The sequence below is a fragment of the Streptomyces violaceorubidus genome (genome assembly GCF_000717995.1).
Lineage (GTDB): Bacteria > Actinomycetota > Actinomycetes > Streptomycetales > Streptomycetaceae > Streptomyces > Streptomyces violaceorubidus.
On sequence record NZ_JODM01000005.1, the window covers coordinates 283,060 to 325,769 of the forward strand.

Annotated in this window: 44 protein-coding genes, 1 other RNA gene and 1 pseudogene (1 of these 46 running past the window's edge); 20 read left to right on the forward strand and 26 right to left on the reverse strand. The window is 72.5% G+C overall.

Features of this window, described 5'->3' with window-relative positions:
- Positions 1-115, forward strand: partial view of a PIN domain-containing protein gene (locus tag IE94_RS0110485; protein WP_030181500.1) — the 3' portion only. 272 nt of this gene lie to the left of the window's left edge; 115 of the gene's 387 nt are visible here — the last part of the coding sequence; the start codon falls outside the window, past its left edge; it ends in the stop codon at positions 113-115.
- Positions 116-190: 75 nt separating this feature from the next.
- Here the strand turns inward: IE94_RS0110485 and IE94_RS0110490 are convergent, their stop codons facing one another.
- From IE94_RS0110490 to IE94_RS0110510, 5 genes are read right to left on the reverse strand one after another with little or no spacing between them, the layout of a single operon-like run.
- On the reverse strand, positions 191-1,042 hold the full coding sequence (locus IE94_RS0110490; protein ID WP_030181501.1) for an ECF transporter S component: 852 nt from the start codon (positions 1,040-1,042) through the stop codon (positions 191-193).
- Positions 1,039-2,730, reverse strand: coding sequence for an ABC transporter ATP-binding protein (locus IE94_RS0110495; protein ID WP_030181502.1), 1,692 nt, complete (start codon positions 2,728-2,730; stop codon positions 1,039-1,041). Before IE94_RS0110495 ends, IE94_RS0110490 begins: the two co-directional genes overlap by 4 nt.
- Positions 2,727-3,902 (reverse strand): energy-coupling factor transporter transmembrane component T, encoded by a 1,176-nt coding sequence (locus IE94_RS0110500; protein WP_030181504.1) that lies wholly within the window; start codon positions 3,900-3,902, stop codon positions 2,727-2,729. The genes IE94_RS0110495 and IE94_RS0110500 overlap by 4 nt, the downstream gene beginning before the upstream one ends.
- A complete protein-coding gene (locus IE94_RS0110505) occupies positions 3,889-4,542 on the reverse strand; it encodes an SCO2322 family protein (protein WP_030181507.1) in 654 nt (217 codons plus the stop codon). Before IE94_RS0110505 ends, IE94_RS0110500 begins: the two co-directional genes overlap by 14 nt.
- Positions 4,539-5,795, reverse strand: a complete 1,257-nt coding sequence (locus tag IE94_RS0110510; RefSeq protein WP_030181510.1) for an SCO2321 family membrane protein — start codon at positions 5,793-5,795, stop codon at positions 4,539-4,541. The genes IE94_RS0110505 and IE94_RS0110510 overlap by 4 nt, the downstream gene beginning before the upstream one ends.
- 317 nt (positions 5,796-6,112) lie before the next feature.
- Between IE94_RS0110510 and IE94_RS0110515 the strand changes: the two genes are divergently transcribed.
- A complete protein-coding gene (locus IE94_RS0110515; protein WP_030181513.1) occupies positions 6,113-6,784 on the forward strand; it encodes a phosphotransferase in 672 nt (223 codons plus the stop codon).
- 10 nt (positions 6,785-6,794) lie between these two features.
- Here IE94_RS0110515 and IE94_RS0110520 read toward each other — a convergent pair whose 3' ends face one another.
- Positions 6,795-7,466: a TetR family transcriptional regulator gene (locus IE94_RS0110520; protein WP_425337959.1), complete on the reverse strand. Its 672-nt coding sequence runs from the start codon at positions 7,464-7,466 to the stop codon at positions 6,795-6,797.
- Between the two features lie 163 nt (positions 7,467-7,629).
- Here IE94_RS0110520 and IE94_RS0110525 point away from each other — a divergent pair, with 163 nt between their 5' ends.
- From IE94_RS0110525 to IE94_RS0110535, 3 genes are read left to right on the forward strand one after another with little or no spacing between them, the layout of a single operon-like run.
- Complete coding sequence (locus IE94_RS0110525) at positions 7,630-9,021, forward strand: glycosyltransferase family 4 protein (protein WP_030181517.1); 1,392 nt, start codon at positions 7,630-7,632, stop codon at positions 9,019-9,021.
- Positions 9,015-9,749 carry a class I SAM-dependent methyltransferase gene (locus IE94_RS0110530; protein ID WP_030181520.1) on the forward strand — a complete coding sequence of 245 codons (735 nt, stop codon included), beginning with the start codon at positions 9,015-9,017 and terminating at the stop codon, positions 9,747-9,749. Before IE94_RS0110525 ends, IE94_RS0110530 begins: the two co-directional genes overlap by 7 nt.
- Positions 9,746-10,834 (forward strand): prenyltransferase/squalene oxidase repeat-containing protein, encoded by a 1,089-nt coding sequence (locus tag IE94_RS0110535; RefSeq protein ID WP_030181523.1) that lies wholly within the window; start codon positions 9,746-9,748, stop codon positions 10,832-10,834. The genes IE94_RS0110530 and IE94_RS0110535 overlap by 4 nt, the downstream gene beginning before the upstream one ends.
- Positions 10,835-10,859: 25 nt before the next feature.
- Here the strand turns inward: IE94_RS0110535 and IE94_RS0110540 are convergent, their stop codons facing one another.
- The 9 genes from IE94_RS0110540 to IE94_RS0110580 all read right to left on the reverse strand — a co-directional run bounded on the left by IE94_RS0110540 (position 10,860) and on the right by IE94_RS0110580 (position 19,801).
- Entirely contained in the window at positions 10,860-11,147 is a 288-nt protein-coding gene (locus tag IE94_RS0110540) for a hypothetical protein (RefSeq protein WP_030181525.1), read from the reverse strand.
- Positions 11,148-11,254: 107 nt separating this feature from the next.
- Positions 11,255-12,115: a DUF5336 domain-containing protein gene (locus IE94_RS0110545; protein ID WP_030181529.1), complete on the reverse strand. Its 861-nt coding sequence runs from the start codon at positions 12,113-12,115 to the stop codon at positions 11,255-11,257.
- Between the two features lie 158 nt (positions 12,116-12,273).
- Positions 12,274-13,185: an N-acetylmuramoyl-L-alanine amidase gene (locus IE94_RS0110550; protein WP_030181531.1), complete on the reverse strand. Its 912-nt coding sequence runs from the start codon at positions 13,183-13,185 to the stop codon at positions 12,274-12,276.
- Position 13,186: 1 nt separating this feature from the next.
- Positions 13,187-13,888: a class I SAM-dependent methyltransferase gene (locus IE94_RS0110555; protein WP_030181538.1), complete on the reverse strand. Its 702-nt coding sequence runs from the start codon at positions 13,886-13,888 to the stop codon at positions 13,187-13,189.
- 116 nt (positions 13,889-14,004) lie between these two features.
- Complete coding sequence (locus IE94_RS0110560; RefSeq protein ID WP_030181541.1) at positions 14,005-15,759, reverse strand: MFS transporter; 1,755 nt, start codon at positions 15,757-15,759, stop codon at positions 14,005-14,007.
- A gap of 422 nt (positions 15,760-16,181) precedes the next feature.
- Positions 16,182-16,814, reverse strand: a complete 633-nt coding sequence (locus IE94_RS0110565; protein ID WP_030181544.1) for a response regulator transcription factor — start codon at positions 16,812-16,814, stop codon at positions 16,182-16,184.
- An 86-nt stretch (positions 16,815-16,900) separates the two neighbouring features.
- Positions 16,901-18,115, reverse strand: a complete 1,215-nt coding sequence (locus IE94_RS0110570; protein ID WP_030181547.1) for a sensor histidine kinase — start codon at positions 18,113-18,115, stop codon at positions 16,901-16,903.
- A gap of 46 nt (positions 18,116-18,161) precedes the next feature.
- Positions 18,162-18,878 (reverse strand): ABC transporter permease, encoded by a 717-nt coding sequence (locus tag IE94_RS0110575; RefSeq protein ID WP_030181551.1) that lies wholly within the window; start codon positions 18,876-18,878, stop codon positions 18,162-18,164.
- On the reverse strand, positions 18,875-19,801 hold the full coding sequence (locus tag IE94_RS0110580) for an ABC transporter ATP-binding protein (protein ID WP_030181553.1): 927 nt from the start codon (positions 19,799-19,801) through the stop codon (positions 18,875-18,877). Before IE94_RS0110580 ends, IE94_RS0110575 begins: the two co-directional genes overlap by 4 nt.
- Positions 19,802-19,956: 155 nt before the next feature.
- On the opposite strand from IE94_RS0110580, the gene IE94_RS0110590 reads away from it, so the two are divergent.
- Positions 19,957-20,838 carry a MaoC/PaaZ C-terminal domain-containing protein gene (locus IE94_RS0110590; protein ID WP_030181554.1) on the forward strand — a complete coding sequence of 294 codons (882 nt, stop codon included), beginning with the start codon at positions 19,957-19,959 and terminating at the stop codon, positions 20,836-20,838.
- A gap of 84 nt (positions 20,839-20,922) precedes the next feature.
- Here the strand turns inward: IE94_RS0110590 and IE94_RS39065 are convergent, their stop codons facing one another.
- Together IE94_RS39065 and IE94_RS0110600 are read right to left on the reverse strand one after the other, a co-directional pair.
- The gene (locus tag IE94_RS39065; RefSeq protein WP_037922237.1) at positions 20,923-21,090 is read right to left on the reverse strand and encodes a hypothetical protein; all 168 of its coding nucleotides are present in this window, start codon (positions 21,088-21,090) and stop codon (positions 20,923-20,925) included.
- 97 nt (positions 21,091-21,187) lie between these two features.
- Complete coding sequence (locus IE94_RS0110600) at positions 21,188-22,438, reverse strand: hypothetical protein (RefSeq protein ID WP_030181555.1); 1,251 nt, start codon at positions 22,436-22,438, stop codon at positions 21,188-21,190.
- Between the two features lie 246 nt (positions 22,439-22,684).
- Here IE94_RS0110600 and IE94_RS0110605 point away from each other — a divergent pair, with 246 nt between their 5' ends.
- The 3 genes from IE94_RS0110605 to IE94_RS0110615 are packed head-to-tail and all read left to right on the forward strand — an operon-like array spanning position 22,685 to position 25,828.
- The gene (locus tag IE94_RS0110605) at positions 22,685-23,551 is read left to right on the forward strand and encodes a Nif3-like dinuclear metal center hexameric protein (RefSeq protein ID WP_030181558.1); all 867 of its coding nucleotides are present in this window, start codon (positions 22,685-22,687) and stop codon (positions 23,549-23,551) included.
- The gene (locus IE94_RS0110610; RefSeq protein ID WP_063829709.1) at positions 23,548-24,291 is read left to right on the forward strand and encodes a CT398-like coiled coil hairpin domain-containing protein; all 744 of its coding nucleotides are present in this window, start codon (positions 23,548-23,550) and stop codon (positions 24,289-24,291) included. Before IE94_RS0110605 ends, IE94_RS0110610 begins: the two co-directional genes overlap by 4 nt.
- A 34-nt stretch (positions 24,292-24,325) precedes the next feature.
- On the forward strand, positions 24,326-25,828 hold the full coding sequence (locus tag IE94_RS0110615) for a bifunctional RNase H/acid phosphatase (protein ID WP_030181561.1): 1,503 nt from the start codon (positions 24,326-24,328) through the stop codon (positions 25,826-25,828).
- On the opposite strand, the gene eda is transcribed toward IE94_RS0110615, so the two are convergent.
- From eda to IE94_RS0110635, 4 genes are all read right to left on the reverse strand, one after another.
- Positions 25,803-26,462, reverse strand: a complete 660-nt coding sequence (gene eda / locus IE94_RS0110620; protein WP_030181563.1) for a bifunctional 4-hydroxy-2-oxoglutarate aldolase/2-dehydro-3-deoxy-phosphogluconate aldolase — start codon at positions 26,460-26,462, stop codon at positions 25,803-25,805. The genes IE94_RS0110615 and eda overlap by 26 nt on opposite strands.
- A gap of 147 nt (positions 26,463-26,609) precedes the next feature.
- Complete coding sequence (yaaA, locus tag IE94_RS0110625) at positions 26,610-27,392, reverse strand: peroxide stress protein YaaA (RefSeq protein WP_030181564.1); 783 nt, start codon at positions 27,390-27,392, stop codon at positions 26,610-26,612.
- A 158-nt stretch (positions 27,393-27,550) separates the two neighbouring features.
- On the reverse strand, positions 27,551-27,811 hold the full coding sequence (locus IE94_RS0110630) for a metal-sensitive transcriptional regulator (RefSeq protein WP_030181565.1): 261 nt from the start codon (positions 27,809-27,811) through the stop codon (positions 27,551-27,553).
- Positions 27,795-28,223, reverse strand: a complete 429-nt coding sequence (locus IE94_RS0110635; protein ID WP_030181570.1) for a DUF302 domain-containing protein — start codon at positions 28,221-28,223, stop codon at positions 27,795-27,797. The genes IE94_RS0110630 and IE94_RS0110635 overlap by 17 nt, the downstream gene beginning before the upstream one ends.
- 117 nt (positions 28,224-28,340) lie before the next feature.
- On the opposite strand from IE94_RS0110635, the gene IE94_RS0110640 reads away from it, so the two are divergent.
- The 7 genes and pseudogenes from IE94_RS0110640 to IE94_RS0110665 all read left to right on the forward strand — a co-directional run bounded on the left by IE94_RS0110640 (position 28,341) and on the right by IE94_RS0110665 (position 35,984).
- The gene (locus IE94_RS0110640) at positions 28,341-30,524 is read left to right on the forward strand and encodes an MMPL family transporter (protein ID WP_030181571.1); all 2,184 of its coding nucleotides are present in this window, start codon (positions 28,341-28,343) and stop codon (positions 30,522-30,524) included.
- A gap of 14 nt (positions 30,525-30,538) precedes the next feature.
- Complete coding sequence (locus IE94_RS40325; protein WP_167343950.1) at positions 30,539-30,706, forward strand: hypothetical protein; 168 nt, start codon at positions 30,539-30,541, stop codon at positions 30,704-30,706.
- Between the two features lie 443 nt (positions 30,707-31,149).
- Positions 31,150-31,335 (forward strand): annotated as a pseudogene (locus tag IE94_RS40580) (helix-turn-helix domain-containing protein); the annotation flags it as partial.
- Between the two features lie 57 nt (positions 31,336-31,392).
- On the forward strand, positions 31,393-31,536 hold the full coding sequence (locus tag IE94_RS41715) for a hypothetical protein (RefSeq protein WP_342450752.1): 144 nt from the start codon (positions 31,393-31,395) through the stop codon (positions 31,534-31,536).
- Between the two features lie 81 nt (positions 31,537-31,617).
- Positions 31,618-32,019, forward strand: an RNA gene (gene rnpB, locus IE94_RS37140) — RNase P RNA component class A.
- Between the two features lie 942 nt (positions 32,020-32,961).
- Positions 32,962-33,834 (forward strand): hypothetical protein, encoded by an 873-nt coding sequence (locus IE94_RS0110660; protein ID WP_157849335.1) that lies wholly within the window; start codon positions 32,962-32,964, stop codon positions 33,832-33,834.
- An 80-nt stretch (positions 33,835-33,914) separates the two neighbouring features.
- Positions 33,915-35,984, forward strand: coding sequence for an AIPR family protein (locus tag IE94_RS0110665; protein WP_157849336.1), 2,070 nt, complete (start codon positions 33,915-33,917; stop codon positions 35,982-35,984).
- Positions 35,985-36,011: 27 nt separating this feature from the next.
- On the opposite strand, the gene IE94_RS0110670 is transcribed toward IE94_RS0110665, so the two are convergent.
- Complete coding sequence (locus tag IE94_RS0110670) at positions 36,012-36,914, reverse strand: serine/threonine-protein kinase (protein WP_078606449.1); 903 nt, start codon at positions 36,912-36,914, stop codon at positions 36,012-36,014.
- A gap of 6 nt (positions 36,915-36,920) precedes the next feature.
- On the opposite strand from IE94_RS0110670, the gene IE94_RS0110675 reads away from it, so the two are divergent.
- Positions 36,921-37,622 (forward strand): DUF6119 family protein, encoded by a 702-nt coding sequence (locus IE94_RS0110675; RefSeq protein WP_245235215.1) that lies wholly within the window; start codon positions 36,921-36,923, stop codon positions 37,620-37,622.
- Between the two features lie 159 nt (positions 37,623-37,781).
- A complete protein-coding gene (locus IE94_RS39875) occupies positions 37,782-37,922 on the forward strand; it encodes a hypothetical protein (RefSeq protein WP_157849337.1) in 141 nt (46 codons plus the stop codon).
- 49 nt (positions 37,923-37,971) lie between these two features.
- On the opposite strand, the gene IE94_RS0110680 is transcribed toward IE94_RS39875, so the two are convergent.
- Both IE94_RS0110680 and IE94_RS0110685 read right to left on the reverse strand, forming a co-directional pair.
- Positions 37,972-38,526, reverse strand: a complete 555-nt coding sequence (locus IE94_RS0110680) for a Fic/DOC family protein (protein WP_063829710.1) — start codon at positions 38,524-38,526, stop codon at positions 37,972-37,974.
- Positions 38,527-38,540: 14 nt separating this feature from the next.
- The gene (locus IE94_RS0110685; RefSeq protein ID WP_030181584.1) at positions 38,541-38,891 is read right to left on the reverse strand and encodes an antitoxin VbhA family protein; all 351 of its coding nucleotides are present in this window, start codon (positions 38,889-38,891) and stop codon (positions 38,541-38,543) included.
- Between the two features lie 219 nt (positions 38,892-39,110).
- Between IE94_RS0110685 and IE94_RS40965 the strand changes: the two genes are divergently transcribed.
- Positions 39,111-39,290, forward strand: a complete 180-nt coding sequence (locus IE94_RS40965) for a hypothetical protein (protein ID WP_245235216.1) — start codon at positions 39,111-39,113, stop codon at positions 39,288-39,290.
- Between the two features lie 422 nt (positions 39,291-39,712).
- Here IE94_RS40965 and IE94_RS0110695 read toward each other — a convergent pair whose 3' ends face one another.
- Both IE94_RS0110695 and IE94_RS0110700 read right to left on the reverse strand, forming a co-directional pair.
- Complete coding sequence (locus tag IE94_RS0110695; protein ID WP_030181585.1) at positions 39,713-40,363, reverse strand: LysE family translocator; 651 nt, start codon at positions 40,361-40,363, stop codon at positions 39,713-39,715.
- Positions 40,364-40,470: 107 nt separating this feature from the next.
- On the reverse strand, positions 40,471-41,520 hold the full coding sequence (locus tag IE94_RS0110700; RefSeq protein WP_030181586.1) for an LLM class flavin-dependent oxidoreductase: 1,050 nt from the start codon (positions 41,518-41,520) through the stop codon (positions 40,471-40,473).
- A 314-nt stretch (positions 41,521-41,834) separates the two neighbouring features.
- On the opposite strand from IE94_RS0110700, the gene IE94_RS35380 reads away from it, so the two are divergent.
- The coding region (locus IE94_RS35380) for a glycoside hydrolase family 11 protein (protein ID WP_030181588.1) at positions 41,835-42,710 on the forward strand (876 nt) is incomplete at its 3' end.

Sequence of the window (42,710 nt, forward strand, 5' to 3'; positions counted from 1 at the left end):
GGCGATCCACGCGGCGCGGCACCTGCCCGAGTGGGGCGCGGACGCGTTGATCGCCACGGTGGCTCCGAAGGCGTATGAGGGGCGCGGGCTGCCCGTACTGGACCTCAACCGCTGACGCCGGATCGCTTTTGCTGTGGGCGGTCGCAGGCGGGCGAGGATGTCCCCGACGCCGCCTCGCAGGTGAAGCGGCTCACGTGGGGCGGCTCACCTGGTCGTCCTCGGCGAACGTGACCGGCGCCTCGAAGGCCGCCCTGCGGGTCGCGCGCCGCAGGGCCCTGAGGACCGGGGTGCCGAGCGCCAGGGTCAGGACGACCGTCATGGCGGCGCGGCCCCCGTCCCAGCCCAGCGACGTGGCCAGGCAGTAGGCCAGGAAGCGGGCCAGGTTGTCGGGGACCGAGGCGTCCGGGTCGAAGGCGATGTTCGAGGCGAGGGTGTTCATGAACGTCCAGCCCGCGAGGTTCATGACCGTGCCGTAGGCGAAGGCCGCCAGGAAGCCGTACGCCGCCAGCATCAGCAGCTCCGCGCGGCCGCGCAGCCGGTCGGGGCCCGGCAGCAGGCCCGCGCCCATCGTGAACCAGCCCATCGCCAGCATCTGGAACGGCATCCACGGCCCCACCCCGCCCGTGAGCAGCGCGGACGCGAACATCGTGATCGAGCCCAGCGCGAAGCCGAAGCCGGGGCCGAGGACCCGGCCGCTGAGCACCATGAGGAAGAACATCGGCTCCAGGCCCGCCGTCCCCGCCCCGATGGGACGCAGGGCCGCGCCCGCCGCCGCCAGGACGCCGAGCATCGCCACGGCCTTGGGGCCGAGGCCCGACTCAGAGATCGTCGCCGCCACCACCGCCACCAGCAGCACCAGCACGCCCGCGAACAGCCACGGCGCGTCCTCGGCGTGCGCGTTCAGCGAGGCGTCCGGCGGGGCCAGGAAGGGCCAGCCGAAGCCCGCCACACCCACCGCGCCGACCAGGACCAGCGCGGCGACCGAGCGCGGGCCCAGGCGGACCGCGCGGGCCTGGCGCTGGGGAGGGGAGCCGCCGGTCATGCCAGCGCCTCCCGTACCTGGGCCACCGTGAGCCACTTGCGCGGCGCCAGCACCTTGGCGACCTGCGGGGCGTACGACGGCGAGGCCACCACCACGTCCGCCGCCGGACCGTCGGCGATCACCTCGCCCTCGGCGAGCAGCACCACCCGGTGGGCCAGCTCGGCGGCCAGTTCCACGTCGTGCGTGGCCAGCACGATCGCGTGGCCCTCGGCGGCCAGGGCGCGCAGTATGCCGGCCAGCCTGGCCTTCGCCGCGTAGTCCAGGCCGCGCGTCGGCTCGTCCAGGAGGAGGAGCGGAGGACGGGCGGTGAGGACGACGGACAGGGCGAGGGTGAGGCGCTGGCCCTCCGAGAGGTCCCGGGGGTGGGTGTCGTCCGGGACGCCGGGGAGCAGTTCGGTGAGCAGCGCGCGGCAGGTGCCGGGGGTCGCCTCCGCGTCCTGGTCGGCGGCCGCGCACTCGGCGGCGACCATGTCCGCGTACAGCAGGTCGCGCGGCTCCTGCGGGACCAGGCCGACCCGGCGTACGAGGTCGCGGGGGGCCGTACGGTGCGGTACCGCGTCCCCGGCCCGGACCGAACCGGCCGACGGTTCGACCAGGCCGACCAGCGCCGAGAGCAGCGTCGACTTTCCGGCGCCGTTGCGGCCCATCAGGGCCACCGTCTCGCCGGGGGAGACCGTCAGGTCCACGTGGCGCAGGGCCTGGACGCGATCGCGGCGCACGGCGAGGGAGCAGACCTCGGCGGCGTACGGGGTGGGGGAGGTGATCCTCTCCGAGGGCTTCCTGCGGCGACGCCAACGGGGGGTGACGGGGCGCGGGGCGGGTGGCGCCGGGAGCGGGGCGGACGGCGGCGGGGTGCGGTCCGGAACCTCCCGGCCGGACAGGCGCTCGCGCAGGGGGGCGGCCCGGCGGCGGGCGTCCCGGATCGTCAGCGGCAGCGGGGTCCAGCCCGCCAGCCTGCCCAGATCCACCACCGGCGGGTACACCGGGGACACCGCCATCACCTCCGCCGGAGCGCCGATGAGCGGGGCCGCGCCGGGGGCCGGGAGCAGGACGACCTGGTCGGCGTACTGGATGACCCGCTCCAGGCGGTGCTCGGCCATCAGGACGGTCGTACCGAGGTCGTGGACCAGGCGCTGGAGGACCGCCAGGACCTCCTCCGCGGCGGCGGGGTCCAGGGCGGAGGTCGGTTCGTCCAGGACCAGGACCTCCGGGTGCGGGGTGAGCACCGAGCCGATGGCGACCCGCTGCCGCTGGCCTCCGGAGAGGGTGGCGATGGGGCGGGAGCGCAGGTCGGAGAGGCCCAGGAGATCGAGGGTCTCCTCGACGCGGCGGCGCATCACGTCCGGGGCGAGCCCCAGGGACTCCATGCCGTAGGCCAGTTCGTCCTCGACGGTGTCCGTCACGAAGTGGGAGAGCGGGTCCTGGCCCACCGTGCCGACCACGTCGGCGAGTTCGCGGGGCTTGTGGGTGCGGGTGTCGCGGCCGGCCACGGTGACCCGGCCGCGCAGGGTGCCACCGGTGAAGTGCGGGACGAGGCCGCCTACCGCGCCCAGGACGGTGGACTTGCCGACGCCGGAGGGCCCGGCGAGCAGGACCAGTTCGCCCTCCGGGACCGCGAAGTCCACGGCCCGGACGGTGGGTTCGGCAGCACCGTCGTACGTGACGGACACGTCCTCGAAGCGGATCACGACGGCTCCTTCACGGCGGGCTCGGGTGCGGGGGTGACGAACGACGGGAGCAGGCCGAGCAGTACGGCCGCCGCCGGCCCGAGGGGGAGGGCCGGGGCTCGCAGGGGGACCACGCCCGGGTGCAGCGCCGCCGGGTCGCGCGCGGCGGCCAGGAACAGCAGCGCCGCGACCGCCGCGCCGGAGCCGGTGACCAGCCAGGCTCGGGCGTCCCAGCGGTCGGGGCGGTAGCGGGTGCGCACCGTGCGCCGGCCGCCGAGCCACAGACCCGCGACGGCGGCGGCCACGCCGGCCAGGAGTACGGGGATGCCGTACGTGCCGCCCGCGGCGGTCAGCAGCCCGTACGTCCCCGCGCAGACGCCGAGCAGACCGCCGAGGGTGAGGGCGGCGGTGGTACGGCGGACGGCGGCCGGGAGCTGGGCGGTGCGGCCGTAGCCGCGGGCGTCCATCGCGGCGGCGAGGGCGACCGAGCGCTCCAGAGCGCCCTCCAGGACGGGGAGCCCCACCTGGAGCAGGCCCCGCAGGCCGCGGTCCGGCCGGCCGCGCAGCCGGCGGGCGGCGCGCAGGCGCTGGACGTCGGCGATGAGGTTCGGCGCGAAGGTGAGGGCGACGACGACGGCGACGCCCATCTCGTACAGGGCGCCGGGCAGGGACTTGAGGAGACGGGCCGGGTTGGCCAGGGCGTTGGCGGCGCCGACGCAGATGAGGAGGGTGGCCAGCTTCATCGCGTCGTACAGCGCGAAGGCGAGGCCCTCCGCGGTGACTCGGCCGCCGAGGCGGATGCCCTGCGCCCAGTCGGGGAGGGGGACTTCGGGGAGCGTGAGGAGGGTGTGGGTGCCGGGGATCGGGGAGCCGAGGAGGGTGGTGAACAGCAGGCGGACGAGGAGGACGGCGAGGGCGAGTTTGACGAAGGCGCCGTAGGAACGGGCCCAAGGGGCTTGCGGGCGGCGGGTGATGACGACGTAGGCGGAGACGGTGACGAGGAGGGCGAGGAGGAGGGGGTTGGTGGTGCGGGTGGCGGCGGTGCCCAGGGCCAGCGCCCACAGCCACCAGGCGCCGGGATGAACGGGTGCGGTGCGCTGGTGGCGGGCGGGGGCGCCTGCGCGCGCCGGGGGGACCCCCGTCGTCCCGGCGGCACGACCGCCCGCACGGGGTGCTGCTTCAGCGGGTCGCATTCCTGCGCCGCCCTGCCTGCCAGGCGCCTGCGGCGGCCAGGGCGGCGATCACCGCGATGCCCGCGACGAGGCCGACCGACGGACCGCCCTCGTCCGCGCTCTCGTCCTTCTCGGGGGCCGCTGCCGTCCTCGGGTCCTGCTTCTGGGACACCTGCTCCCCGCAGCCCGACTTCGGGTAGCCCGCGATCGCGCACAGCAGGGCGTTGGTGTCGTAGCGGAGGGGACCGGCGACGGCGGCCAGGGCGTCGGCCGTCGTCGCGTCGGGGGAGACCTGCGCGCAGGCCGTGCGCGGGGCGGGCGGGGTCTCGCCGGACGGGGCGTCGGAGGCCGTGCCGAAGTCGAGGACCAGCGCCACCCTCTTGCTGCCGTCCTCGGCCGGGGTCTTCGCGCAGATCGACGCAAAGTCCGCCGTGCCGCGCGGCCGGGCCGCGTCGCCCGAGTCCTCGCTCACCGCGAAGCGGAAGCCCTGCACATCGCCGTCGGAGGGGCGGACCAGGGACGGGCCCTGGGTGGCGTAGACCCAGGCCCCGCCGTCACGGTCCCAGTAGGACCAGTAGCGGTACCCGGCGGCCCGCGCCTGGCCGGCGGTCCCGATCAGCAGGAACGCGGCCAGCAGGAAGAGGACGACGCGGCGGGTCACGGCTGCTGCTTCTTGTTGCGGTTGCTGAGCAGGAAGCCGATGCCGATGCCGAAGACCAGGCAGACGCCGACGAACCACCAGACGCCGAAGGGCGAGTCGTCGTCCTTCTTCTCGTCCGACGTCTCGTCCGCGTGCGCGGACGCGGTGTCCTTCGCCGCCACCCCCTGCGGAGCCGGCCCCGTCGCGTTCAGCTTCGCCACCAGGTCCGTGCCGCCGAAGTCGCGCGGGTCGGTGCCCGTGGCGTGGGCGGCGAAGATCAGCTGGGCGTAGGCGGCCGGGCCGCTCTGCGCGGCCCAGGTCGCGGCGTTCTTCTTCAGCCAGGCCAGCGGCTCGGCCGCCTTGTCCGTGCCGCCCTGCGCCGCGAGGGCGACGACGGCGTCGGCGGTGTTGCCGTAGTCGGGCTGGTCGGCGGAGCCGCCGAGGGCGGAGACGAGGTGGCCGTCCTTGGCGAGCGTGTCGGTGAGATACGCGGCGGCGTTGGCGGCGGCGCGCTCGCGGGTGGGCGAGTCCGCGTCGGCGCACGAGGCGGCGCCGGTCTTCTCACCGGCCTCGGCGACCAGGCCCTTGCCGAGCGAGCCGAGGACACCGGCGGCGGTCGCGTCCGCGTTGGCGAGCAGCTTGCCGTCCTTGTCGGGCTGGAAGGCGAAGGCGCCCGCGCCCTTGTCCTTCGCACAGGGCAGGGCGAAGGCCAGCAGGGCGTCGTACGGGGACTTGCCGCCCTTCGCGACGTCCTCGGGGTTCGTCTCGGTGGCGGTCAGGGCGCCGATGACGACGGAGGTGGAGTTGGCGTCGCTGGGGGTGCCGGGGCTGTAGCCCCAGCCGCCGTCCTTGTTCTGCACGGACTTCAGCCAGCCGAGGGCCTCCTCGACGACGTCGCCGTGGCCGCCGACGGCCCAGAGCGCCTGGACGGCGGCGGCCGTGTTGTTGGTGTCGATCGGTGTCCTGGCGTCGCAGGGCTTGGACGGGTCGGCGCGGAAGGGGGCGAAGGCGCCGTTCGCGCACTGCTGGTCCGTGAGCCACTTCACGGCCGTCGAGGACGGGACCACGCCCACCGTGTCCTGCGCGAGCAGCGCGAGGGACTGGCGCCAGACCCCGTCGTACCGGGGGTCGGTGGTCCCGTACAGCCCGGACGGCGCGGTCGTGGACGGGGAGGCGGAGGGCGACGGATCGGCGGCGACCGCGGGCGCGGCGGCGGCGCCGATCACGGCTATGGCGGCCAGAGCCGCGGCGCTGCTGCGTCGGCGGACGTTCATGATCGGCGGGTGCCTTTCCCTGTGCGGGGTCCGGCAGCACGGGGCACCCCCGGCGGCTCGGCCCCGTATGCCTCGACGGTGCCCGTGCACCGGCGGGCGCCGGGCACGTGAGCCGGTCACGTCCGTGCGGGGCAGTCCGGCTCACCGTCGCCGAGCCCCAAGGGGCCCGGCGGGCGGCTCACGGTTGCGGGTCAGCGCCGGAATTGCACCGGCTTCCCCCCGTACGGGTGATGACGACGCCGCCACTTTACCCGCCCCCGGGATCCGGGCCGAGGGGCGGCCGGAGGGCGGGAGCGGTCGGGGGATACGTTCCGGGCATGCGTACGGGGAGACTGATCGGGGCGGGGCGCACGGCCGACGTGTACGAGGCCGGTGCGGGGTGGGTGCTGCGGCGCGACCGGGAGGGCGCCGGGGACGCGGTGGCCGAGGGCGCGGTGATGGAACACGTGCGGGCGCACGGCTACCCGGTGCCACGGGTGCGGCCCGGGACGACACCGTCACCGCGTACGGACCTGGTCATGGAGCGGCTGTCCGGGCCGACGATGCTGCGGGCCTGCCTGGACGGGGCGTTGACGCCCCGGGACGCGGGCGGCACGCTCGCGCGGTTGCTGCGGCTGCTGCACGAGGTGCCCGCGTACCGCTCCACCGACCCGGGCGTGCGCGTCCTCCACCTGGACCTGCATCCGGACAACGTGATCCTCACGGCCGACGGGCCCCGGGTGATCGACTGGTCCAACGCCGAGGAGGGAGACCCCGCGCTGGACTGGGCCACCTCGGCGGTGATCCTCGCCCAGGTGGCGGCCGTCGGCGGCCCGATGGCCGAGCCCGCCGCGGTCATGCTGGCCGCGCTGCTCGCTTCTCCGTCCGCCCTCACGCCGGACGGCCTCGCCGAGGCGCTGCGCCGACGGGCGGCCAACCCGACCATGAGCCCCCGGGAGGTGGCGGTGCTGCCCGCGGCCGGGGAGCTGGTCCGCTCCCACCTGGGGTGAACGGCGGCCCTCAGCGGTGGGCGGCCTGTGCCGCCCGTCCGGCCCCCGACGCCCTTTCGGCCTCCGTCAGGTCGATCAGCCGGCACACCGTCTCGAGGTCCACCCGCACCTGGGCGAGCGAGGTGCGGCCGGCGAGCCAGGTGATCAGGGTGGAGAGCCAGGTGTGCTCGACGACCCGGACCGCCGACAGCTGTTCGGGGGTCGGGTTCTCCAGGCCGCCCATCGCGTCCAGGATGATCGCCGTGGTCTGCCGCGAGACCTGGTCGACCTCCGGGGAGACACTGCGGTCGGCGAAGGTCAGGGCACGGGCCATCGCCTCGGCCAGCCGGGGCTCGCGCTGCAACGCGCCGAAGGCCCGCATCAGGGTCTGGGCCACCCGGTCCGCGGCCGTCTCACCGGTGGGCGGACTCTTGCGCAGGGTGCCGTGCAGCCCCTCCAACTGGTCGTGCATGGTCGCGACCAGCAGATGCACCTTGGACGGGAAGTACCGGTACAGCGTGCCGAGGGCGACCTGCGAGGACTCCGCGACCTCCCTCATCTGCACCGCCTCGAAGCCGCCCCGGCAGGCCAGTTGGGCGGTCGCGTGCAGGATGCGGCGACGGCGCTCCCGCTGCCGCTCGGTCTGGGGCGGGGCGGAGGAACGGTGCGCCGAACCGGACGCCTCCGCTGCCGGATGGTCCACCTCGGTCACCTTCTCCCCCGTGGCGTGAATCACCTGATCCACTCGTCACAGCGCCCCTACCTGCCGGTAGATTCGGAGCCTCCGACGATCAAGTCTGAAACTTGTTCTAGATTAACCTCCCGACGTAGTGTCGCGGGACAGCGCAGTGAGAAGGGGGCCCAGAGTGACCGCCGAGGCCAGTCAGACGGGTCCCCGTCCGGAGCCCGCCGCCGACGGCTTGCCACCGCTGCGCATCGCACTCCTCACCTACAAGGGGAACCCGTTCTGCGGCGGCCAGGGCGTCTACGTCCGTCACCTCTCCCGCGAACTGGCCCGGCTCGGCCACCGCGTCGAGGTCATCGGCGCCCAGCCCTATCCCGTCCTGGACGTCCTCGACGGCCGCGAGGACCGGCTGACGCTCACCGAGTTGCCCAGCCTCGACCTCTACCGCCAGCCCGACCCCTTCCGCACCCCCCAGCGCGGCGAGTACCGCGACTGGGTCGACGCGCTGGAGGTCGCCACCATGTGGACCGGCGGCTTCCCGGAGCCGCTGACGTTCTCCCTGCGCGCCCGCCGCCATCTGCGGTCCCGCCGCGGCGACTTCGACGTCGTCCACGACAACCAGACCCTCGGCTACGGGCTGCTGGGCGACGTGGGCGCGCCCCTCGTCACCACCATCCACCACCCCATCACCGTCGACCGGCAGTTGGAGCTGGACGCCGCCGAGAGCCGGGGGCGCCGCTACTCGGTGCGCCGCTGGTACGCCTTCACCCGGATGCAGAAGCGCGTCGCGCGCCGCCTGCCCTCAGTGCTCACCGTCTCCGGCACCTCCCGCCAGGAGATCGTCGACCACCTCGGCGTACGGGACGACCGCATCCACGTCGTCCACATCGGCGCCGACACCGACCTGTTCTCGCCCGACCCGTCGGTGCCGCGGATGCCGGGCCGGATCGTGACGACGTCCAGCGCGGACGTGCCGCTCAAGGGCCTGGTCTTCCTCGTCGAGGCGCTCGCCAAGGCGCGCACCGAGCACCCCGGCGCCCACCTCGTCGTCGTCGGCAAGCGGCCCGCCGAGGGGCCGGTCGCCCAGGCGATCGGGCGCTACGGCCTCGACGGCGCCGTCGAGTTCGTCAAGGGCATCTCCGACGCCGAACTGGTCGACCTCGTGCGCTCCGCCGAGGTCGCGTGCGTGCCCTCGCTGTACGAGGGGTTCTCGCTGCCCGCCGCCGAGGCCATGGCGACCGGCACGGCGCTGCTCGCCACCACCGGCGGGGCGGTCCCCGAGGTCGCCGGACCCGACGGCGAGACCTGCCTCGCGGTGCCGCCGGGCGACGCCGACGCGCTGGCCGCCGGGCTGAACCGGCTGCTGGGCGACCGCGAACTGCGGGTCAGGCTCGGCGCCGCCGGACGCGAGCGCGTGCTGCGGCACTTCACCTGGGCGCGCGCCGCCGAGGGCACCGTCGCCCGCTACCGCGAGGCCATCGGCCCCCTCCCCACGGCCACCCCGAGGACCGTGCCCGCGACCCCGACCCCCAGTGACACCGGCGTCTACCCCGAAAGCAGGGCCACGTGCTGACCGTCGACTTCTCCCGGTTCCCGCTCGCCCCCGGCGACCGCGTCCTGGACCTCGGCTGCGGCGCCGGCCGGCACGCGTTCGAGTGCTACCGGCGCGGGGCGCGGGTCGTCGCGCTGGACCGGAACGCCGAGGAGATCCGCGAGGTCGCCAAGTGGTTCGCCGCGATGGAGGAGGCCGGCGAGGCCCCGGCCGGCGCCACCGCCACCGCCATGGAGGGCGACGCGCTGGCCCTGCCCTTCCCGGACGAGTCCTTCGACGTCGTCATCATCTCCGAGGTGATGGAGCACATCCCCGACGACAAGGGCGTCCTCGCCGAGATGGTCCGCGTCCTCAAGCCCGGCGGACGCATCGCGATCACCGTGCCGCGCTACGGCCCCGAGAAGGTCTGCTGGACCCTCTCCGACGCCTACCACGAGGTCGAGGGCGGCCACATCCGCATCTACCGGGCCGACCAGCTCCTCGCCCGCATCCGCGAGGCCGGGCTCAAGCCGTACGGCACCCACCACGCGCACGCCCTGCACTCGCCGTACTGGTGGCTGAAGTGCGCGTTCGGCGTCGACAACGACAAGGCGCTGCCGGTGCGGGCGTACCACAAACTGCTGGTGTGGGACATCATGAAGAAGCCGCTGGCGACCCGGGTCGCCGAGCAGGCGCTGAACCCGCTGATCGGCAAGAGCTTCGTGGCCTACGCGACCAAGCCGCACCTGCCGCCGGTGGACGCCGCGTGACGACCTCGCGCTCGCCCCGCACCCCCCGTACCGAACACCTCGTCCTGCCCGGCGTCCTCACCGAGGCCGAGGCCGCCGCGACCGTCCGCGGGATCCTCGCCGTACAGCGCGAGGACGGCGCCATCCCGTGGTTCCGCGGACACCACCTCGACCCGTGGGACCACGTCGAGGCGGCCATGGCCCTGGACACGGCCGACGAACACGAGGCCGCCGAGCGGGCGTACGCGTGGCTGGCCCGGCACCAGAACCCGGACGGCTCCTGGTACGCCGCCTACGCCGACGGAGACTTCGCCGAGGTCGCCGACCGCGGCCGGGAGACCAACTTCGTCGCCTACGTCGCCGTCGGCGTCTGGCACCACCACCTCGCCACCGGCGACGACGCCTTCCTGGAAAGGATGTGGCCCGTCGTCCACGCGGCGGTCGAGTTCGTGCTGCGCCTCCAGCAGCCCGGCGGGCAGATCGGCTGGCGCCAGGACGACGACGGCACCGCCACCACGGACGCGCTGCTGACCGGCAGTTCCTCCGTTCACCACGCGCTGCGCTGCGCGCTCGCCATCGCCGAACAGCGCGAAGAGCCGCAGCCCGACTGGGAGTTGGCGGCGGGCGCGCTGCGGCACGCCATCCGCCGCCACCCGGAGCGGTTCCTGGACAAGGGCCGCTACTCCATGGACTGGTACTACCCCGTGCTCGGCGGCGCGCTGACCGGCACGGAGGCCAGGTCCCGCCTCAAGGAGAGCTGGGACCGCTTCGTGGTCCCGGGTCTCGGCGTGCGCTGCGTCGTCCCCAACCCGTGGGTGACCGGCGGCGAGTCGGCCGAACTCGCCCTCGCCCTGTGGGCCGTGGGCGAGTCCGACCACGCCCTGGAGATCCTCCAGTCGATCCAGCACCTGCGGGACGCGGACAGCGGCCTGTACTGGACGGGGTACGTCTTCGAGGACGACGCCGTTTGGCCGCGTGAGCTGACCACCTGGACGGCCGGTTCGCTGCTGCTCGCCGTCGCCGCGCTCGGCGGCCACGAGGCCACCTGCCAGGTCTTCGCGGGCGACCGGCTGCCCCGGGGACTCGACCCGGACTGCTGCGTCTGAGCGGCCCGGGCCCCGGGCCGGGCGGTCAGTGACGGCCGAGGCGATGGGCGACGGCGTGGCCGACGAAGAGGTAGACGACCGCGGCCAGCCCGTAGCCGGCGACCACCTGGGCCCAGTCCTCGTCGAACGTGAAGAGGTCGTGCGACCAGCCGGCCAGCCAGTCGGCCGCGTCATGGACGAAGCGCACCAGGTCGTTGGCCCGGTTGGCGTCCAACAGGTACATCAGGATCCACAGGCCGAGGATGAAGGCCATGATGTCCGCGACGATCGCGATGGCCCGGCCGGCGGAGCTGGAACCGTGGTATCTAGACATGCCTTCCGTATGGCCCCGCAGGCCCGGAGGAAACCTGTGCCGACGGCCCCCCACCCGGAACTCGTTCCGGACGGAGGGCCGTTGTGGTGTCGGCGGGGTCCGCGCGATCAGCCGCGCTGGATGCCCGAGGTGTCCTGGAGGACGCCGCGGCGGCCGTCCTGGGTCTGCGCGACCAGGTTGGCGCCGCGCTGCTCGACGGCCAGGTACCAGGTGCCCGGCGCCAGTTCGGCGATCGGCGTCGGCGAGCCGTCCTCCGCGAACAGCGGACGCGGCACCGGCACGGCGAACCAGAACGGGGAGAAGTCCCCGGCCGGCTGCGCCTGGGCCTGCTGCGGGGGCTGCGGCTGACCGGGCTGGGGCTGACCCGGCTGCGGCTGGCCGCCGTAGGACGGACCGGGCTGACCCGGCTGGGGCTGGCCCGGCTGACCGCCGTACGGCTGCTGCTGGGCGCCCGGGTAGCCGTAACCACCCTGGGGCTGGCCGCCGTAGGGCTGCGGCGCGGCCGGGCGGGGGGCCGGGATCAGGGTGCCCTTGAGGGCGGGGAGCAGCGGAGTGGCCACGGCCGCGGCGGCCATGACCAGCGTGGCGACGAGGGCGAGGATCAGGCCGATCCCGGCGCCGATGTTGTCCAGGCCCCCGTCGTTGTCGAAGGCGCCCGCCGGGTCGAAGATGTTGCCGAGCGCGCACCACGCGGCGAAGACCGTGAACGCGGTGCCGAACTGCCCGAGGTCGAGACCGGCCACCTTCCTGGGCTGCGCCAGGGCGCGGTTCACGACGACGAGCGCGGCACCGATGACGCCCGCCAGGACGACACCGAGCACGACCGAGCCACTGCCCCACAGGCTGGGGATGTCGGCGCTGTCCGGCGCACCTTCGATCGAGTAGATGTCGAGGAACGACGCGATCAACAGCAACACCGCTGCTCCGATCACCACGCCGTCGCCTCGAGTGAGCGAGCGGATATTCACTTCAGGTCCTTCGTAGGTCGTCTCGTCGTCGGTAGAGGCGTCGCTGTCACGACGGCGCCGAAAGGTTCCGGTGTGAAGCGCGGGGGTGGCCCCTCATCGTACGGACGACACTATCGTCCGGACCTCGGGGCTGTCCGCAGGGATCGGGACGCCGATCGCTACCCGCGCAGGAAACTCACGATTCCCTCAGACATCCCTTGCGCCGCCTTCTGGCGCCAACTGCCGCTGGTCAGCAGGGCCGCGTCCGCGCCGTCGCGCATGTTGCCGCACTCGATGAACACCTTGGGAACCGTTGACAGATTGAGACCGCCCAGGTCCGTGCGCGTGACCAGACCGGTGCCGTCGCCGAGGTAGTTGGCGGGGGCGGTGCCCGTGACCCGCACGAAGCCGTTCACGACGCGCTCCCCCAGTTCGGCGGAGGGCGCCACGATCGCCCGGGTGTCGGCGGCCCCGTCGTGCACCCGCCCCGGAAGGATCACGTGGAAGCCGCGGTTGCCGGACCCCGACCCGTCGGCGTGGATCGAGATCGCCGCGTCCGCCTTCGCCTCGTTGCCGATCCGGGCCCGCTCGTCCACGCAGGGTCCGTACGGGCGGTCGCCGTCCTGCGTCAGCTTCACGGTCGCGCCCCGCTTCTCCAGCAGGTCGCGCAGCCGGTGGGCCACGTCGAGGGTGAACTTCGCCTCGGGCCAGCCCGCGTTGGTGGCCGTGCCGGTCGTGTCGCACTCCTTCCAGTGCGTACCGACGTTCACTTTGCGGTTGATCTCGGAAGGGTGCTGGAAGTTGGCGGGGTTGTGGCCCGGGTCGATGACGACGACCTTGCCCTTGAGGGACCCGGGGGCGGGCAGTGGGGAGGCGGACGCCGACGGCTTCCCGGACACCGGGGCCGGGGAGGAGCCCGCGGGCTTCTCGGCGTCGCCGCCGCCCGCGTCGTTCGGGCCGCCGACCGTCGCGTACACCCCCCACCCGAGCAGCGCCCCGGGCACGAGCGCGGCGACCGCCACAGTCAGCGGGCGGCGCAGGGGGGAGCGGCGGGGCTGTGCAGGTTCGGAGTCCCGGCCTGTGTACGACACGTCAGCGACTCCCACCGCGCCCCCGGAGCCCCGTACCGCTTCGCCGCAGGACGCGCAGCGAGTCGGTCGCGGAGACCTCGGTGAAGGCGCCGGACGCGAGGGCCCTGAGGTAGACGCGGTACGGGGCCTGGCCGGTGAACTCGTCGGCCGGGTCGGGGAAGACGTCGTGGATGACCAGCAGCCCGCCGTCGGCCACGTGCGGGGCCCAGCCCTCGTAGTCGGCGTTCGCGTGCTCGTCGGTGTGGCCGCCGTCGATGAAGACGAGGCCGAGGGGTGAGTTCCAGACCGCCGCGACCTGGGGGGAGCGTCCGACGAGGGCGACCACGTGCTCCTCCAGACCGGCCCGGTGCAGGGTGCGGCGGAAGGTGGGCAGGGTGTCCATCACGCCCAGCTCCGGGTCGACCGTCTCCGGGTCGTGGTAGTCCCAGCCCGGCTGCTGCTCCTCGCTGCCCCGGTGGTGGTCGACGGTGAGCGCGGTGACCCCGGCCCGGCGGGCCGCGTCGGCGAGCAGGACGGTGGAACGCCCGCAGTACGTGCCGACCTCCAGCAGCGGCAGCCCGAGCCCGCCCGCCTCCACGGCGGCGGCGTACAGGGCCCGGCCCTCGTGCGCGGGCATGAACCCCTTCGCGGCCTCGAAGGCGGCCAGGACGTCGGGGGAGGGGGAGGGAGAGGGGGCGGGGGCGGAGCCGGGGGCCGCGGTCATGGGGGCCTTTCGGTGGTGTGGGGTGTGCCGGCGCCCCATGCTGCCGCACCCCCTGCCGCGCGGTGCGCCAGGGGGTGCGGGACCGGCGGGGCCGGGTGCGGTCAGGCCGGGTGCGGTCAGGCCGGGACCGTCTCGCCCGGCAGCGAGAGGTCCAGGTCGACCGGGCGGTCGCCGTCGTGGGTGGCAGCGTGGGCGAGCGGGGCGTGGCCCGCGGCGCGGGCGGCCAGGACGTACGGGCCGCCGGAGGGGACGGCGAGGGCGTAGCTGCCGTCGGCGGCGGAGAGGGTGGCGCCCGCCTGCCGTCCGCGCCGGTCGATCAGCGTGACCTTGGCACGGGGGACGGGGGCGCCCTCGGGGGACAGCACCCGGCCGCGGAAGCCGTGCGGCGGCTGCGCGGGCCCGGCGAGCGCCTGCTCGGCGCGGGCCAGGTTCGCGTCCCCCTCGCTGCTCGCCCGCAGCCGCGAGACCGCCGTGGTGCCGCGCGGGAGGAAGAAGGCCAGCACCAGGCCGACGGCGACGGCGCCGGCCGCGATCAGGAAGGAGACGCGGAAGCCGTGCAGGGTCGGGACGGCGACGCCGCCCACCTCGTTCGAGGTGTTGGCGAGCACCATGCCGATGACGGCGCTCGACACCGACGTACCGATGGACCGCATCAGCGTGTTGAGGCCGTTGGCCGCGCCCGTCTCCGAGGCCGGGACCGCGCTGATGATCAGCGCGGGCAGGGAGGAGTAGGCGAGGCCGATGCCCGCGCCGATCAGCACCGAGGTGACGACGGTCTGCCAGGCGGCGCTCATCAGGCCGAGGCCGCCGGCGTAACCGGCGCCGATGATCACCAGGCCGATGATGAGGGTGGTGCGGGGGCCGTAGCGGGCGGACAGGCGGGCGTAGACCGGCGCGGTGAACATCATCGTCAGGCCCAGCGGGGCCACGCACAGGCCCGCGACGACCATCGACTGCCCGAGGCCGTAACCGGTCTCGTCGGGCAGCTGGAGGAGCTGCGGCAGGACGAGGGAGATGACGAAGAAGGAGACGCCGACCATGATCGAGGCGAGGTTGGTGAGCAGCACCTCGCGGCGGGCCGTGGTGCGCAGGTCGACCAGCGGGGCGGCGACGCGCAGCTCCATCAGGCCCCACAGGAGCAGGACCACGACGGCGGCGGCGGACAGGCCGAGCGTGGTCGGCGACGACCAGCCCCAGTCGCTGCCCTTGCTGATCGGCAGGAGGAAGAGGATCAGACCCGCCGACAGGCCCAGCGCACCCGGCAGGTCGAAGGAGCCCTTGGCACGCAGCGGGGACTCCGGCACGACCAGCAGGGTCAGGGCGATGGAGAGGACACCGAGGCCGGCGGCGCCGTAGAACAGGGCGTGCCAGTCGGTGTGCTGGGCGACCAGGGCCGCGGCGGGCAGGGCGAGGCCGCCGCCGACGCCGATCGAGGAGCTCATCAGTGCCATCGCCGAGCCGAGCCGCTCACGGGGCAGCATGTCGCGCATCAGGCCGATGCCGAGGGGTATCGCGCCCATCGCGAAGCCCTGGAGCGTACGGCCGACGATCATCGGGACCAGGGCGTCGGTGAGGGCGCTGAGGAGCGCGCCGACGACCATCACCGACAGGCTGGCGATCAGCATGCGGCGCTTGCCGAACAGGTCGCCGAGCCGGCCCATGATCGGCGTGGCCACGGCTCCGGACAGGAGTGTGGAGGTCAGTACCCAGCTGGCGTTGCTGGGTGAGGTGTCCAGAAGTCGGGGCAGGTCCTTGATGACCGGTACCAGCAGGGTCTGCATCACCGCGACGACGATGCCCGCGAACGCGAGCACCGGGACGGTGGCCCCGCTCGCTCGCCGCGCGGGCTCGTCGGTCGTCGTGTGGGACATGGGGAGGGTGCCTCCAGGCCGAAGTGGGCGGATGCGGTGGGTGATCGGGATGTGTGCAGACTGAACCTCGTGCGCCCGGGCAACTATTCCGTTGCTTCGGGTCCCTAACGAATTCTTGACCTTCTCTTGGCCCGGCAACCGCCCGGAACACCCCGAAAAGGGGCGCGTCGCGGGGAAGGACGCGAGCAAACTCCCACCGGGCCCGTGGCCGATGCCTTGCCCCGCCGGGCCCGTGGCCGATGCCTTGCCCCGCCGGGCCCGTGGCCGACGTCCCGCTCCGCAGACCGGTGGCCGACGCCCTGTCCCACCGGCCCGTGGCCGACGTCCCGCCCCACCGACCCGTGGCCGACGTCCCGCCCCACCGACCGGCGGCCGACGCCCTGCCCCGCCGGCCCGTGGCCGACGCCCTGCCCCGAGGACGGTCAGAGCCACCCCTGCCGTCGAGCCGCGCGGAGCGCCTCCGTGCGGTTGCGGGTGGCGGTCTTGCCGATCGCGGCGGAGAGGTAGTTGCGGACCGTGGACTCGGACAGGTGCAGCGCCCCGGCGATGTCGGCGACCGTCGCGCCGTCCGCCGAGGCCCGCAGGACGTCGCACTCCCGCGCGGTGAGCGGGTTGGGACCCGCGCTGAGCGCGGCGGCGGCCAGCGCGGGGTCGACGACCGTCTCACCGGCCAGCACCCGGCGGATCGCGCCGGCCAGCTCCTCCACCGGGCCGTCCTTGACCAGGAAGCCCGCGGCGCCCGCCTCCATGGCCCGCCGGAGATACCCGGGGCGGCCGAAGGTGGTCAGGATCAGCACCCGGCAGCCCGGCGTCCGCTCCCGCAGCTCGGCGGCCGCGTCCAGACCGCTCAGGCCCGGCAGCTCGATGTCCAGGAGCGCGATGTCGGGGCGGTGCGCGAGCGCGGCGGGGACGATCTCGTCACCGGCCGACACCTGCGCGACCACCTCGATGTCCGCCTCCATCCCGAGCAGCAGCGCGAGCGCGCCCCGCATCATGCCCTGGTCCTCGGCGAGCAGGACGCGGACGGGGTGGGCGCGGGGCGTCGGGTCGGTCACGGGGCAAGGGTAGAGGGGCAAGGGTAGAGGGCGGGCGGTGCGGAAACCGGGGCGTCGCAGGGGGCGAGGACCAGGTGGTGCGAGGACTACGCCGGTGCGCCCACCGGTTCCCCCTCCGCCCGCACCGGCAGCTCCGCCGTCACCGAGAACCCGCCGCGCGGCTCCGCCCCCGCCGTCAGCGAACCGCCCGCCGTGGCGAGGCGTTCCCTGAGCCCGGTCAGACCGGTGCCGGGGCCCCGGGTGGAGGGGGCGGCGCCCGTACCGTTGTCCGTGACCGTCAGCCGGACCCGGTCCCCGCTGCCCACCACCGCGATCTCGCACCGGCTCGCCCCGCTGTGCCGTACGACGTTGGTGACCGCCTCCCGCACCACCCACCCCAGCAGTGCCTCCGCCTGCGGGGGCAGCGGCGGGCCGGAGCGGCGCACCACCGGGTCCACGTCCGCCGCGCTCAGGGCGGAGCGCGCCCGGTCCAGTTCGGTGCCCAGGCTGCCCTCCCGGTAGCCGGTGACCGCCTCGCGGACCTCGGTCAGCGCCTGGCGGCCGACCGACTCGATGTCCGTGATCTGGGTCAGCGCCGCGTCCAGGTCGCGGCGGGCCAGTCGGCGGGCGGCCTCCGACTTGACCACGATCACCGAGAGCGTGTGCCCCAGCAGGTCGTGCAGGTCCCGCGAGAACCGCAGCCGCTCCTCCGCCACCGCCCGCGTGGCCAGTTCCTCCCGCGCGGCACGCAACTGCCGTACGGCGTCGGACAGGCTCAGGATCGCGGCCGTCACCATCGTCGACAGGAAGGTCCCGTAGGCGATGTTCAGACCGTTCCAGCCGTCCTTGACGCCCGCCACGACACCCGCCACCACCGCCAGCGACCAGCCCCAGCGGCCCAGCCACCGGCCGCGCAGCGCCGCCCCCGCGGCCAGGCCGAGCAGCGGGAAGAACAGCAGCCAACTGCCCCCGTACGCCAGGGCCAGACCACAGGTCACCATCGCCATGGCGGCCAGGGACAGCCGCGTGTTCAGCGACTCGCGCAACTCCTTGTGGAAGGAGCGGAAGGCGACGTGGATGTAGAGCGAGTTGAAGACGATCAGCCCCGCGCCGCCGATCCACGGGTTCGAGCTGTCGCCCTGGAAGATGTTGGCGAGACTGCCCAGGCCCAGCAGCAGCCACGGCAGGAGCGTGAAACCGGTGGGCGGCGGCCCCATCCGCTCCGACGGCTCGGCGGTCCCGGCCGGATCGGCCCGCCGCGCCAGCTGCCACGCGTCCAGGCGGCACGACATCCTGCGCAGCCGCCCTCGGGTCCCGGTCATGGGCGTCGGCTCCCTTCCACCTGGGCGTTCGGGGCGCTCGGGGCGCTCAGTCGGTCGCCGCACCGCGGCGGTAGGACAGGACGGCGTACCCGCCGAAGGCCAGCAGCCATGCCGTCAGGACGAGAATGGCACCCGCGGGAGGCGCGTGTCCCGTAGCGACCGAGGTGCCCAGCTGCGCGAAGCGGTGGGTCGGGGTGTACGCCGACACCGTGCGCAGCCACGGGGGGAACAACGCCAAAGGGAACCACAGCCCGCCGAGCACCGCGAGCCCCAGGTTGGCCACCATGTTCGCCACACCCGTGGTCTGCCCGGTCAGCCGGTAGCCGTTGCCCAGCCCCAGCAGCGTGAACGGCACCGACCCGAGCCACAGCAGCAGCGCCAGCGCCGCCCACTGCCAGGCGTCCAGCCGTACGCCGTTGAGCAGACCGCCCGCCGCCAGCACGGCCGTGATCGCGGGCAGCACGGTGATGGAGCCGGTCAGGGCACGGCCCACGACCACCTGGTGCGGGCGCATCGGAGTCACCCGCAACTGCCGCAGCCAGCCGATGGCACGGTCCTCGGCGACCCCGCCGCCGGTGTTGAGGGCGGAGCCGACCGCTCCGTAGGCGGCCATGCCGACCATCGCACCCGTCTTCCACTCGCCCGCGTCGCCCCCGAGGTTGGTGAACAGCAGGTACATCAGCACCGGCACGGCGACACCGCCCACGACGAAGCCGGGGTCGCGCAGCGTGCGGCGCGTTTCGAGAACCAGGTAGTCCCTCATCGGGCGTTCTCCTTCACGGGCACCGGCGCCGGAGTCGTCAGGGCCAGGAACGCGTCGTCCAGGGACGCGGGGGCGACCTCCAGGCCGCGTATCGCACCGAGCCGGGCGAGGGCGACCACGGTCGCGTCGGAGTCCTCGGTGCGCAGCACCGCGCGGTCCCCGCGCACCTCCGTCGCGCGGACCCCGGGCAGCAGCCCCAGGTCCTCGATGGGCCGTCCGGCCAGGTCGAAGGAGACGCGGCTGCCGCCCGCCGCCCGGCGCAGCTCGTCGCCGGTGCCGTCGGCGACGATCCGCCCCCGGTCGACGACCAGGATCCGGTCGGCGTGCGCCTCGGCCTCCTCCAGGTAGTGGGTGGAGAACAGGACTGTGCTGCCGCCCCGGGCGTAGGCCCGCATCGAGCGCCAGAAGGCGTGCCGGGCCTCCACGTCCAGGGCCGCCGTCGGCTCGTCCAGGACCAGCAGGTCGGGCCGGCCGGCCAGGGCGAGCGCGAACCGCACGCGCTGGGTCTGCCCGCCGGACAGCCGGTCCACGCGCCGCCCGGCCAGCGGCGCGATCCCGGCCAGCTCCAGGGCCTGTTCCACGGGCATCGGCGCCGGATAGCGGCCGGCCACGAAGGCGACCAGCTCGCCCACGGTGACCCGGGGCACCGCCCGCGCCTCCTGGAGCATGGCGCCCACCCGGCCGGCCCGTACGGCACGCTCCGGGTCCCCGCCGAACAGCTCGACGGTGCCCGCGTCCGGCGGGCACAGTCCGAGCAGCAGCGCGATCGCCGTCGACTTGCCCGCGCCGTTGCGGCCGAGCAGCGCGACCGTCTCGCCGCGCGCGATGCGCAGGTCCACGCCGTCGACGGCGCGGACGTCGCCGTAGGCCTTGGCCGCTGCCGTGAGCTGGACGGCGGGGGTGGTGCCCTCTGTCGGTCTCATACCGGTGACGCTACGGAGCCGGCGGGGACGGGCGGCAGATGCGGTTGTCCGGAGTTCGGGAGGACAAATGTCACGGGTGGTCCGCGTCCCTCCCGCGTCCCGTACGGTCGGGGCTGTCCGTGATCGTCGTCGTGACCGGGAGGAGCAGCAGGGCCATGCCCATCGACGCAGCCGGGGCACTCGGCGCCGCACCCCGGGTCCGGGAGATCGTCTGGGACCACAAGGACGTCCAGCTCTACCACCTCGGCATCGGCGCCGGCCGGCCCGCCACCGACCCGCACGAGCTGCGCTACACCCTGGAGTCCCGCCTGCACGTCCTGCCGAGCTTCGCGACGGTGGCCGGTGGCGGCGCCCCCGGCGTGATCGGCGCCCTGTCCGTGCCCGGCGTCGACGTCGACCTCGCCGACGTCCTGCACGGCGGGCAGCGGCTGCGCCTGCACCGGCCCGTCCCGGTGCGCGGCCGGGCGAGCGCGGCCTCACGCGTCGTCGCCGTGTACGACAAGGGCACGGCGGCCGTCCTCGTGCTGCGCACCGAGGTCACCGACGCGCACGGGCCGCTGTGGACCGACGAGGCCGAGGTCTACGTGCGCGGGGAGGGCGGCTGGGGCGGCGAGCGGGGACCCTCCGCACGCCCCTCGCCACCGCCCGCCGGGCCACCGGACCACGTGGCCGAACGGGCCCTGAGGGAGGACCAGGCGCTGCTCTACCGGCTCACCGGCGACTTCAACCCCCTGCACGCCGACCCGGAGTTCGCCGCGCGCGCCGGCTTCCGGCGGCCCGTCCTGCACGGGCTGTGCACCTACGGCGCCACGCTCAAGACCGTCGTGGACACGCTGCTGGACGGCGACGTGTCCCGGGTGCGCGCGTACCGGACGCGGTTCGCCGGGGTGGTGTACCCGGGGGAGACGCTGCGGGTGCGGATGTGGCGGCCCGCGGGGGCGGGTGGTGCCGGTGCCGGAGAGGTCCGCGTGAGCGTGAGCGCCGTCGAGCGCGACGACGCGCCCGTCCTAGCCGACACGGTCGTCCGGTACGGGTGAACGGCGACGGCCCCGTCCGCCGGATGCGACGAACGGGGCCGAGCCGCTTGCTTTTTCGAGAGTGCCGGTGCCTGTCCGTACCGGTCAGGCGGCCGTCCCGGACTGTTCGGCCGGCTTGCGGTGGCGGCCCCTGGGAGTCGCCACGCCCTCCTGGCTGGAGACCGGTCCACGGTGCTTGCCGTGGCCGGTGTCGGTCTCGGAAACGTCGGCACCGGCGGCCTGCATCGGCTGGGTCGTGCTGGCGTCGTTCATCGGAAGGAATTCACCCCGTCAACATGATCTTTCCTACAGCCGGGCGAGTCTAACCGGCACACTGCGGGCGGAATCCAGGCGGCGGCGCCAACCGGCACTACTTCGTTACAAGCCGTGCCAGCGGGGCCTGTTGCAGGGGCACGGGGCGGGACCGGGCGGATGTCGGAGCGGACGTCGGGGTGTCCGCCGCGCCGGGTTCGCCGGGTCCCCCCGGAGCCGATTCCTCCGTATCCGCCGCGCCCGCCGTACCCGCCGCGCCCCCGGCGCCCTTCGCCGCCCCGGTGTCTCCCACGCCCCCCGTCCGCCCGCCGTCCGGGTCGGGTGCGGCCAGCCGGGCCACGCCGCACGGCGACTGCGGAGTGGAGCAGGGCAGCCGCAGCTCGCCCTCCGGGGTCCACAGCCCGGCGCCGGTCAACCACCCCTCGGGCGCCGGAAGATGCCGCACGTGCCGCTCGGCGGGCCGCCACACTCCGACCCAGCTGCCGAACGCGCCGTCCACCCGCAGGGCCACCGCGCAGCGTTCCGGGGTCAGCACCTGCCCCGGCTGGACGGCGAACGGCGTCACGACGCAGTCCGGCAGCCGCAGGCACTCCGGGAAGCGCACCGGCAGGGTGCTGCCCAGCACGCCCCAGCCGAGCCGCTCCCGCCCCGGCGAGGGGGCGTCCGAGCGGATCAGTACCAGCCCGCTGTCGGGGTCGGCCAGCAGGAGCCGGTCGTCGCTGTCCGCGGCGATCTGCAACAGCGGCGACACCTCGCCCTCCCGCTCCAGGTCCACCACGACCGCCTTGGTGCGCCCGCCGGTCTCCCGGTCCACCGCCAGCATCCGGCCGGCGCGGTCCAGCCAGACCCCGCCCGAGCAACGGCCGGGGATCTCGGCCACCCGCTCGGGCCCGAAGGCGCCGCCCGCCACCTGCCACAGCACCGTCGACCGCGCACCGGCCGCGAGGGCGTACGCCCGCTCCCCGCCCGGGGCCGGCGGCAGCAGCCGCAGCCCGGTGCCGTCCGCCGGGCACTCGACCGCGCCGAGCGGCAGCTCGCCGGTACCCGGCCCGGTCGGGTACAGCAGCGCGAAGACGTGCCGTCCGGCCGCGACCCGGTGGACCAGGACCCGCCCGTCGCCCATCGGCTGCACCTCGGTGCAGGGCTCCTCGGGCTGGTTGCCCGGCAGCGGCACCGCGTACGGCTCCGGGCCGTCCAGGGTCCAGCGCTCCGGGTACCAGGAGTCGCCGCCCTCCCCGCTCCGGGCCAGACGCGCGGCGTAGGCACCCTCCGCGGTGATGCTGCACTCCGCCCGGGGAGCCCCGCTGTTCCCGGGGTCCGCGGAAGGCTCGATCACACAGGCCGTCATCGTTCGGTCACCTCCGGTGACGAAGCTAGTTTTCGTACGCACGGGCGGGGGACCGGCAGCCGTCCCCCTCACACAAACGTGTGTCACAGGAACGATTCGCCTGAGGGAAGGGCACGGTGTGTGCTGTACCGCGGCGGACGGCGGCGACGGCCGCGAGGGCTGCGGGCGGGCGGGTGCATCGGCGGGTACAACGGCGGGTACAACGGCGGGTACAACGGCGCAGAACCTCCAGGTAGCCTTGCACGCGTGCCCCGTCTGTCAGAAGTCATCGCCGCGCTGGACGACCTGTGGCCCGCCGAGCGGGCCGAGTCCTGGGACGCGGTCGGCACCGTCGTGGGCGAGCCCGACCAGGAGGTCTCCCGCGTCCTGTTCGCCGTGGACCCCGTCCAGGAGATCGCCGACGAGGCGGTGAAGCTGGGCGCCGACCTGCTCGTCACCCACCACCCGCTCTATCTGCGCGGGACGACCACGGTCGCGGCGTCCACCTCCAAGGGCCGCGTGGTGCACACGCTCATCAGGAACGACATCGCCCTGCACGTCGCCCACACCAACGCCGACACCGCCGACCCGGGCGTCTCCGACGCGCTGGCCGGCGCCCTCGACCTGAACGTCGTACGGCCCCTGGTGCCGGACCCGGCCGACCCCGGCGGGCGCCGCGGCCTGGGCAGGGTGTGCGAGCTGCCGCACCCCCTGACGGTCCGCGAGCTGGCCGCCCGCGCCGCCGAGCGGCTGCCCGCCACGGCACAGGGCATCCGCGTCGCCGGCGACCCGGAGGCGATCGTGCGCACCGTCGCCGTCAGCGGCGGCTCCGGCGACAGCCTCTTCGCACACGTGCGGGCGGCCGGAGTCGACGCCTTCCTCACCGCGGACCTGCGGCACCACCCCGTGTCCGAGTTCTCCGCGGACCGTGCCCGCAGTCCCCTCGCGCTGCTCGACGCGGCGCACTGGGCCACCGAGTGGCCCTGGTGCGAGCTGGGCGCGGCCCAGCTCGACGAGATCTCCGACCGCAACGGCTGGGACCTCCGGGTCCACGTCTCGAAGACGGTCACCGACCCCTGGACCGCCCACGTGGCGTCCGCCCCGACCTCTAACGCAATGGGAGCCCCCAACTGAAAGCCGCGCCCGCCGACCAGATCCGACTCCTCGACGTCCAGGGCCTCGACACGCGTCTCCAGCAGCTCGCGCACAAGCGCCGGTCCCTGCCCGAGCACGCCGAGATCGAGTCGCTGACCAAGGACCACACCCAGCTGCGCGACCTGCTCGTGGCCGCGCAGACCGAGGAGAGCGACTGCGCCCGCGAGCAGACCAAGGCCGAGCAGGACGTGGACCAGGTGCGCCAGCGCGCCGGCCGCGACCAGCAGCGCCTGGACTCCGGCGCCGTCACCTCCCCGAAGGACCTGGAGAACCTCCAGCGCGAGATCGCCTCCCTCGCCAAGCGCCAGGGCGACCTCGAGGACGTCGTCCTGGAGGTGATGGAGCGCCGCGAGTCCGCGCAGGAGCGGGTCACCGAGCTGACCGAGCGGGTCGGTGCGGTGCAGGGCAGGATCGACGACGCCACCGCGCGCCGGGACTCGGCCGTCGAGGAGCTGGACGGCGAGGTGGCCTCGGTGACCAAGGAGCGCGAGGTCATCGCGGGCTCCGTCCCCGAGGACCTGCTGAAGCTCTACGACAAGCTGCGCGAGCAGCAGGGCGGCGTCGGCGCGGCCAAGCTGTACCAGCGCAGCTGCCAGGGGTGCCGTCAGGAACTGGCCATCACCGAGCTGAGCGAGATCCGCTCCACGGCGCCCGACACGGTCGTACGCTGCGAGAACTGCCGCCGCATCCTGGTGCGCACGGCGGACTCCGGGCTGTAGGCGGCCGGTCGGTGGCTGAGCGGTGGGAGACGCGGTGACCGGCTCCGCGCGGGAGTTCGTGGTCGAGGCCGACGGCGGGTCCCGGGGCAACCCGGGACCCGCGGGCTACGGCGCGGTGGTGCGGGACGCGGCGACGGGTCAGACCCTGGTGGAGGCCGCCGAGTACCTCGGGGTCGTCACCAACAACGTGGCCGAGTACCGGGGGCTGCTGGCCGGACTGCGCGCGGCGGGGGAACTGGACCCGGACGCCACCGTTCACGTCCGCATGGACTCCAAGCTCGTCGTCGAGCAGATGTCGGGCCGCTGGAAGATCAAGCACCCGGACATGAAGCCCCTGGCGGCCGAGGCGGCCCGCGTCTTCCCGCCGGGGCGCGTGACGTACGAGTGGATCCCCCGCGCCGACAACAAGCACGCCGACCGCCTGGCCAACGAGGCGATGGACGCGGGGGCGCGCGGCGAACCGTGGTCGCCGTCCACGTCGACGGCGGAACCGGACGCGGGCGGCGCCGCCGGTCGTCGGGCCCGGGGCAGCCGTACCGGGGACCGGTCGGCCGCCGCGTCCGCGGGCGCCGCGGAGGGCGCCGGCGGGAGCGCGGTGGCGGCCGGGCTGGACCCGCGTGGTGCCGCCGGTCGTGCGGGCGGGGACCGTCGGAGCGGGGACGGGCCGACCGTGGCACCCGTCGGCACCGGAGGCGGTGCTGAGGGGGAGGCCATGGGCGGGCGGCACGCGCGAGCGGCCCGGACCGGCACTGCCGACCCCGGCGCCGCCGATGCCCGTGCTGACGCACCGGCTGCCGATGCCCGTGCTGACGCACCGGCCGCCGATGCCCGTGCTGACGCACCGGCTGCCGCCGACGACGACGTGCGCGCCGCGAAGGCCGTGGCCTCGCCCGGCTGGGGACCCCCCGACATGGGCGCCCCCGCCACCTTCGTCCTCCTGCGGCACGGGGAAACGCCCCTCACCCCGCAGAAGCGGTTCTCCGGGAGCGGCGGCAGCGATTCGTCCCTGTCGGCCATCGGCCGCGAGCAGGCCGAGAAGGTCGCCGAGAGCCTCGCCCGGCGCGGCACGATCGAGGCGGTCGTCGCCTCGCCCCTGGCCCGCACCCGCGAGACCGCCGGCATCGTCGCCGCCCGCCTGGGCCTGGAGGTGACGGTCGAGGAGGGGCTGCGCGAGACCGACTTCGGCGCGTGGGAGGGGCTCACCTTCGGCGAGGTGCGCGACCGCTACCCCGCCGACCTGGACGCCTGGCTGGCCTCCCCGGACGCGGAACCGACCGGCGGCGGCGAGAGCTTCGCGGCCACCGGCACCCGGATCGCCGCCACCCGCGACCGGCTCGTCGCGGCGTACGCGGGCCGCACGGTGCTGCTGGTCTCCCACGTCACGCCGATCAAGACGTTCCTGCGACTCGCCCTGGGCGCCCCGCCCGAGTCGCTGTTCCGGATGGAGCTGTCGGCGGCCTCGCTGTCGGCGGTGGCGTACTACGCGGACGGCGGCGCGAGCGTCCGCCTGTTCAACGAGACGTCCCACCTGCGCTGAGCGCCGCCGCCGCGCGGGCCAGCGCCTCGACGCGCCCCCAGTCCCGCCCCGCCACCGCGTCCTTGGGCAGCATCCAACTGCCCCCGACGCAGCCGACGTTGGGCAGCGCCAGATACTCCGGCGCCGAGTCCGGCCCGATGCCGCCGGTCGGGCAGAAGCGGGCCTGCGGCAGCGGCGCGGCGAGCGCCTTGAGATAGGCGGTGCCGCCCGCGGCCTCGGCCGGGAAGAACTTCATCTCCCGCACCCCGCGCTCCAGCAGCGCCACCACCTCCGACGTGGTCGACACCCCCGGCAGGAACGGCACCCCGGACGCCCGCATCGCCTCCAGCAGCGCGTCCGTCCACCCCGGGCTGACCAGGAACCGCGCCCCGGCCGCCACGACCTGTGCGACCTGCTCCGCCGTGATGACCGTGCCCGCGCCGACCACCGCGTCCGGCACCTCACCGGCGATGGCCCGGATCGCGTCGAGGGCGACCGGCGTCCGCAGCGTCACCTCGATCGCGGGCAGCCCCCCGGCGACGAGCGCCCTGGCGAGCGGCACGGCGTCGGCGAGGTCGTCGACGACCACGACGGGCACGACGGGCGCGAGATCCAGCACCGAGGCGGCGGGGGAGGAGGGCAGCGGAGAACTCATGCCCTCATCGTGCCGCCGAAACGCACTCTCTGCAATCATCGTTGCAAGCAGTGCAATGGTTTTAATGGCTGCAACGGCCGCAACGGCTGCAACGGCCGCAACGGCCGCAGCGGCTGCAATGGCCGGGAGGCCGGCGGCGGGAAGGGGTCAGTGGACCTCGTCCACGAGCACGTCCAGCGACCACGGCCGCCCGGCCTTCGCGGGTGCCTCCGCCTCCACCGCGTAGCCCAGGTCCCGCAGGGCCTCCACCAGCTCCGCCGGTCCCGCGGGCGCGGTCCCGGACGCCAGCAGACTCCGTACGATCCGCCCCTTGGTCGCCTTGTTGAAGTGGCTGACCACCTTCCGGGTCGGCGCGTGCAGCACCCGCACGGTCGCCGTCCGCGAGGCGACCTCGCCCTTCGGCTTCCACGCCGCCGCGTACGCCGCCGAACGCAGGTCCAGCACCAGCCCGTTCCCGGCCGCCTCCGGCAGCACCTCGGCCATCGGCGCCCGCCAGTGCGCGCCCAGTGCCCCGAGGCCGGGCAGCCTCACGCCCATCGAGCACCGGTAGGAGGGGATCCGGTCGGTCACCCGCACGGCACCCCACAACCCCGAGAACACCAGCAGCGACCTGGCCGCCCGCCGCTTGGCGGCGGCGTCCAGCGAGGCCAGGTCCAGGGCGTCGTACAGCACACCGGTGTAGATCTCCCCGGCCGGACGCGCGCCCGCCGTCAGCAACTCCACGTTTTTGGCGACCTCGCCGCGCAGCCCCACGCTCAGTCCGAGCACCTCGCGCGCCTTCTCCTCGTCCCCGGCGCACAGCTCCACCAGCTCGCCGAGGACGGCCTCCCGGGCGGCGGTGAGCCCCGGCAGGGACAGCGACCCGGTCTTCAGCGGGGTGCCCCGGCCGGACGCGGCCTTCCCCTCGGACGGCGGCAGCAGGACAAGCACACGTACTCCTTCACTCGTGAGCCCCAGGCTCCCGATCAGGGTACGGCCTACCCCTCCCGTGCCTTCGTGCCCGCTCGTTCCCGTCGTGCCTGCTCGACGGTGACGGAGGTCCGGGACCCGACGGCGAGCTCCGGCCGGCAGGGGCGCGGACGGGTGGCTCAGGCGAGGGCGAGGAAGAGCTTCTCCAGCTTCCTGGTGTCGATGCTGTCGCGTCCCCCCTCGGCCAGGCACTGCTCCAGACCGGTGGCGACCAGGGCGTAACCGCCGCGGCTGATGGCCTTGTTGACCGCGGCCAGTTGAGTCAGGGCCTCCTCGCACTCCGAGCCCTCTTCGAGCATGCGGATCACGGACGCCAGGTGCCCGTTGGCCCGCTTGAGGCGGGTGATCGTGGCTTTGATCTCGTCAGGCTCCAGCCGCATCGCGGGCCTCCGTGTCGTCGTCGGTCAGCTCGGCCATCATGCCGGTGAGGCGCTCACGGGCCTCTGCCGCCACCGCCTCGAGGGCGGGTGCGTCGCTGAGAGACCTCATGACGTCGGGATCCAGCACCTCGACCCGGGTCCGCGCCTCGCCCTCGGACGCCACGACGACGTTGCACGGCAGCAGCGCGGCGACCCTGGGGTCGGCCTCCAGGGCCTGGTGGGCGAGGTGCGGTCGACAGGCGCCCAGGATCACCTGCGGCGGCATCCGCACGCCCAGCTTGGTGTGAAGGGTGGCCTGAAGGTCGATTTCGGTGAGGACGCCGAACCCGGCGTCGCCCAGCAGTTCCCGCACGCGGGCGACGGTGGCGGCGTACGGCGCCGCGACCGTCGCGCTCATGGTGAAGTCGGTCATCTTCGTCCTTTCTGCCAGTCGAACCGTCGGTGGCGCCTCCATCGTACATCCCCCCGGGGGGATATGTTAGGTTCCTTGGGACATCCCCCCTGGGGGATAAGTGAGAGGAGGCGTCCGATGGCGCAGGCGACGTACGAGAACGGGCCGGTTGCGCCCCCGTCGGCAGAGGCGGCGCGGGAGGTGCGGGAGGTGCGCCCCGGCCCGCTGGGGCGGCTGGGCATCTGGGTCGCCGACCGCGGCCGACTGGTGACGGTGGCGTGGATGGTGCTCGTCATCGGCCTGGGGATCTTCGCGCCGTCGGTGGAGAAGAGCCTGTCCGGTGCGGGCTGGCAGGCGGACGGTTCGCAGTCGGTCGCGGCGCGCCGGCTTGCGCAGGAGCATTTCGCCGGCAACGCCAGCCACGCGATCCAGGTCGTCGTACGCAGTGACGACGGACCGGTCACCCAGGGCGCGGGCCGCGGTGTGCTGGCCGACGTCACCCGGATACTCAAGGACGAGCCGCGCCTGGCCGAGGTGGTCGCGCCCACGCCGGGGGCGACCCTGTCCCAGGACGGCCGCACCGCGGTGGTGCTCGCCGGGGCCGGTGTCGACACCAACGAGATGGTCAGGGTCGCCACCGACCTCAAGGGCGAGCTGGAGGGCCTGTCCACCGACACGGTCCAGGTGAACCCGACCGGTTCCTCGCTGCTGTGGTCGGACTTCAACGAGGCCAACCTGAAAGCGATGATGACCTCGGAGCTGGTCTCCTGGCCGGTCACCCTCGCCATCCTCGTCCTCGCCTTCGGCGCCCTGGTCGCCGCCGGACTTCCGCTGATCCTCACCCTCGCCGGCCTGGTGGCCTCCGCGGGCTCCCTGGTACTGATCAACCACTTCGTGCCGGTGTCCATCTGGGCGATGAACTTCGCGATGATGTTCGCCCTCGCCCTCGGCATCGACTACGCCCTCTTCCTCGTCGTGCGCTACCGCGCCGCGCGGATGGGCGAAGGCCGCAGCGCACGCGAGGCGATCGCCTCGACCATGGACACCGCCGGCAAGGCCGTGCTGCTCTCCGGCGGCACGGTGCTGGTCTCGCTGTCCGCGGTGATGCTGGTGCCGTCGCCGTCCTTCAGGTCGATGGCGGGCGGCATCATGCTCTCGGTCCTCTTCGTGCTCGCCGCCACCCTCACGCTGCTGCCGCTGGTGCTGGTCAAGCTCGACCAGAAGATCAACCGGTTCGCGCTGCCCTGGGCCAGGACCAGCCAACACCGCTCGCCGCTGTTCGAGCGCTGGGGAGCGCATCTGTGGCGCCGCCCCGTCGCGTGGGGCGTGGGCGCCCTGGTGGTCCTGGTCGCGCTCGCCGCGCCGCTCGCCGGCCTGCGCACGGCGATGCCCTCGATCAAGGTGCTGCCCGACAGCGCCAGCGCGCGGATCGGATACGACCAGGTGCAGGAGGCCTTCGGCCCCGGTGCCCCCGGCGCGCTCCAGATCGTCGTCGACGAGAAGGACGGCACCGCCGCGGCCCGGGTACTGCGGGACGATCACGGCATCGCCGCCGTCATGCCCGCGGCCCCCGCGGCCGACGGCAGCCACTACCGGATGATCCAGGCCGTGCCCGCGGTCGATCCCTCGGACGCCCGCCTGCCGGACACGGTCGAACGGCTCCGTGCCGAGCTGCCCGCATCCGCGCTGGTCGGCGGCGCCGCGGTGGAGAACATCGACCTGAAGAACCAACTCGACGAGTCGACCCCGCTGGTGATCGGTGTCGTCCTGGTCCTGGGCTTCCTGCTCCTGCTCGTCGCCCTGCAAGCCCCCTTGATCTCGCTGCTCGGCACCCTCGCCAGCCTGCTGTCGACCGCCGCCGCCTTCGGAGTCGCCCGGCTGATCTTCCAGGACGGCCACGGCTCCGGCCTGTTCGGCTTCGAGCACCAGGGCTTCCTCGACGCCTGGGCACCGGTCTTCTTCTTCGCGATGATCTTCGCCATCGCGATGGACTACACCGTGTTCCTGCTCGCCTCCGCCAAGGAGCACTGGGAGAAGACGGGCGACGCCCGAGCGGCCATGGTCGGCGCCGTCGCCGACTCCGGCCGGGTCATCTTCGCCGCCGGCGGCGTCATGGTGGCGGTCTTCTTCACCTTCGCCCTGTCCGGACCGCTCCCGCCCAAGGAGATGGGCATCATCCTCGGCGTGGCCGTACTCCTCGACGCCTTCCTGATCCGGCTCGTACTGCTGCCGGTCATGCTCCGCCTCACCGGCCGCGCCGCCTGGGCCACCCCCGGATGGCTGCGACGCGTCCTGCCCACCATCACCTTCTCCCACGGCTGAAAGGAACCCCCGCCATGTGCCGTCCCGTCCGCTGCAAGACCTGCGACAAGACCACCTGGGCCGGCTGCGGCCAACACATCGCCGCCGTCAAGAACTCGGTACCCGCCGACCGCTGGTGCCCCGGCCACCCGCACGACACCAACACCGGCAAGAGCTGGCTGAGCCGACTCCTCGGCCGGTAGGCCGCGGCGTCGGGCGAGCCTAACCGGCTTCTGCCCGGCCGCCGCCGCCCCGCGTGGACTCGCCGCGCGCCGCTCGCGCCCACCGCCGATCCGCTTCGCGACCGGATCGGCAAGGCTGTTGAGCGGGGCGCCGCCCTGGATGCGCCGTCCGAGGGCGTCACCCCGGTGCCGGAGGTGGCGCCCCCGCCCCCGCCCCCTTCTCCTTCGACCTGACACCAGGGGCTTCCTCTGATCCCGTAGGGGCAGGGGGTGGTGGCGGTGGACGCACGCGGTGAGCAGGCACGCTGGACGAGGGCACGGCTGGGGGCGGCCGGTCCGCCCCTCGACCTCCTCACCGCCCTCCCCCACCCTCGGCTCCGCTCGCGCGGGAGGTGCCCCCACCGGCCGGCACGTCTACGCCCCGCACGCCAAACTCCTTCGGGCCTTCCGTCGTACGGCGACGGGGGATGCCGCCGTACGCCTGGCTCGCCCAGCACCGGGTGGCCAGGGCGCGCGGACTCCTGGAAGCGGGCCTGCGCCCCGCCGAGGTGTCGGCGCTGGTGGGCTTCGCCGACCAGGCACACCTCACGCGCTGGTTCCGGTGGGTGCTCGGTGTGACCCCGGCGGTGCACCGCAACAGCGTTCAGGACCGCACCCTCTGCCTCACCCTGGCCGGCCTCGGCCTCGTCCGCACCGCGATCGCCTTCGTGGCCTTCCTGGAACTGATCAAGGAGATCGGCCCGACCCGGGCCGGCGTCATCACCTACGTCACCCCGGCCGTCGCCGTCGCTGCGGGCGCCCCCTTCCCAAACGAGGACCTACCCTCGGCATCGGCGTCGCCTTCACCCTGATCCTGGCCGGCTCGGTCCTCGCAAGGGCCGCCGCCGGTCCGCGGCGGGAGGTCCGCCGGGTACGATGGTCGACACGGCAGACGAGCCGGGCGGGCGGCCGCGTGGAGTCCCTCACGGGACTTCCCGAGGAACGTCCGGGCTCCACAGGGCAGGGTGATGGCTAACGGCCACCCGGGGTGACCCGCGGGACAGTGCCACAGAAAGCAGACCGCCCGGGACCTCGGTCCCGGGTAAGGGTGAAACGGTGGTGTAAGAGACCACCAGTGCCCAGGGCGACCTGGGCAGCTAGGTAAACCCCACCCGGAGCAAGGTCAAGAGGGGGCACTCCGGTGCCCCTGCGCGGACGTTCGAGGGCTGCCCGCCCGAGTCCGCGGGTAGACCGCTGGAGGCCGGTGGCAACGCCGGCCCTAGATGGATGGCCGTCGCCGACGGGACCGCGAGGCCCCGTCGGAACAGAACCCGGCGTACAGCCCGACTCGTCTGCCGCCAAGGGCACCTGGCCAAGGAACGTACTGGTCAGAGGCCTTTTTTGCCAGGTCAGGAGCTTGATCGAACCCCGGTCCGTACCGGTTCAAGCCGGACCTCACGGTTTCGAACGTAGCCACCCACGCGGCCCCTGTGGGCACTCGCCCTGATCACTGGGCTGCGGTGATTCTCTGTGCACTGCTGCCCGGCTTGCCCGAATGCAAGGCACCTTCCATCAGCGGACGACTGCAATTTCTAGGGTAGGCCGTTTTACGCGGGGCGGGGGACAACGCCCTGCACGCACCGGGGCGTCAGGTAATCGGTGGGTCCGTAGACTTGGTTTTTCAGGACCTGGGAGTAGGCGTTGGGGAGTTGGTGGGGCAGTGAGACCTGGGGACGGTGAAAGCCGGTGGTGGAGCTGGCGCGCTACCATCCCTCTGAGTCTGGCTCGGTGTGGTGGCAGGCGGTTCGGGGGAGTGGATGACATTCGCACAACCAAGGCGGGCAGAGTTACTGTCTCCGGCACGATCGCCGCGGCTGGCGGTCCTCACCCCCGCCACAGGCTTGCTCAGTCTCCTGGATCGGGACCCCACCGGGGAGAGGTCCTACTCTCAGACCTGTCGTGACTGGCCCGAAGTCAAGTCGCATCTAGCGATCCTGCTCGCTCCTCCCGACCAGCAGAGCGATGAACCTGGCCACGAGGACAGGCAGCGGATCTGGGGACTGGGCATAGTCCGTCCCGCTCACGAGACCGACTTGGACCGAAAGGTCTTCGTCACTCATGCTCGAAGGTTGCGGAAGCCGGTTCCTGTCTCAGAGCTCTGGTCCGCCACTGGAGTGGGAGATGACTCACTCTCCGTATCGTTACCGGAAAGCGGCCCTGTCACGGTCGGCGCGGACGTCGTGTTCGCCGGTCTCCAGCGGATCTCCGCTGCCTTAGCAGAGGAAGTCCAGAGGCTGATGCCTCTGCTCGACGATGGCGAAGGCTCGACGGACCAGGAGCTTCGCTGGCGCGATGAGCGCGATGCGTTGCTGCTCTTCGCCAAGATTGCCGGGTTGACTGCGAAGGATTTCACACGGGCACACGGCTGGGACAGGACAGCCGCCGAGGAGAGCTACATCAGCGGGCTCAACGGGGTTGCGGTGCAGCCGACGTTCGACGACAAGCGCGAACGGGTAGCGGAGCGGCTCAGAGGTATCGGAGTCGCCGTCGTGAAGGCGTTCGCGAGCCGCGACAATCGCCGAAGTTATGACCTGGAAGCCACGTCGATCATCGATCCGCGGGTGGTCGGCGGCGCTGAGGGCTCCCTCGACGCCTTCTACTACCACTACGACACCGGAACGCTTGTCGTGTTGCGCTACTTGAGTCCCGGGCCGAACGGGATCTTCTCGCCCGCCGCTCGGCGCAGCCTGCACGAACTCCACAGCCGAGTCCACAGGCCGGAACAAGGTACACGGCACAGGACCGACGATTACAGCTTGCTGGAGGATCCCCTCTTTCTCCGCATTCATGACCAGGTGCCTTTCACCTCTGCCCTGCACCGGACGAGTTCCGGCGCGATATACCCCTACGGCCAGTTCGCGGCGGCGATCCCGGTCGCGGCGGAGACCGGTCTCCCCGGTCCTTCCGCGGATGTGCTCACCCGCCACCTGGTACCGACCGACTTTGCAAGCTTGGTCCGCGACGGTTGGTTCGGCGCTCGTGGCGTGCCCTTGGAGGCCGCCTCGGACTGGGTGAAGGCCTCTGTCGAAGCGGTCGGCGCCGTGTTGGTGGTTGTCGACTTCAACGGGCGGGCGCGTGGCAACGGTTCAGGGCTCGGCATAGGGTCTTAGGCCATCACAAGACACAATCAGTGGGAGAGCGGCTATCCATGGTCACCTCGGGGGCGGACACACCTCGCCAGGTCACGCAGGTGCGCGAGCAGCTGCATGAGACGTTTGACGGGGTCATAGACGTCAGCGACATCGCCCACTTTCGAGGCGACAGCTACGAACAGCGTTTTCTCTCCCGCGCCCTTGCAGCCCTCGCGGTACGACGCGTGGCCAAGTGCAGCGTGGCCGAGGCGGCTCGGTTCGTCACGGACGGCATTGCGGACCAGGGAATGGACGCCATTGCTCCCCTGCCAGACAGCGGACGGGCTCTGCTCGTCCAGGCAAAGTGGAGCGACAAGGGCTCGGCGACCTTCGACGTGGGCGCCGCCAAGGCGATGGTGGACGGTCTGAACCGCATCGAGAACGAGTTGTACGACCAGTTCAACCAGCGTGCCGGCGCGCTCGCCCTGCAGGCCAGGCCGTTCATCGTCAACGAGAGAACCACTCTGGTCGTCGCTCTGATGGGCACCGTGGAGCCATCTCCACCCGCACGCGAGGTTCTCGACAATGCTCTCGACGAGTTCAACAAACATGGCGCCCGCATGAGCGTCGAGGTGCTGTACGCCGCAGACTTCCATGATCAGATCCATGCGGATCTTCGGCCGGAGCCCATCTGCTTGGACGTACGCCTTGACGACTGGTATCAGCAACAGGGACCACTGAAGGCCTATCAGGGGACGGTCTCCGCCGAGAGCGTCGCCGAGTGGTACGAGACGTACGGTACCGGTCTGTTCGAGCAGAATCTCCGGGCCCCGCTCGGACCCACCGTCACCAATGCGGAGATCGGTCTGACCCTTACCTCCGATCCGACCAGATTCTGGCACCTGAACAACGGCATCACCATGATCTGCGACTCGCTCACGGCGAGGAACGACAGTGCCAGGGCACCGCAGAGCAAGCCGACCACTCTCACCGTGACGGGGGCGAGCATCGTCAACGGCGCGCAGACGGTACGGGCTGTCGCCAGGGCCATGCACGAGGACGGTGAGGCCGCGGCCAACGCCACTGTGAGCATTAAGGTCATCAACACGCAGAATGACCGGGAATTCGGTGTCCAGGTCTCGCAGGCGGCAAACCGGCAAAACGCTATCGAGCAGCGCGATCACATCGCGCTGGAACCGGTGCACCAGGCAATCAAGGCCAACCTGCGCGCCGAACTGCGCAAGCAGTACGTGATCAAGCGGGGCGAGCCGGTTGCCGCGCCCGAGACCGGTTGTTCACTGGACGAACTCGCTCTCGCACTCGCGTGCCTGTACCCGGATGCGGAACAGGCCGCCCGGGCCGCCAGTTCGACGGAGAACCTCTGGGAGCAGGGCCCCAAGGGCAGCCACACCCTGTTGTTCAAACGCGAACCCTCGCCGCAGAAGGTGTGGCGCTCCGTGCTCACGCTGCGCGCGGCACGGAGCGCGGTCTACGAACTGGGCAGTGGTCAGAACAGCCGCGAGGCCGCGACCACCGAGCATGGTGGCTTTCTCGTCACCCACCTGCTCTTTCAGCATCTCGGCGCCACGAGTATCGATGACCCCGACTTCGACTGGGACAGCGAGGTCCTGGAGAAGATTCCCGCCCTCGTGCCGGATTTGGTACGACGGCTGACGCACGAAATCGTGACTCGTTACGGGCCGCGTCCCCAGATCAGGACCGCCTTCCAGACCGCGGGGACGTGCCGGGAGCTCGCGAAGCATGTCCTCGGCGACCTGGCCGATGGCGTCGCCGTTCCCGCACCTCCCGTGAAGGAGCGCAAGCCGCGTCGTCCTAACACCGTGCCGCTCTTGGTCGACCGCCGTGTCATCAAGGACGGAGCGCCTCTCCGGTACGTGGCTCTAAACGAGCCCGAGCGCGACGCCATGGAGGAGTGGCTTGTCCAGGACGAGCGGCGGCGCCAGGCGACCTGGGTCAATCACCGGACCAAATCGATCCTGTGGGCGTACGACGAGAAGCAGTACTCGCCGTCCGGGCTGGTGTCGAAGATGTGGGCGGACGCCGACTGGGGCGACCGCCCGGTTGCCAATCAGGGAACGGCTCGCTGGTTCCAGTCGGACGGACTGAGCCTGTGGGATCTGGCTCAGCGCATCCACAGCGAAGAGGACGAGGCCGAGGACGAGGCCTGACGGCGTGTACACCGCATCGGCAGGACGTCAGTAGGGGCGCGGTCCCTCGGAGTCGCGCAGCCGGGCGAGGAGATCGGCGATCTCGCGGGTCTCCTCGTCGTCCTCGCCGAGGAGGACGCACATGTCCTCGTGGAGGGAGTCGTGGACGCCTTCGGCCTCGGTGCGGCGGCCCTCGGAGAAGAGGAGGAGGCCGATATTGCGGCGCAGGCCGAGAGCGGTCTCGGAGGCGTCTCCTGCCGCGTCGGACACTACTTCCAGGACCTCCTGGAACTCCTGCAGGGCGGCGGTGGCCTGGCCGAGGTTGGCCCGACAGTGGGCGGCGTGCCGACGGCACTCCAGCGCGCTTTCGCTGGACGCTCCCGAGGTACGGGCGTAGACGGTGGCCAGCGCGTCGAACTCCGGCAAGGTACGCCGGAAGTCCTCGCCGACCATGAGGACCGCCGCGCGCTGCCGCCGCAGACCGAGCACACGGGGGTTGTGCGCGCCGAGAGCGGTGGCCGCCGTGGCGATCACCGCCTTGAGGGCGTCCGCGGCCTGGGCGAAGCGTCCGCTTTCGGCGAGGTCCGCGGACCTGGCGTAGGCGTCCCGGATCGAGTCCCGGAGCGCGGTGTCGACGCGCGCCGGGACCGGCACCGGAGCCGTCGGCTCGGGTGAGAGAGCGGGCGTCGTGGTCCGCCGCAAGGGTGCGTTCGGCTGCCGGTAGACCACCGTCGGGTCGGGAACCTTGGAAGGGGAGCCGCCGTGGGTGGGGGCCACGGGTTCGGCTGCCGATCCCGGTTGCGGCAGGTGCGGTGACAGACGCTCGTACACCGCGTACGCGTCGGCGGGACGCTGCTCGGGCACCTTGGCCAGCAGGTCGAGGGTCAGCACCTCCAGGTCCTCCGGCACCTCGGACCGCAAGGTGCGCAACGGCTTCGGCGGCACGTCCATGTGCTGGTGCAGGAGCTGGAAGTGAGTTTCGTGATCCGCAGGTTGGACCCCGCCCAGATCCGCGACCTGGTTGCCCATACGCCTGGCGGTGGACGGACCGATATCACCCTCGTGCCCGGCGGCACTCCGGTCTGGAGCCTGGGTGTCCAGGAGCACGCGCAGATCGTCCGTCGGCTGGGTGGCCGGCTGGACGGGATGCGGCTCACGATCGGACAGGACAACCGTACGAAGATCTCCAGCGTCGAGGGCGGTACCGGGCTGCGGATGCGGCTCGGCGTCGACGCCGCGGACCTGGTCGCGGACATCCGGGCCATCGCCGGTGTTCTCCGGGACGAGACCCCGAGCCCGGCACTGGAATTCGTCGAGCACAGCGTCCCGGTCAAGGACGACGACCTCGCCACGCGGCTTGAGGAGCGGCTCGACGACATGCTCGGTGAGCAGCCGGATGGACGGGTTCGCTCGCGAGGTGGCCATGGCCCGGTCCGGTGGGGGCTGACGGAAGGCTTCCGGCCTTCGAAGGTCACTTTCGCGATCCTGCTGAAGAACGGAACCGACCTCACCGCCGACACGCTCTCCCCGTTTTCGCAGGTCACCCTCGTACAGACGACCAAGCTCCTTGAGGCGTGGGGCGTCGCGGTCGAGGTCACCGGGATCCAGGCCGAGACGGCGACTCCGGGCCGGGCGGGCATCCGTCACCTGGCCGCGTAGTGGGCCCGTCTGACACGTCCATGGGTAACTAAGATCACCCGCACGAGTCACTCATCCCCTGGGGGATCACCTCGTGTCAATGCTCCTGCCGAGGCTCCGCTCGAGTTGATGGGCTCGCGGTCTACGTGGCCACCGTCGGGTTCGCTGCAGTATGCGAAGGTGGCCGAAACCGAAGTCGAGCAGCAGACAACGGCTGACGGGTCCGAAGCGCAACTCCGCGACAACCAGACAGAGGAGACCGTGCAGGGCGTTCTCGGCGCGCCGCCTTTCTGGGAACCGGCGCACTCCATTTCGGCCTGACACGTGCCAGACAATAGGCGCCGCGCCTGCCGGTCGGGACACAGAGGTGTCACCCCGTGTTGGTGATGAGCTCGTCGAGTACCTGCTCCAACAGGCTGTTGTCACCGAGGAAGCTCTTCACCGAGGCGTCCTCGTTGCGCTCGGGGTCCATGCCTGACCAGTTCAGGTCATATCCCGCATCGGTGCTGAGCTGGGCCAGGAACGCCCGCTGGGCGCGGCCGTTGCCCTCACGGAACGGGTGGAGGACGTTCATGTCGCCGTACAGCTGGGCCAGTCGGACGACGATTTCCTGCCGGGGGAGATCCCGCAGATGACCGGAGGAGGCGAGACGGCCGAAGACCTCTCCGGCGTAGGACACCAGGTTTCTCGCCGGGCAGAACGGTGTGCGCTTGGCGATGTTTACGGTGCGTAACTCGCCTGCCCACGGATAGATGTCGCCGAAGATTGCAGCATGGAACGCCTGGAGATGGCCGAGGTCGTACGCGCCGGGCAGGGGGCGTTCGGCGAGCATGATAAGGCGCGCCCGGGTGATGTCCGCCTCCGCTGCATCGAGCAGCTGATGGTCGGTGATGCCGAGCTTGTTGCGCAGCACGCCGTTGGGCATGGCGTAAGGATCGTTCACCCTGCCCGCCGCTCCGAAGTCTGTCCGTGGCGGGCCACCGCGCGGGCGACAAGGGTGTCCGCGTCGAGGTCGCCCTTTACGTACGCCTCGGTGTCGCGGTCGGATGCCTCGGAGGCATGGAGCCCCTCGGCCTCGATGGAGCCGGTAGCTGAGGCGACGGCCGCCCGCCGTGCGGCTCGGCCGGTTAGTGCCTCGAAGGCCTCGACGGACAGAAGGACTCCCTGAGGCTTGCGGTGGGCGCCGATCAGGACCGGGTCGGCATCCGCGCCGGACTCCGATAGGTCGGTCAGGATCCGCGACAGTCTGGCGCGGGCGTCGCTGACGGTCACGACCTCGGGGATCTCCATACTGTCACCGTACCCCTATAGAGTCTTGATTTTGTACAAATTCTAGTACGGATTCTGATGGGATGTCGCCATACCCGCCCGCCGTCCCGGCGTGCCTCCGCATTCGGTGAACAAGGTGCCGCAGACCTTCCGCCCCAGAGCTCGTACGACGTACGCGCCGGCCGTAACACGGTCCTGGAGTACGGAGCCTTCGGTCAGCATCTGCAGGTGTGCGCGGCCATGGGCGACATCGACGGCTGCGCCCGGGTCCTCGACGAAGCCCAGAAGGTGCACTCCCTCGACGGCCACTCCCGCAACGGCCGCTGGTTCCGCTTCGACGGTTCCCGCCTCGCCGAGGAACGGAGGCTTGCTATCTCCAGCTCGGCCGTCCCGACCTCGCGGAAGACGCCCTCACCGTAGCCCTCGCCCAACCGCTGTCCCTGCCGCGTCGCGCAGCCGTATTAAGCGATCTTGCCGTCCTCGGGGCCCATCGGGGTGACGTAGATCAGGTCGTGCAGTACGCGGAGACGGTGCTTGTTCTGGCCGGCCGGCTGAACTCGGCATTCATCGGCAAGAAGCTGGACGGACGACCTGGCAGCAGGAGACGGACTCGGCCATCTTCGAGTGCATTGAGCAGACCGTCTGAACTCCGAAAACGACGAAGCCTCCGTCCGGACCGCTCCGGCGCGGGGGCGCCTTCTTACGTAGCCATCGAGGTAGCCACGGAAGCGCCCACCCTGAACGTTTGCGCAGGTCATCGCGTTGCGATGATTCTCCCCGGCGTACAGCCCGACTCGTCTGCCGCCCCCCCCGGGCAGGGGCAGGGGTGGCGCCCAGCCGGTTCAGTCCTTGCGGCCCGTCGCGGCGACGGTGATGCCCAGGCCGATCATCGTCAGCCCGCCGAGCCCGCCGACCAGGGAGAGCCGCCGGGGTGAGCGGGCGAACCAGTCCCGTCCGGTCGCCGCGGCCAGGCCCCACACGCTGTCGCAGGCCACCGCGATGAGGTTGAAGACCGCGCCCAGCAACAGCATCTGGACCGCCACGTGCCCCTGGGCGCGGTCCACGAACTGGGGGAGCACGGCGGCGAAGAACACCATCGTCTTGGGGTTGGCCACGCCGACCGCGAACCCCTCCCACAGGGTGCGCAGACCGCCTCCGCGCGCGCTCCCGTCCGCGGTGACCGCGGTGACCGCGGACTGCGACGAGCCGCGCTTCCGCCAGGCCCGTACGCCCAGGTGCACCAGGTAGGCCGCGCCGACGAGCTTCAGCGCCGTGAAGACGAGGACCGAGCGCTCCACGACCGACCCGACGCCGAGCGCCACCGCCACGACGAGCACACAGGCGCCCGCCGTGTTCCCCACGACCGTGGTCAGCGCCGCCCGGCGCCCCTGGGCCAGCGCCCGTCCGATCACGAACAGCACGCTGGGCCCGGGGATCACGATCAGCAGGAACGACATCGCCGCGAAGGCGAGCAAGCGCTCGGAGGACACCATGGCCTCATCGAAGCACGGCCGGGTGCCGGGCTTCAGCCCTTTTCCGTGGGCCTCGCGCCACCCGGCCCCGCCCTCATCCGAACCCCGCCCTCACCCGAACCCCGCCCTCACCCGAACCCCGGCATCACCCGCTCCGCGATCAGCCGCAGCTGCGTGTCCACGTCCGCCGCGCCCTCCAGGTCCCGGCCCGTGAAGGTCTTCACCAGGGTGCGGTCGGTGATGGCGCAGATCATGTGGTTGACGCCGCTGGGCGCGATGTCCCGTTCGATCTTCTCCCGGCACTCCTCGGGCGTGCCCGCGACCGAGAGGCGGTCGGCGATCTCCGGCGGCGTGAGTTCGATACCGCGGGCCAGGTCGCCGGCGGCGATCGCGTCGATGACCGGCTTCAGGTCGGCCGGGTCGACGCCGTTGCGGCGCAGTTGCTCCTCCGGCATCGAGGAGGCGTAGATGCCGACCATGCTGCGCGCCGCCTCCTTGGCGAGAGCCGAGTCGGGGCCGGTGGCGAAGACCACCCAGGCACCGATGTCCAGCGCGCGCCAGTCCTTGCCGGCCCGTTCCGCGCCCGCCCTGATGTGCCGCACCGCGTAGTCGTAGGCCTCGCGGGTGTAGCTCAGGGCGTGGTGGCAGCCGTCCGACAACTCCCCGGCCGCTTCGAAGGACCTGGGTCCGCGCATCGCGCCGAGCTTCAGCGGCAGCCGGTCCTGGACGGGCCGGGCGAAGGTGAACAGGCCGTCGTAGGAGAAGAACTCGCCCTCGTAGGTGAGGGCGCCCTCGTCGAGGAAGGTGCGCATCACGTGCAGGGCTTCCTTGACCCGGGTCAGCGGCCTGGTGCGGGCCCAGTCGATGCGGTACTGGGCCAGGAGACCGAAGTTGCCGCTGGACAGGACGCCTTCGGCGCGGCCGCCGGAGAGTTCGTCGAGGGTGGCGAGGGCCTGGGCGATCAGCGTCGGCTCGCGCAGCGTCACGGGGGAGACGCTCGGGCCGAGCCGGATGCGGCTGGTGCGGCCGGCCGCGGCGGCGAAGAGGAGCCAGAGGTCCTTGTGCCAGGTCTCGTCGGCGGCGTAACAGGCGTGGAAGCCGAGTTCGTCGGCGAGGCGGATGGACTCCAGGGACTCGGCGAGCGGGTAGTCGGGGAGCATCGCGTAGCTGAACTTCACGAGCGCCAACCTCCGGTGTGGGGAACGGTGCTCTGCCCCTACCGAGGATGTGAGGCCGCGCTGCGGCTGTCCAGAGAGGGGGGCTTCGAAATTTTCGGGGCCCTTCGTCATCCTTTCCGGGGGTGGGGGGTGGTGGTCGTACGGAAGGACCCTCTCACCAGGGGTGGATGGGGGCTGGTCTGCAACTTCCGTTCTTCGAGGGTGTCTTGCGGCGGGCCGAAGGTTTCGAAACATCTACCGAAACTGTTGACGCTTGATGAGTGCAGGTCAACACTGACGCCGTTGTCCGTACCCGCAGGAGAGGAACACCCCCCATGAACCTGCTCGTCCAACCCAGGCGTCGCAGACGCGGTCCCGTCACCCTGCTCATCAGGAGCGCCTGGGCCGTCGCCCTCGCCGCGCTCGCGGCGCTGATGCTGCCGGGCACCGCGCAGGCGGACACGGTCGTCACGACCAACCAGGAGGGCACCAACAACGGCTACTACTACTCGTTCTGGACCGACAGCCAGGGCACCGTCTCCATGAACATGGGCTCCGGCGGTCAGTACAGCACCTCGTGGCGCAACACCGGCAACTTCGTCGCGGGCAAGGGCTGGAGCAACGGCGGGCGCAGGACCGTGCAGTACTCGGGCAGCTTCAACCCGTCCGGCAACGCGTACCTGGCGCTCTACGGGTGGACGTCGAACCCGCTCGTCGAGTACTACATCGTCGACAACTGGGGCACCTACCGGCCCACGGGCGAGTTCAAGGGCACCGTCACCACCGACGGCGGTACGTACGACATCTACAAGACGACGCGGTACAACGCCCCCTCCGTCGAGGGCACCCGCACCTTCGACCAGTACTGGAGCGTCCGGCAGTCGAAGCGGACCGGCGGCACCATCACCACCGGCAACCACTTCGACGCGTGGTCGCGCGCCGGGATGCCGCTCGGCAACTTCAGCTACTACATGATCATGGCCACCGAGGGCTACCAGAGCAGCGGCAGCTCCAACATCAACGTCGGGGGCACCAGCGGCGGTGGCGGCGACAACGGTGGCGGCGGTGGCGGCGGGTGCACCGCGACGCTGTCCGCCGGGCAGAAGTGGGACGACCGGTACAACCTCAACGTCTCCGTCAGCGGTGCCGGCAGCTGGACGGTGACGATGAACGTGCCGTCCCCGGCGAAGGTCCTGTCGACCTGGAACGTC

What these genes read in the sequence shown, in the direction of transcription:
- IE94_RS0110490 (WP_030181501.1), bottom strand. Translation starts at nt 1,042, where the DNA reads ATGACCGGCGGCTCCCCTCCCCAGCGCCAGGCCCGCGCGGTCCGCCTG.
- IE94_RS0110500 (WP_030181504.1), bottom strand. Translation starts at nt 3,902, where the DNA reads ATGCGACCCGCTGAAGCAGCACCCCGTGCGGGCGGTCGTGCCGCCGGG.
- IE94_RS0110510 (WP_030181510.1), bottom strand. Translation starts at nt 5,795, where the DNA reads ATGAACGTCCGCCGACGCAGCAGCGCCGCGGCTCTGGCCGCCATAGCC.
- IE94_RS0110515 (WP_030181513.1), top strand. Translation starts at nt 6,113, where the DNA reads ATGCGTACGGGGAGACTGATCGGGGCGGGGCGCACGGCCGACGTGTAC.
- IE94_RS0110540 (WP_030181525.1), bottom strand. Translation starts at nt 11,147, where the DNA reads ATGTCTAGATACCACGGTTCCAGCTCCGCCGGCCGGGCCATCGCGATC.
- IE94_RS0110555 (WP_030181538.1), bottom strand. Translation starts at nt 13,888, where the DNA reads ATGACCGCGGCCCCCGGCTCCGCCCCCGCCCCCTCTCCCTCCCCCTCC.
- IE94_RS0110560 (WP_030181541.1), bottom strand. Translation starts at nt 15,759, where the DNA reads ATGTCCCACACGACGACCGACGAGCCCGCGCGGCGAGCGAGCGGGGCC.
- IE94_RS0110570 (WP_030181547.1), bottom strand. Translation starts at nt 18,115, where the DNA reads ATGACCGGGACCCGAGGGCGGCTGCGCAGGATGTCGTGCCGCCTGGAC.
- IE94_RS0110575 (WP_030181551.1), bottom strand. Translation starts at nt 18,878, where the DNA reads ATGAGGGACTACCTGGTTCTCGAAACGCGCCGCACGCTGCGCGACCCC.
- IE94_RS0110580 (WP_030181553.1), bottom strand. Translation starts at nt 19,801, where the DNA reads ATGAGACCGACAGAGGGCACCACCCCCGCCGTCCAGCTCACGGCAGCG.
- IE94_RS0110590 (WP_030181554.1), top strand. Translation starts at nt 19,957, where the DNA reads ATGCCCATCGACGCAGCCGGGGCACTCGGCGCCGCACCCCGGGTCCGG.
- IE94_RS39065 (WP_037922237.1), bottom strand. Translation starts at nt 21,090, where the DNA reads ATGAACGACGCCAGCACGACCCAGCCGATGCAGGCCGCCGGTGCCGAC.
- IE94_RS0110600 (WP_030181555.1), bottom strand. Translation starts at nt 22,438, where the DNA reads ATGACGGCCTGTGTGATCGAGCCTTCCGCGGACCCCGGGAACAGCGGG.
- eda (WP_030181563.1), bottom strand. Translation starts at nt 26,462, where the DNA reads ATGAGTTCTCCGCTGCCCTCCTCCCCCGCCGCCTCGGTGCTGGATCTC.
- IE94_RS0110630 (WP_030181565.1), bottom strand. Translation starts at nt 27,811, where the DNA reads ATGCGGCTGGAGCCTGACGAGATCAAAGCCACGATCACCCGCCTCAAG.
- IE94_RS0110635 (WP_030181570.1), bottom strand. Translation starts at nt 28,223, where the DNA reads ATGACCGACTTCACCATGAGCGCGACGGTCGCGGCGCCGTACGCCGCC.
- IE94_RS0110640 (WP_030181571.1), top strand. Translation starts at nt 28,341, where the DNA reads ATGGCGCAGGCGACGTACGAGAACGGGCCGGTTGCGCCCCCGTCGGCA.
- IE94_RS40325 (WP_167343950.1), top strand. Translation starts at nt 30,539, where the DNA reads ATGTGCCGTCCCGTCCGCTGCAAGACCTGCGACAAGACCACCTGGGCC.
- IE94_RS0110660 (WP_157849335.1), top strand. Translation starts at nt 32,962, where the DNA reads ATGCCTCTGCTCGACGATGGCGAAGGCTCGACGGACCAGGAGCTTCGC.
- IE94_RS0110670 (WP_078606449.1), bottom strand. Translation starts at nt 36,914, where the DNA reads ATGGACGTGCCGCCGAAGCCGTTGCGCACCTTGCGGTCCGAGGTGCCG.
- IE94_RS0110680 (WP_063829710.1), bottom strand. Translation starts at nt 38,526, where the DNA reads ATGCCCAACGGCGTGCTGCGCAACAAGCTCGGCATCACCGACCATCAG.
- IE94_RS0110685 (WP_030181584.1), bottom strand. Translation starts at nt 38,891, where the DNA reads ATGGAGATCCCCGAGGTCGTGACCGTCAGCGACGCCCGCGCCAGACTG.
- IE94_RS40965 (WP_245235216.1), top strand. Translation starts at nt 39,111, where the DNA reads ATGGGCGACATCGACGGCTGCGCCCGGGTCCTCGACGAAGCCCAGAAG.
- IE94_RS0110695 (WP_030181585.1), bottom strand. Translation starts at nt 40,363, where the DNA reads ATGGTGTCCTCCGAGCGCTTGCTCGCCTTCGCGGCGATGTCGTTCCTG.